Origin of the sequence: Streptacidiphilus cavernicola, from assembly GCF_042510955.1 — a bacterium.
GTDB classification, from domain to species: Bacteria; Actinomycetota; Actinomycetes; order Streptomycetales; family Streptomycetaceae; genus Streptacidiphilus; species Streptacidiphilus cavernicola.
The window spans coordinates 1-57671 of the sequence record NZ_JBHFAB010000036.1 but is presented as its reverse complement, the minus strand read 5'-3'; the positions used below and the strand labels follow the sequence as shown (position 1 = coordinate 57671).

Genomic DNA, 57671 nt, shown 5'->3' with positions numbered 1-57671 from the left:
GGGCTGGGCGAATCGACCATCGACCCGCCCACCGCAGCCCACCCCGCACCGGCTGACGGCACCTTCACCACCGGTTACGACGCGCTGGGAGAAGCCACCTCCAACGTGGAGCCGGGTGGCGTGGTACGGCAGACCAGCTACGACAGTCTGGGCGACCTGACCGGAGAGAGTGCGTCCGGTGGCGACGGACCCGCCACTCAACGCAGCCTGACGTATGATCAGGACGGCAACCTCACCAGTGTCAGCACTCCCAGCGGCGTCGCCGACACGTACCAGTACGACGACCGCGGGCTTCTTCTGCAGAGCGCCGGTCCCGGCGGTTCGTCCGGCTACGGTTACGACGCGGACGGCAACATGGTTCAACGCACCGACGCGGCGGGAACCTCCGGCTTCACCTACAACGCCGGTGATCAGCTCACCGGCATGACCGATCCGCTCACTGGTGCGGACATCCAGTACGGCTACGACGGTGCCGGGCGACTCCAGTCCGAGCAGTTCGGCACGGGCGGTGGCAGCCGCGCCTTCGCGTACGACACTCTCGGCCGACTGAAGACCGACACGGTCAAGAATCCCGCGGGTTCGGCGATCTCCTCGATCGGCTACGGCTACAACACTGATGATCAGGTAACCGGCAAGACCACCACCGGTACGGCCGGCGCCGCCGCGAACACCTACGGCTACGACCTCGCCGGTCGGCTCACCTCGTGGAACAACGGAACCAGCACCACTGCCTACACCTGGGACGCGGCAGGCAACCGCACCAGTGCGGGCGGCCAGGCCGCCACCTACGACGCCCGCGACGAACTGCTCACTGACGGCACCACCAGTTACACCTACACCGCACGGGGAACCCTCAGCAGCAGCACCACACAGGGCGGTAGCACCACGCAGTCGCAGTACGACAGCTTCGACCGTATGATCGCCGAAGGATCGGTGACGTACAGTTATGACTCTCTGGACCGGATCGCCCAGACCGTCGGCCGAAACTTCACGTACGACGGAGGCTCCGACAATCTCGTCAGCGACGGCCTCGCGCTCTACAGCCGACAGCCGGACGGCACACTCGTGGCCAGCGCCGGGCTCAGTGGAACCACTGCGACCGACCCCCAACTCAGCATCGCCGACCTGCATGGTGACGTCGTCGCCGATCTCAGCCCCACTAGTAGCTCACTGACCGGCTCGACCGACTACGACCCCTTCGGGCAACGTGTCGCGAGCAGCGGTGGAGCAAGCGGAAACCTCGGCTACCAAGGTGGTTGGACCGACCCCGCCACGGGCCAGGTGAACATGTCGGCTCGCTGGTACCAGCCCAGCTCGGGCACCTTCACCAGCCGCGACTCCGCCACGGCCGACTCCGGCCCGGCTGCGCAGTCGAACCGGTACAGCTACGGGAACGACGATCCGCTCGACCAATCCGACCCCAGCGGTCACAACGCCATCTGCGACGCGGTCTGGGAGACCCTCGTCGGCTTGGTGCTGTGCCCGATCATCTTCCCGACCCAGATGCAGCCCGAAGACACCTGCCCGGCCTTGAACGGCGTCAACATGTGTCCGGGAAGCATCCAGTGGAACCAGTACTACAGCAGGACCTCAGCCAACTGCTTCATCGATCCCGGGCTGTGCGACCCCGGTTACGGAGGCGGTAGCACCACCACTGGTTACGGTGTCACGTCAGGATCCGGAAGATACAGTCTCACCAGGCGCACCGACAGCCCTGGTGTTCCGCTGCTACCGGTTTTCAATCCCGCCCCGGTCAACAAACGTCCTCACATCCACAGCGACCCGCTCAGCTGGATCAAGAAAGCCGTCACCCATACCGGAGTCGGCATCCTCACCGGCCTCGCCAAGGGAGTCGTAGGCTTCACCGCAACCGGGGTGGGGGCGGTCGGCACCTTGGTTGTGGGAACCGGCACGGCCGTGATCGGCGACATCCTCACCGACCTGACCTCCGATCCCCAGCCGACTCCGATGCCCGATCCGGAGCCTGACCCTGGCCCACTGCCGCCACGCAAGCCGAAGGATGAGCAGGAGCGCAGGAAGACATGTTTGGCCCAACGTCCCCCTGGTGCTGAAAGCAACGGCTCTCAGGAAGGTTGGACCTACTATGCGCCGACTGGCCCCGACGGTCGGGCAGAGGGTGCTGTCGCGTGTATGGAACTCGACACTTCTGGCGGGACCAAGGCGAATCCAAATAGCCCAGGAATGAGTGAGGCGAAAGAACGAGCAAAAAGCCTTTTCCCTAACGCGGCTTCTACTCTCGTGAACAGCTGCCATCTGATCCCTAAAGCCCTGGGTGGGCGGGGAGTTCAAGCCAACACGACTCCCTGCTGGGCTACTCCCATAAATGTGGGGGATATGACGAAAATACAATCTTTCGTTGCTGCGAACTTGAAGATGAGGGATTATGTAGTAGAAATGCGCGCCAAGCCATACTATTCATACGCCACGGGTGCCATCCCGCTCTATTATCGTTACGACGTGGATGTATACACTAGGGATGGCCGATTGGTCAATACCTATGAAGATGAGATTTTTAATAGCAAGGACGGGTATAATCTAGATGGAAGCAATAGCTAAGGGATTTTCATGCGGGACGATGTAAGAAGATTCGCTGCACGACTTGGGATTGATGCCAGGGAATCCGGGGCCTCGGCTCCCTGGTGGGAATCCCATAGACTGATTGGCATAAGATTCCCCTCTGATTATAGGGATCTTCTCGATGCGGTCGGCCCCGGATCCGTGAGAGGTGATCTGGCAATCATTTCCCCCTGGCCGATGGGGGAAAGCTCGTATAGGTCTGGTGGGTTTCATGTGTTCGCCGAATATACGGCGGGCCAAGTTGGCCCGGCTTTCGTGGAAATGAGAAGTGAATCCCCTGATCTCTGCCCGTATGCGGTATATCCCGAAGCGGGCGGAATTCTGGCCTGGGCGAGCAATCAAAATGGTGATCACTGCTTCTGGCTAACCGAAGGCGAGAATCCGGATACGTGGCCTATTGTTGTGTGGGATAGAGGTAGGTTTCCCGATGATCCGTGGCGGCGATACGACCCGGGAATCGTTCCATTTCTTATGGGGGTCATGTTCGGCGAGGACGATGAACTGGCCGATCTCGCTTATCCAAGTCCTGAAGTCCCCCCATGGGTACCTGGCATCTAACGTTCCGGCGACGTTACGAAACGAGCCGGACAGGTGCGGAACCGTCCATCCTCGCTACGCTGTCCAAGGGGACGTCGACTGCTGCCCGTTCGGCGTGGCTTGCGAGCTCGTGGGGGGACCATGGACAGCTGGGACGACTATCTGGTGCCGGGTGACGTGACGGCGGAGCAGGTGAGCGACGCCGAGGTGGATCTGGGCAACGCCGCCGTGTAGGAGGACTACGCGGATCAGGACGCGGGAATGTCCGACTTCTACGCCAACTGGGCGTCGGAGGACGTCCAGGAGGCCAACTTCGACACTTACATCACCGGTGACGAGCCGGACTACTCGGAGGCGGCCGAGGACGCGGGCACCTCGCTCGACTACGCGGACTCCGCGTTGGACGAGTCCGCGGCGGCTGACGACTACGTCTCCGACGCGGCCGACGATCTTTCCTACTGAATCCTTCCGGTTGTTGAAGTCCGCCTCCACCATGGAGGGGCCTTGCCCTCGATCCTCGACGCCGAACGCCGCGTTGCCGCCGACACCGGACTGGTCCGCGTCGCGGCCGTCGACGTGCTGCGGCGGCTCGGCTTCCGGGTCACCTCGGAGATGGCCACGGTCGTCGAGGCGCAGCGCGGTTCCGCAGTGCGCCTCGACGATGCTGATGCTGGATCAGGTCCCGGTCGGCGTCAGGCTGCAGCTCACCGCCGAGCCGGGCGGCTGCTCCTGCTCGCTGCATCTGACCGACCGTGCGGTGTCGGCGGTGGCGCTCGGGGTGCAGGGCCCCTACCAGGCCGCCTTCCAGGGCCTGCTGACCGCGTTCGACCAGGCGCTCGGCGGGCTCGACCCCAAGGCCGCGGCTCTGGGGTTCGCCGAGCCGCGCTGGTGGGTCCGCGGCCGCAACGTCGAGGCGCTGGAGCGCGGCCACGCGGCGGGCCAGCGGCTGATCGGGGGAGCGGCGGCGCGGATCTCGGAACGGCTGTCCGGCGGCCCCCCTTCACCGGGCCCTCCGGCTGGAGCGGCTACGACGGTCTGGTGGTTACGTCGTCGGCCGGTTCGGTGACGCTGGACATGCCGACCGCGCGGACTCTGCTGGCCATCCCGGTGATGATCATCTCGCAGCCCAGCTCGCTGCCGCCTGCGCTGGCGGCGAAGGTGGAGCAGCTCGCGGCGTTGATCGAGGGGCGGCTCAACTCCGGAGGCCGGGGGCGGGTGCTGGTGCAGCTCCCCGAGGACCAGCGGAAGACCTTGGAGTTCCTGCACCAGCAACTGGGGATCCGGTCGCGCCTGCCGGTGCGGACGCTGTGCGTCTGCCGGGACTGCCGGCACCCCAAGGTGGTGAACCTGGACCTGCAGCGGCTGCGCGAGAAGAACCGCAACCTGAAGATGCTGGCCTCGGTGGTCGGGATGTCGGCCGGGCACGGCGACCCCAATCCGTTCACGGTCTTCGGATCGGTGTTCCGGCAGGCCAAGCTCGACCCGGACTACGTCTGCGGGCGCTGCGAGAGCACCGAGGCGGACGAGCAGCCGGTGACCTTCTGCCCCGGGTGCGGGGACCTTCGGAAGGAGTCGGTGCTGGTCACCTGCGCGAAGTGCGGTCATGACTTCCGGGGCCTGGTCAAGGGGGTGCTGACCTGGGAGTCGGCGGCTCCGGTCGATGCGGTGCAGGCGCTGCCGTCGGCACCGCCGCCGGTGCCGCTGCCGCCCGTCACGCCGCCGTCCGCGTTGCCGCGGCTGCCTCCGGCCCTGCTCAAGCACCTTGCGCCGAAGGCGCCCGTGCCGCGCCGGGTCTGAGCGATCTGCGGGCGGAGCTTCCCGAGCCTGTGGTGGGTCCAGATCGCCGACGGGCCGTCCCGGCGCACCATCGCCGTCTGGGCCACCACGCCCGACTGCTCGCCGCCGTCCGTGGTGCCGCCGGTGCGCACCGGGCGTAGCGGGCCGGGGGGTGCGCCATCAAGGTGACTCCGTGCATTCCTCAAGTGGGGCCGGGAACAGTCAACGGATCGCCTGAGAAGGAGGAAGCCGTGGACATGCCTGTGGTGCGGGAGCAGTGGGCCCCGGCGGCCGGGCTCGGCCCGATGCTCGCCGCGGCCAGGATGCGGGCCGGGCTCCGCGGCCGGGAGGCGGCCCGCCTGATCGGCATCCTCCATCTGCACCTGGTCCAGCTGGAGACCGGCACCCACCGCCCGTCGTCCGCCCTGGCCGAACTGCTGGCCGAGACGCTGCGCCTGGACGCGGCCGAACAGGCCCAGCTCTTTCGCGCCGCCGCCGACGCCATGCCTGCCGCCGCCGCACGCGCTTCGGAGATCGTGCAAGCAGCTTGACCGTTCCGCGAACAGCGCGCCCGGCGCCGGGCGACCCAGTGCGCTCGCAACTGCTTGACCAGTCACCGGAGTTCCGCGACTGCTGAGCGCCCGGACAGACCCTGCCGCCCCGGCAGGGTGTGCGCCGGGGCGGCAGGGGTCACCGGCTCAGGGTCCGGCTCAGGGCAGCGTCCACTTCTGGGCGGCGCTGCCGTTGCAGGTGTAGATCTGCAGTTGCGTCCCGGTGACCGTGGTGGAACCCGGGTCGTCCAGGCACTTGCCGGACTCGGGGTTCACCAGCGAGCCGTTCGCGCCGGTCTGCCACTGCTGCGCCCCGGATCCGTTGCAGGTCCACCACTGCACCTTGGTGCCGTCCGCGGTGCCGCTGTTGCTGACGTCCAGGCAGCCGCCGAGCACCTGGAGGGTGCCGTCGGTGCCGACCGTCCAGACCTGGGCGGTGGTGCCGTTGCAGGTGTAGAGGTCGATCGGGTTGCCGGTGGCGGCGACGCTGTGCAGGTCGTCGGCGCACAGGCCGCTGCCGACGCCGGAGGTGATCGGCCCGGTCACCGGAGTTCCGCCGCCGCTCCCGCCGTTGGCGCCGAAGCCGACGGCGAAGACATGCAGCGCCCCGGTGCTCACCGCCGACGGCAGCCGCACGCTCGCCACCGTCTTCCCCGCGGTCAGGGTGACCGGGGCGCTGGCGAACAGGTAGGTCTTGACGGTGTCGGAGCCGGCGCCCGCCTGGTTCCGGTAGGCCACCGTGGCCGCGACCGTGCTCCCGGCCAGCGCGGTCGCCGAGCCGCCGTTGAGGGTCCAGTCGGAGAAGGCCAGCGGCACGGACTGGGTGCTGCCGTCGGTGAAGTTCACCGTCGCCGTCCCCGAGGAGGGCCCGTTGCTCGCCGACCCGAGGAAGGAGATCGCCCCGGAGCCGGACGCCGGGACGGTCTGACCGTTCGCCAGGTAGTTGTCCGGCTGACCCGCGGCGACATTGGGCCAGGTGTAGGACACCCCGCCGGCGCTCACCGTCCCGCCCGGGTTGACCCCGGCCGCGGCCAGCGCGGTGGCGGAGTAGCTCCAGCCGCCGCCGTCGAAGTTCGCCGAGGAGGAGGCCGAGTCGGCGGAGATCCCGATGTCGGTGTAGGTCGGGTTCCCGGCGTAGGACGGCGGCGCGGACGAGGCGGCCGAGGCCCAGGAGGTGTTGGCGGTGGTGCCCAGGGTGAAGCCCAGGGTCCCGCCGCCGCTGATCGCCCCGGCCGGGGCGTAGGCGTTGTTCCAGGCCGCGCCGTTCCAGGTGGCGGACTGCACGTACGGGGCGTTGTCGGCCGCGCCGCTGCCGTTGACGGTCAGCGTCTTGCCGGACGGCAGGGTGACCACGGCCTGGGTGAACATCGGCGAGCCCAGCGCCAGGTCGGCGGTGCCCGGGGTCTCCGGGTACATGCCCAGCGCGGACCAGACGTACCAGGAGCTCATCTCGCCCAGGTCGTCGTTCCCGGCCAGGCCGCCGGGGGCGTCGGTCCAGATCTGGTCCTGGACCTGCCGGACCACCTTCTGGGTCTTGTACGGCTGGCCGACGTAGTCGTACTCCCAGGGGATGTTGAGGCTGGGCTCGTTGCCCAGGTCGGTGTAGCCGTTGGCGCCGGTGAGCGAGGACAGGTCGGTGTCCAGGAAGGACGCCAGCTTGCTGTTCCCGCCCATCGCGGTGGCCAGGCCGTGCACGTTGAACGGCACCATCGGGGTGTACTGCCAGGAGTCGCCCTCGACGAAGTTGCTGCCCGAGGTGGCCGAGAAGCCCGAGGTCCACGGGCCGCGGAAGTCACGCGGCTGGATGAAGCCGCTGCTGTAGTCGAACAGGTTGCTCCAGTCCTGCGCCCGGTTGGCGAAGGAGGTCTGGTGTGCGGTGTCGCCCAGCGCCCCGGCCAGCGCCGAGATGGCGAAGTCGGCCGAGTCGTACTCCAGCGTGGTGGATGCCGGGCCGTAGAAGTTGCAGCAGCCGTAGCTGCCGTCGCTGGGCAGGTAGCCCAGCTGCTCCAGGTAGTTGAGTCCGGGCCGGTTGTTGTTGGCGTTGGTGCCCTCGGCCACCATGTCGGTCAGCGCGGTGGCGCTGTCGAAGCCGGTGGCGCCGAAGGCGTGGTAGTCGGCCAGGATCTCGTCGGCCGGGTCGCCGACCATCACATAGCTCTCGCCGTTGTCCTCCGACCACTTGGGGAACTGGCCGGTCTGCGCGTAGTCGTCGACCATCGACTGCGCGGTGTCCGAGGCGGCCTGCGGGGCTACCAGTGCCTCCAGTTGGGCCTGCGAGCGGTAGATGTCCCAGCCCGAGTAGTTGGCGTAGGCGGCCTGGTGGCCGGAGTCGACGGTGTGGGTCTTGCCGTCGAAGCCGTAGTACTGGCCGTTGCTGTCGCTGATGATGTTGGGGTGCAGCAGCGAGTGGTAGAGCGCGGTGTAGAAGACCGCCTGCTGCGCCGCGGTGCCGCCGGCCGTGGCGACCCGTCCGAGCACGGTGTTCCAGGCGCCCAGGGCGGCGCTCTGGGTGGCGCCGAAGTTCCAGTTCGGGTTCTCCGCGGTGCGGTTGGCGACCGCGTTGGCGGTGGAGACGTAGGAGATGCCGACCTTGGCCTGCACCACCGGGTTGCTGGTGGTGTTGAAGGTGACGTACCCGTCGCTGGCCGCGACCTGCGGCGTGACCGCCTTGGGAGTGACCGCCTTGGGCGTCACCGCCTTCCCGTGCAGGGTGGGCTTGTTCTTCGCCTCGGGCGCGCTCGGCGCGACGCCGGTCTTCGCGGCGGCGGTCGGCGTGGCGGCCTTCACCGCCGCCGTCCCGTTGGTGGCGAACGGCTGGTCGAAGACCATGTCGAAGTAGACGGTGTAGGAGTTGCCCGCGCCGCAGAACTTGCCGCTGGTGACCTGGCCGCTCACCTCGGTGTTGCTGACCACGTTGAACTGGGTGTTGGAGTCGCCGTTCTGACTGCCCGCCAGCTTGAAGACCAGGTTGGCCTGGGTGCTGGACGGGAAGGTGAACCGGGCCATCCCGCTGCGGGTGGTCGCGGCCAGCTCGGTCTTCACGCCGTTGTTCAGCGCGACGGTGTACGAGCCGGGCGTGGCCGACTCGTTGCTGTGCGAGAAGGCGTCGGTCGCGCCGGTGTTGACCGCGCCGACGGTGGGCAGCACCGGGATGTCGCCGCCGGCCCCGCAGCCGGGCCCGGCGATGTGGGTCAGGCTGAAGCCGGTGATGGACGAGTCCTTGTACTCGTAGCCGCCGCCGTCCGGACGTGACGGGGTGTCAGGGCTCCACTGCACCATGCCGAACGGGACGTCGGCGCCGGGGAAGTCGTCCGCCGCGTTGGAGGTGCCGATGAACGGGTTCACCAGCGAGGCGGGTGCGGTGACCAGGGCCGCAGCCCTGGGGGACGGTGCGGCGAATGCTGGAGTGGCGCCCGCCCCGTACCCGATCAGGGCGGTTGCGGCGAGCAGGGCGGGTAAGGTCCGGTGCTTTCCACGAAGTCGTGGCATCGTTGGATCGTTCCTTCCTGACAACGTTGTCTACGCTCGGAACATGACAACAAGCTGACCCCAATGCGGGCCGCTGTCAAGACACTTCACACCAGCGGCTGCCGTCCGTACGGTCCGGGGATCTCGCCCGAGCCGCGGGCGATCAGCCGGGTCGGTAGCACCACCGTGCGCGGCGGCGAGCCGTCGCCGTGGATCCTCGCGAACAGCAGGTGCGCCGCGGTGCTGCCCATGGCCACCGGGTCCTGGGCGATCACCGTCACCGGCGGGTCCAGCTGCGCCGCCAGGTGGAAGTCGTCGAAGCCGACCAGCGCCGTCCCCGGCGGCAGCGCGGCCCGCACGCCGAGCCCGACGATGCCGTTGCTGGCCAGCACGGCGGTGGGCGGGTCCGGGTGGGCCAGCATCCCGGTCACCGCCTCGGCGGCGTCGGCGCCCAGCCGCAGGCCGTGCCGGACGATCGCCTGGTCGGCCGGGATGCCCGCGCCGGCCAGCGCGGCCAGGTAGCCGGCGTAGCGCTCCTCGATCGTGGAGATGTCCAACCGGTCGCCCAGGTAGGCGATCCGGCGGTGCCCGTGGGCGATCAGATGGGCGATGGCGCCGTGCGCCGCACCGTGGTTGTCGACCACCACGGCGTCGGTGCGCAGCCCGGCGGCCGGGCGGTCGGCGCAGACCACCCTGGTCCCGGTGGCCATGGCGTTGCGCAGGAAGCGGTGGCTGCCGGAGACCGGGATCAGGATCAGCCCGTCCACCCGGCGCGAGGTGAACGCGGAGACCACCTCGCGCTCCCGGTGCAGGTCGTCCCGGGAGGAGCCGATCAGGACCACGCTGCCCTGCTGCCGGGCGACGTCCTCGGCGGCCGAGGCCAGCGCCGCCATGAACGGGTCGGCGACATTGTCGACCAGGATCCCGACGGTCTGGCTGATCTGCCCCTTGCGTCTCAACTGCCGCGCCACATCGTCGCGTTGGTAGCCGAGGACGCGGATGGCGCGGTGCACCCTGGCGGCGGTCTCGGGCATCACCCCGGCCTCGCCGTTCACCACCCGGGACACGGTCATCGGACTGACGCCGGCCCGTTGGGCAACGTCCTTCATCGTAGGCCGGGCGATCACGCTCCGGGCCCCCCTCCGACGCAGGCGGCGTCCGTCGAGTGGTAACGATACAACGCAAGACAACGTCTGCAAGCCTCTTGACGGTGGCTCAATCCAGGGTCGACCATCGGAGACCTGTTAACGATACCAAGCGGCCCAGTCGCCGACGGGATGACAACGATGTCTATTGCGGAAAGACAACCACTGCTCGCGGCCCGCGGGGTGGTGAAGCGGTTCGGGCACGTCCAGGCCCTGCAGGGGGCGGACTTCACCGCCTACCCCGGCGAGGTGGTCGCGCTGATCGGCGACAACGGGGCGGGGAAGTCGACCCTGGTGAACGTGCTGTCGGGGGTGGTCCCGCCGGACGGCGGCGAGATCCTGCTGGACGGCGAGCCGGTGCGCTTCGACGGGCCGATGGACGCGCAGCGGCACGGGGTGGAGACGGTCTACCAGGACCTCTCGCTGGCCCCGCACCTGGACGCCGCGGCCAACCTCTACCTCGGCCGGGAGCTGTTCCGGGGCGGCGTTCTGCGCCCCTTCCACGCGCTGGACCGCCCGGCCATGCGCCGGGCCGCGGTCGAGGCCTTCGCCGAGCTCGGGGTGAAGCTGCTGGATGTGAACGCGCCGGTGGGCTCGCTCTCGGGCGGCCAGCGGCAGTCGGTCGCGGTGGCCCGAGCGGTGGCCTTCGCCCGGAAGGTGATCTTCATGGACGAGCCCACGGCCGCGCTCGGGGTGGTCCAGCGGGGCCGGGTGCTGGACACCGTGCGCCGGGTCCGCGACCGGGGCGTGAGCGTGGTCCTGATCAGCCACAACATGCCGGAGGTGCTGTCGGTGGCGGACCGGGTGGAGGTGCTGAGGCTCGGTCGCAGAGTGGCCTCCTTCACCGCGGCGGATACCTCCATCGAGGAGCTGGTCGGCGCGATGACCGGTTCCCTGGACGAGCAGAGGAGCGCCTGATGACCTCGGTGGAGCAGCAGAGCAGTCCCGCCGTCGCCGAGGCCCCCGCCCCGCGGGTGCCGGACTGGGCGCGCCGGGTGCTGCGCCGCAACGAGACCTGGACCTTCGCGATCCTGGTGGCCCTGGTCGCCTACTTCTCGATATCCGCGCCGGGCAAGTTCCTCACCGTCTACGACATCACCCAGATCGCCGTGAACGCGGCGATCTACCTGGTGCTCGGCGTCGGCATGACCTATGTGATCATCACCGCCGGGATCGACCTGTCCATCGGCTCGGTGCTGGTGCTGGCCGCGGTCGCGGCCGGTGAGTACAACATCCACCACGGCGCGGCCGACGCGGGCTGGTTCACCGTCGCGGTCGCCATCGTGATCGCGTTGGCGGTCGGCGCGGCCTGGGGCGCGTTGCAGGGGGCGCTGGTCGCCACCGGCAAGATCCCGGCGCTGATCGTCACCCTCGGCGGGCTCGGCGCGGCGCTCGGCCTGGCCGAGATCGCCACCGGCGGCCAGGACCCGTCCGGCGCCGTCTCCGCGCACCTGCAGAACAGCCTCGGCTACGGGAAGCTGCTCGGCATCCCCTGGCTGGTGGTGCTGGCCGCGGTGGTCACCGTGGTGTTCGGACTGCTGCTCGGCGGCACCCGGTTCGGCGTGCACACCTTCGCCATCGGCTCCAACCCGGCCGCCGCGCGCCGGGCCGGCATCCCGGTCGGGCGGCACCTGGTGAAGGTGTACGCGCTGATGGGCCTGCTGGCCGGGCTTGGCGCGGTGATGTGGCTGGCCTCTTACGGCACCACCTCGATCGCCGGGCACTCGACCGACAACCTCAAGGTCATCACCGCCGTGGTGCTCGGCGGCACCAGCCTGTTCGGCGGGCGCGGCTCGGTCCTCGGCACGGTCATCGGGGTGTTCATCCCGGCGGTGCTGACCACCGGCCTGATCGTGGTCGGCGTCCAGCAGTACTGGCAGGACGTGGCAGTGGGCGCGGTGCTGGTCGGCGCGGTCTACCTGGACCAGATCCGCAAGCAGGGCCGCGAGCGGATCTGACGTACGTACAACGGGACAGCGACGGAAGGGAAATGAGCAGAATGAAGGCGATGGCACGAGGTACTGACCGTAGAACCGCGAGAGCCCTGCTGGTCCTCGGGGCGGTGGTTCCGCTCGCGGTGGCGGGCTGTAGTTCCGGATCGGGGTCGGCCTCGGGGTCCGGCTCGGCGAGCGGCGGATCCGGGCTCGCGGGCAAGAGCATCACCCTGATCACCGGGGTGAAGAGCGACCCCTTCTACATCACCATGACCTGCGCCGCGCAGGCCGAGGCCAAGGCGAAGGGGATCAAGTTCACCGCCGACGGCTCGGCGCAGTGGGACGTCTCGGTGCAGCGCCCGCTGATCGACTCGGTGGCCGCGGCCCGGCCGTCCGGCCTGATGATCTCGCCGGTGGACACCGCGGCGCTGACCCCCTCGCTGAAGCAGATCCAGTCCTCGGGGACCAAGGTCGCCCTGGTCGACACCTCGGTGACGGACACGTCGGTCGGTGTCACCCGGATCTCCTCGGACAATGTGAAGGGCGGTCAGGTCGCCGCGGACGCCCTGGCCAAGGAGATGGGGGAGAAGGGCTCGGTGATCGTGATCAGCGTCAAGCCGGGCGTCTCCACCACCGACGACCGGATCAAGGGCTTCACCCAGGAGATGGCGAAGTACCCGAACATCAAGGTGGTCCCCACCCTCTACGACGACGACCTGCCGGCCACCGCGGCCTCGCAGATCCAGTCCACCCTGGCCGCGCACCCGGACCTGGGCGGGGTCTTCGCCGGGAACACCAACACCGCGCAGGGCATCGCCACCGGGCTGAAGCAGGCGAACAAGCAGGGCGCGGTCAAGGTGGTGGCCTTCGACGCCGAGCCGGACGAGGTGACCGCGCTCAAGGCGAACACCATCCAGGTCCTGGTCGCCCAGGACCCGGCGGCGATCGGCACCCAGGCGGTGGACCAGCTGGTGAACGCGTTCCAGGGCAAGCCGGTCACCCCCTCGATCGGCACCACCATGGTGGCCATCACCTCGCAGAACATCGACGACCCGGCGGTCGCCAAGTACCTCTACAAGGGCGCTTGCTGACCAGTCGTCGACTAGCGCAGCGGCCCCGCTCCCCGCACCCGGGGGAACGGGGCCGCTCCGGTGTTCCCGGCGGCTACCAGCCGACGGCGACCTCCAGCCACTGCGGGTCGCTGTGCGAGATGAACGAGGACTGGCCGGCCACGTCGTCGTAGGGGAAGCCGTAGGCGAGCCCGTTGATGTCGTTGTCGTGCCAGAACTTCGCGTAGTAGTTGGCCGGGGCGGCCTTGTAGTACTGGGTGGGGTCGGCCTGCTGGGCCGCGGTCAGCCCGGCCACGTGCCGGTTGAGCGCGGCGCAGTCGTTGGGATCGCCGGCCAGGGTCCCCGCGCATCCGAAGATGTTGGAGGTGGACTCGTTGATCCCGGCCGAACTGGCATAGGAGGTGAAGTAGTTGGCGTTCGCTCCGCCGGTCTGGAAGCTGGGGTCGCTGCCGGGGGCGATGATCCGGTACGGCGCCTGGGTCTGCGCCAGCACCTTGAACTGCTGCGGCACCGCGTCGATGAACCGCTGGAAGGTGACCGAGCGGTCCTCGGCGAAGACCGACTGGGTCTCACCGACCTGGACGTCGTAGCCGTCCTTGGCGTGCAGCCGCATCGCGAGCTTCAGCCCGAAGGCGTCCACCCGGGTGGTGTTGCCGTTGAAGACGTTGGCGCCGACGGTGAACTCGATGAAGTCGTAGTACGGGCTGGTCGGCGAGCCGAGGTAGAAGTACATCCGCCCGGCCGAGTTGGCGGGCATGTCCAGGTAGGGCTGGTCCGCGATGGAGTGGGTCTGCCCGTTGAAGCTCCAGTACACCTGGCTGTCCGGGTACTTGCCGTTGGTGCGGTTGAGGATCTTCACCTCCACCACGTTCTGCGCGGCCGGGATGGTGCTGGTGTCGCCCCAGAAGCCGTTGGGGTCGGTGCTGGCCGAACTGCTCGGGCTGGCGCTGGCGCTGGTGGACGGGCTGCCGGAGCCGACCGTGTGCACCTGGAACTCCCAGAGCGAGTAGCCGTACTGGGTGGCCCGGGTGGTGCCGTACATCCGCAGGTAGCGGCCGGTTCCGGTGACGTTGAGGGTCTGGGTGCCGCCGGTGCCGGTGGTGGTGGAGTAGACGGAGGTCCAGGTGGTTCCGTCGGGGGAGGTCTGGATCTGGAACGCGGTGGCGTAGGCGGCCTCCCACTGCAGCACCACCTGGCAGATCTGCTGCGAGGAGCCGAGGTCCACCTGGACCCACTGCGGGTCGCTGAACGCACTGGACCAGCGGGTCCCCGGGTCGCCGTCGAAGGCCGCACTGGCCGGGGTGCCGGCGTTCTCGGTGGAGGACGCGGTGGCCGGCTTGCCCTGCGCGGCGTTGGCGGTGCCGCAGCCACTGCCGCCGGCCGGTGAGCCGTAGACCTGGAACTCCCAGAGCGAGTAGCCGTACTGGGTGGCCCGGGTGGTGCCGTACATCCGGACGTAGCGGCCGGTTCCGGTGACGTTGAGGGTCTGGGTGCCGCCGGTGCCGGTGGTGGTGGAGTAGACGGAGGTCCAGGTGGTTCCGTCGGGGGAGGTCTGGATCTGGAACGCGGTGGCGTAGGCGGCCTCCCACTGCAGCACGACCTGGCTGATCGACGAACTGGCGCCGAGGTCCACCTGGATCCACTGCGGGTCGCTGAACGCACTGGACCAGCGGGTCCCGGTGTTGCCGTCGAACGCGGCACTGGCCGGGGTGCCCGCGTTCTCGGTGGAGGACGCGGTGGCGGGTTTGCCCTGGGACAGCAGCGTGCTTGCCGCGCGGGCGGGGGACTGGGTGACGACGAGGGTCAGTGCCGCGAGCAGCGCGGCGACGACGGTGACGACGAGGAGCGAGGTGCGCCGCGAGTGCGACGGCGGCCGGGGTGCCGGCAGGGCTGTGCTGCTGGGCGTCAAGGGGGTTCTCCTGACCTGGGTGGGAGGTCCGCGCGGAGTCCTGAAGGGGCGTGAGAGCGCTCTCACGGGACTGATGTCTACGCCCTTGACGGCCTGCTGTCAACGTTCCTGACCAACAATCAACTCACATCCACTGCCTGCCTGCTGGGGACGCCGTCGGCGAGTTAGGACGGACGTAGGACGGTCGAAGGACCCGCCTGCCTAGCGTCTGCACAGGTGGACAACGCGGCCTCACCCGGTCGCGTCCAGCAGCGACGGAGGAGCACGATGGTGAAATTCCGAAGGAATCTCGCGGCGATCGCCATGGTCGGCGGCGTTCTCGGCAGTGGTGTCGCGGTGGCCGCGCCGGCCAGCGCCACGGTGGTCCAACTCTCCTGCCCGACCAAGGGCGTGACGGTGTACAGCGGTGGTCCCGACTTCTGCTACGGGCTGCGCGCGGACGGGAACACCGGCCCCGGCTGGGCCGACATCCCGAACACGTGGGGCGTGGGCAGCGTCGTCAACACCGGCTATGTCACCGACGCGAGCGGCTGGGCCCCGGTCCACTTCGCTCCGGGCTGGGGGGTCGTCATGCCGGACTGCGGGTCCGGCTGCCTGTGGACGACCTCGTGGATCTACATCACCAAGTAGCGGACCCCTCTGCGGCGGCCACCGGTTCCGGGTGGCCGCCGCCACCGACCGGGACGACCGAGAGCAAGCGAGGTTGCGTGGTGCGCGGCAAGGGCCTGAGGGCAGCGGCAGTTCTGGCGACGGCGATCGTCACCACGTCGTGCGGGCACGGCTCGGCGACGCGGTCCGGCGGTGCGCCGCCGCCGCTGGGCCCGGTCCCGGTGATCACGTCGATCGACCAGATCACCCGGCCGATCGACTCCTACGAGGTCACCGTCGCCCAGACCAGGACGCTGTTCCAGGCCGCCACGGTGGTGACCCAGCAGTGCGTGCGGAGTTACAGCCTGTCCTATCCGGCCCCGCAGTGGGACGACGCGTTCAGCGACACGCCGCAGCAGCTCAAGGAACGCTCCGTGGTCTACGGGTTCTTCGATCCGTCCGCGTCCCCGGGCAAGGGCTACGACGCGGTGGGCGTCGAGGCGGCCGGCGCCGAGCCGGTCCTGTCCGACGCGCAGTACACGGTGCTCGACGGCGTCGACCGGGCGACGAACAAGCCCGTCGCCGCCTATGACGGCAAGTCCGTGCCCGCGCACGGGTGCCTGGGCAAGGGCAGGGCGGAGATCGGCGCCGCGCCGATGCCCGCGGACTCCGGCCCGCTTCCGGACGGCGGGCCGACCGTCCCGGCGGACGATCCGCGGATGGTCGACGTCAACGCCAAGTGGAGCGCCTGCATGAAGTCCAGGGGCTTCGACTACGCGTCACCGTGGGCGGCCTACCTCGACCCGAAGTGGCGGACCAGGCCGAAGGGGTCGACCACCGCGCCGCAACTGCACACGCCGCTGGAGGTCGCCACCGCGGCCGCCGACCTGGCCTGCAAGCAGTCCACGAACCTCATCGGCGTCGCGGTCGCGGTCGAGACCGCGTACGACGACCAGTACATCCGGTCGCACGCGGCGGCACTCGCCCTCTTCAAGCAGCAACTCGACGCCCGGCTCCGCAAGGCGGAGCAGGTCATCACCGCGGCTCAGGCCGCACCACGCTGAACCACGGCGATCCAGGGACCCAGGGAGACGTCATGCGCGCCGGAGTGTACAGAACCCGTCCGCCACGCTTCGGGAAGCTCGACTGGAAGCGGCGGATCGTCGTCGCGCTCTGCCTGAGCCTGGTCGCCAACGGAGCGGCCGCGGCCACCGCGTTCGCCGCGCCGAGCCGGGCGAGCGCACCGCCGCGGCAGGGCGGCTCGGCCGACTTCGGCACAGCCGCGTCCTCCTCGCACGACCTCGCGGTCTCCGGATCGGGTGACGGCGACGGCTACCACATCCAGGTGGCGCACGAGAGTTCGGGCTTCGCGTGGCACGAGGCAGCCCTGCTGCACCCCGGCGGCCTGGACGAGTCGTCGTGGACGGGGTACCAGTGCACGTCGGGTGACGGCCGCTACGAGGCGGTGGCGGTGGCGCCCGCCTCGGCCGCCAACTCGACCGCGGGACGCGGCCACGGCGCCTTCGCGTACTCCGTCGACCTGGCCACCGGCCGGGTCCGGACGATCGCCAGCGGTGTGGCCCTCGTCTACCACTCGCCCGGATGCGGAACCGGCGACACGGCGGAGTTCACCGTCATGCTGGGCGACGACGAGCAGACCACCGAGATCGTCTCGGCCGATCTCGGGTCGGGCCGGGTCGAGCACACCAGCAGGGTCGCCGGCCAGCTGACGTCGGTGGTCCCCACCGCGAGCGGGGTGATCGGGGTGCTCGGCGACCGGCTGGTGTCGCTGCCCGAGTCCGGACCGCGGGCCGGCCTCCCCCGGACCGTGGCCACCGTCCCCGGCCAGGCCTACGACCTGCGCCCGGCGGCCGACGGGGGCGTGGACTTCCTGGTCGCCGCGGCGGGCTCGGGCACCGCCCGGCTCCAGCACGAGCGCGGCGGCGCCGTCACCGACTCGGGGAGCGGGAGCACCTCACGGCTCAGCCTGTTCTCGGGGCGCGGAGGACACAACATCGTGACGGGGGCCGACCACGTGGGCGCGGGCGCCTCGGTCCGCGCGGTCGACACGAAGTCGATCACCGACCCGCTGACCGTCTCGCTGGGTGGCGACGCGGTCTTCGGCGGGCAGCAGCAGAAGAAGGACGCGGGCGCGGCCCAGGCCTCGACCGTTCTCGCCACCCGCACCGGAAGGCTCGTCACCCAGCCCTTCGACAGCGCGACCCCGGCCGCGGCCACCACGGCGACCTCGGCCTTCGTCCCCGCGGGGGTGCGGAGGAACGCCCTGAACGCGGACCCGTCGGCCTCCGCCGCCCCGGCGGGGACCGCGTCCGCGAGGACCGCGTCCGCAGCGGCGCAGACCCCGGCCTGCTCGGTCCCCCGGAACAGCCCGACCTTCCAGACGATGCAGCAGGGATCGAGCCAGATCGACTGGGCCGCCCAGATGGCCGAGCAGAACCTGCTGACAGGCTCGGCCTACGCCCGTCCCGCGAACTTCGACAACATGGGGCTGGTCTCCTACTCGCCCAACAGCGACTTCGCGGCCGTGCCGCTGCTGCACCCGTCGAGCGACACCTGGAGCACGGTCCCGCGCTCGGTCTTCGAGGCGATCATGGCGCAGGAGTCCAACTGGGACCAGGCGTCCTGGCACGCCCTGCCGGGGATCCCCGGCAACCCGGTGATCGCCGACTACTACGGCGCCGCGGGGACGGTCGACACCATCGACTACGCCGCCGCCGACTGCGGCTACGGCATCTCCCAGGTGACGACCGGGATGTTCGCCAGCCAGACCGGCCAGCAGTACTCGGCCCACGGCCAGTGGAAGATCGCGGTGGACTACCAGGAGAACATCGCGGCCGGCCTGCAGATCCTGGAGCGGACCTGGAACTCCCTGTACAGCGCCGGGATCACCGCCAACGGCGGCGACCCGCGGTACCTGGAGAACTGGTACTTCGCGATCTGGGCGTACAACACCGGCATCGAGCCGGACGCCAAGCACGGCAACACCACCGGCTGCACCCCCGGTCCCGGCTGCGTCGGCGCGGACGGCACCTGGGGCCTGGGCTGGGCGAACAACCCCGCCAACCCGAGCTACCCGCCGAACCGCGCCCCGTACCTGGCCTACACCTACGCCGACGCGGCGCACCCGGCCAGCTGGCCGTACCAGGAGCGGGTCCTCGGCTGGATGGGCACCCCGCTGGTGCGCCTGGGAACCCGCGCGTACGCCCAGGCGACCTTCAACGGCGGCAGCAACTGGCTGGACATCCCCGCCTTCAACACCTTCTGCACCACGGCCGACGACCTCTGCACGCCGGGCGCCGCCAACCAGTCGGGCAACTGCACCCTGGCCGACCTGGAGTGCTGGTGGCATGCGCCGGTCAGCTGGATCCCCACCTGCTCGACGGCCTGCTCGACCAGCCCCTACACGGTCGGTTCCGGCTCCACCGAGCCACCGGTCACCGATCCGCACCCACCGGTCTGCAGCCTGGACACCGGCGTCGTGCCGACCACCTCCAACGGGCCGCCGGTCATCGTCGCGGCGCAGGTCGGACTGGCGGCGGGCAGGACCCCGCTGAACATCGCCGGCTGCCCGGCGACCTCGAACTGGTCCAACGGCGGAACCTTCACGATGGCCTACGGCACCGATGCCGCCGGCGACCCGACCGGTGCGATCGACACCCACCAGCTGGGCGCGGGCTTCGGCGGGTACATCATGTTCGACCACACCCAGAGCGGCGGTGAACCGGCCGTCGTCAACACCGGGACCTGGACCCCGACCCTGCCGTCGGTCCAGTACTACAAGGTCAAGATCCATATACCGGCGACCGGGGCTCGGGCCACCGACGTCGTCTACGCCGTCAACCCGGGCGGCGGCGCGAGCCCGTGGAAGATCCGGGTCAACCAGGCCTGGGGTTCCGACCAGTGGGTCACCATCGGGACCTTCGCGATGTCCCCCGGCGGAACCGTCTCGTTGTCGAACCAGAGCGCGATGACACCGGGCGGCTACGACGTCGGCTACGACGCCGTGGCCTTCCTCCCCCAGGGCGGTACCCCGGGTACGCCGATCGGCGGACCGCCCGGCATCACCGACGCGCCCGCCGGCAGCAACCCCGCCTGGGTCCAGTGCGGCTGCGCGACCCGTACGGCCGGCGACCCGGTCGACACGGCGACCGGCTACTACGGCGAGACCGTCGCCGACCTGTCCACGCCGGGCCGGGGCATGCCGCTGTCCTTCACCCGCAGCTACGACTCGGCGCTGGCCGATCCCGCCGGACCGGGCGGGGCGAATGCGGTCAACGGGCCGTTCGGCTACGGCTGGACCTTCTCCTACAACCTCTCCGCGACCACCGACGGCAGCACGGGCAACGTGACGATCCGGCAGGAGGACGGATCCCAGCTGACGTTCGTCGACACGTCCGGCAGCTACACGCCGTCGGCGCCGCGGTACGACGCCACTCTCACCAAGAACGGCTCCAGCTACATCCTCACCCGCAAGGGCAAGCAGATCTACACCTTCGACACCGCCACCGGCCACCTGCTCTCCGAGACGGACCAGGCCGGCGCGCACGCCACCACCCCCTATGCGACCACCCTCGGCTACAGCGGCGGCCAGTTGTCGACCATCACGGATCCGGCCGGGCACGTGTACACCCTCGGCTGGAGCGGCGGGCACATCACCAGCCTGAGCGACACCGCCGGCCGCCAGGTCGGCTACGCCTACGACAGCTCCGGCGACCTGACCGACGTCTACGGTGTCGGAACGACCCGGAACCCGACCCCGCAGGACGACGACCACACCGTCTACGGCTACAGCACGGCCTCGCACCTGCTCACCTCATGGCGCCAGGCAGCGTTCTTCGGGGACACCACGACCAGCCCGGCACCGGTGACCAGCATGGTCTACGACGCGTCGGAACGCGTCATCAGGCAGACCGACCCGACCGGTCACACCACCACCTTCAGCTACGGTCCGAGCAGCAGCCCGTCCCTGGTCGCGGGCCAGACGCTGGTCACCGACCCCGCCGGACACCAGGTCCTGGACACCTACCAGAACGGCCTGCTGGTCTCCGAGACGAAGGGGTACGGCAGCAGCACGCCGAGCACGTCGTCCTACACCTACGACCCGGTGAGCCTCGGCGTGACGACCGCGACCGACCCGCTCGGCCATGTGCAGACCTTCGCCTACGACGAGCACGGCAACAGGATCTCGGCCAGCGACGGACTCGGGAACACCACCGCCTCCACCTACGACGCCCTCGACGACCTGACCTCGACCATCAGCCCGCTGGGTGTGCTGACCAGCTACGGGTACGATCAGGCGGGGCACATCGCGGTGAGCGGAGGGACGAACAACGGGGCACTCACCTTCGGCCTGCCGACGAGCATCACCGTCAGCCAGCCGCAGCAGTCCGCCGAGATCGTCGACAGCAACCCGGCCGCTCCGCCGACGCGGACAACCGCCTTCTTCTACGACGACGCCGCCCACCCGGGCGACGAGACCCGCGTCGTCGACGCGAACGGCTACACCTCCTCCGCGACGTTCAACAGCAGTGGGGAAGCCCTCAGTAAGACAGACGCGATGGGGGACGTGTCCCGTTACGGCTACGACGCCGGAACCGGGCGGTTGACCTCGGCGGTCAGCCCGAACGGCACCGCCGCCGGGACGGTCCCCGGGTGCACACCGCCCGCCGAGGGATGCACCAGCTACGCCTACGACGCCTGGGGACACGTCGTCAGGACCACCGACCCGCTCGGCCATGCGACCTCGGCGGTCTACGACGCCGACGGAAACCGCACGTCGAGCACCGACGGCGACAACCGGACGACGACCTACGGCTACGACCCGGCGAACCGGCTGACCGTCACCACCAACCCGGACAGCACCCGGACCAGGTCCGACTACAACCCGGACGGCACCACCGCGGACACCGTGGACGCCGACAACGCCAAGACGCTGTACGGGTACGACAGCCAGGGCCGGCTGACCAGCCGAACGGATCCCGACAACCGGAGGACGAGCTACACCTACGACGCCGACGGGCATGTGCTGACCAGCGTCAACGCCGCCGACCAGACGGTCACCGACGGCTACGACGCGGCCGGCCATCCGACGTCGACCAGCTACTCCGACGGTGTCACGCCGAACGTCGCCTACCGGTACAACAGCGGGGGCGCGCGCACCGCGATGACCGACGGCACCGGCACCACGACCTGGTCCTACGACGCGTTCGGCGAGATCGTGTCGAAGACGAACGGCGCGGGTGCGGTGGTCGGCTACGGCTACGACAACGACGGGCACCAGACCTCGATCAGCTATCCCGGCGGCCCGAGCCAGACCGTCCTGCAGACCTTTGACAAGGCCGGGAGGCAGTCCACCGTCACCGACTGGAACGCCGCCACCACGCGGTTCGGGTACGACAACGACGGGAACCTGACCTCGACCGCCTACCCGGACGGCGACACCGTGACGAGCACCGTCGACGGCGCCGACCAGTCGGCGGGCACTGTGCTCAGCCACGGCACGAGCACCCTGGCCGCGATGGCGTACACCAGGGACGGCGCCGGCCAGGTCCTGACCAGCACACCGACCGGCCTGCCGGACCCGGCCCAGACCTTCGGCTACTCCGCCACCGGGCAGCTGACGTCCGCGAGCGGTACCAGCACGTCGTCGTACGGCTACGATCCGGCCGGCAGCCCGACCACGGTCGCCGGCAGCGCGCAGGGCTTCGACGCGGCGTCCCAGCTGTGCTGGACCCTCCCGGGGACGGCGACGAACAGCTCGCCGTGCGCCTCGCCGCCCACCGGAGCCACCAGCTACACCTACAGCGCGGTCGGCGACCGCGCGAAGACCCAGCCGGCCTCGGGAACGGCCAGCACCTTCGGCTACGACCAGGCCGACCGGCTCACCGGCTTCACCGGGCCCTCGGGCAGCGCCTCCTACGCCTACGACGGGGCAGGGCTGCGGGCGAGCACCACGACGGGCGGCGTGACCACCAGGTTCACCTGGAACGACGCCGAGACCGCCGACCTGCTCAGCGACGGCACCACGAGCTATCTCTACGGGCCGGCCGGCGCCGTCGAGCAACTCGCCGGGAGCACCGGCTACTGGTACCTGCACGACGCGCTGGGATCGCCCAAGGCACTCGTGGACGGCACGGGAGCGGTCGCGGCCAGCTTCGGCTACGACTCCTACGGACGGACCACCGCGACCACGGGGTCGGCGACCACGCCGCTGAGGTTCACCGGCGGCTACCAGGACGCCGAATCGGGGCTGCTCTACCTCCAGGCGCGGTACTACGACCCCGCCACCGCCCAGTTCCTGACCCGTGACCCCGCCATCGACCTCAGTCGGTCGGCCTACGGGTACGCCCAGGACAACCCGGGCAACGTGACCGACCGGAGCGGGCTGTGCTGGCCGCTCTGCACGATCGTCATCGGCGCGGTCCTCGGGGCGGTCGGCGGCGCGGCCGGAGGCATCGTGAACGGCGTCATCAACGGCAATCTCAATCTCAAGGACGTGATGATCGACTCGGTGACCGGCGCCGTCGCCGGCGGCGCCAGTGGACTCTGCGGTCCGGAGTGCGGCATCGGTGCGACGGCGATGACCGACGCCGCGGCCAACGGCGTGGGATCCTTCGCCTCAAGCGTCCTCACCCAGGCGAACGACAACGGCTGGGGCCATGTGGACTATGCGCACGCGGGGGTCGAGGGGCTGATCGGGGCCGGAGTCGGATTCGGCGGCGGAGCATGGGGAGCGGGCATGGCGTCCAACGTCGAGAGCGAGTTCGGGAGCATGGTGCTGAGCAACGGGCTGGCTGACTTCTTCGCCACCGGTATCTCCGGGCTGGACCCGCTCGGCCTGGTCTCCAACCCGCCGCCCTCGTTCAGCTCCTCGGGCGCCGGCTGCGGCCTGGGCCCGGCCGCCGCGTGACCTGACCCGGGGGGTGAGGCCCGCTTCGCCGGTCTTCACCCCCTGCCCTTAGGCTGAGCTGCGTCGATCTCGGCCGGGCAGCAAACTGAGGAGAACCACCCTGAACACCGCTCTCGCCGAGGCGCTGTCCCTGGTCCTGCTGCTGGGGGTGCTCGGCTTCGCGGTGACCCGGCCCAAGGGCTGGCCGGAGGCGGCGGCGGCCGTCCCGGCGGCGGCGCTGCTGGTGGGGCTGGGCGCGGTGTCGCCGAGCGAGGCCTGGCAGCAGACCAGGACCCTGCTGCCGGTGGTCGGCTTCCTGGCAGCGGTGCTGGTGCTGGCGCAGCTCTGCGCCGACGACGGGCTGTTCACCGCGGCGGGCGACCTGGTCGCCCGCGCCTGCCAGGGCAGCCCGGTGCGGCTGCTCGGCGGGGTCTTCGCGGTGGCCGCGGTGACCACCGCGGTGCTCAGCCTGGACGCGACCGTGGTGCTGCTGACGCCGGTGATCTTCGCCTCGGCGGCCCGGGTCGGCGCTCGGGCCCGTCCGCACGTCTACGCCACCGCGCACCTGGCGAACAGCGCCTCGCTGCTGCTGCCGGTCTCCAACCTGACCAATCTGCTGGCCTTCACCGCCAGCGGGCTGACCTTCACCCGCTTCGCGGCCCTGATGGCCCCGGCCTGGCTGCTGGTGATCGGGCTGGAGTACGCGGTGTTCCGGCGCTTCTTCCGGGCCGACCTGGCCGCCCCCGGCCGGACCCCGGAGCGGGCCGATCCGCTGCCGATGCCGCGGTTCACCCTGGTGCTGCTGGCGCTGACGCTGGCCGGCTTCGCGGTCACCTCGCTGGCCGGGCTGAATCCGGCCTGGGCCGCGCTCGGCGGGGTGCTGGTGCTCGGCGGCCGGGAGCTGGCCCGGCGCCGGACCACGGTCCGGGAGCTGGCCGGTGCGGCCGCCCCGCTGTTCTGCCTGTTCGTGCTGGCGCTGGGGGTGGTGGTCAAGGCCGTGGTCGACAACGGCCTGGGCACCGCCGCCGGGCGGATCGTCCCGGACGGCGGCAGCCTGCCGGCCCTGCTCGCGGTAGCCGCGGTGGCGGCGGTGCTGGCCAATGTGATCAACAACCTGCCGGCCATCCTGGCCCTGCTCCCGGTGCTGGCCGGGAGCGGGCCGGGACCGGTGCTGGCCGCGCTGATCGGGGTGAACCTCGGCCCCAACCTCAGCTACGCGGGATCGCTGGCCACGCTGCTCTGGCGGCGGATCCTGCACGAGCACGACACCGACGCCGATCTGCGGACCTTCTCGCTGCTCGGGCTCTGCACCGTCCCGGCCACCCTGCTCGCCGCGACCACCGCGCTGTGGGCGATGCTGCAACTGGTCTGAGCTGACGGAAGGTCAGGCAGGCGGCGGCGGATCAGGCAGCGGTGCCCCGACGGCCGTAGACGGCCCAGGTGAGCAGCAGGCAGAGCCCGTAGCCGATCAGGAAGGCCAGGTAGGCACCGTTGCCGTTGTGGACGCTGAGGAAGGACTGCCGGATGGCGAGGTTCACCAGCACCCCGCCGAACGCGCCGACCGCCCCGGCCACCCCGATCAGCGCGGTGGCCTTGCGCTGCGAGGTCCGCTCCGCCGCCACCGGGTCGGCGCCGGCCAGGACCGCGGCGTCCGCCTCGGCCCGGAAGATCGCCGGGATCATCTTGTAGGTGGAGCCGTTGCCGATGCCGCTGAACACGAACAGGGCGATGAACCCGGCCACGAACAGCGCCAGCGAGTGCTGCTCGGAGGCGGTCAGCACGACTCCGGCGCCGACCGCCATCGCGGCGAAGTTCCAGGCGGTCACCCGGGCCCCGCCCCAGCGGTCGGCCATCCTGCCCCCGACCGGCCGGACCAGCGAGCCCAGCAGCGGGCCGAGGAAGGTCAGGTAGGCGGCCTTGATCGGGGTGTCGAACTGCTGCTGGAACTGCACCTGCAGCACCTGCCCGAAGGCGAAGCCGAAGCCGATGAAGGAGCCGAAGGTGCCGACGTAGAGCAGCGACATCACCCAGGTGTGCGACTCCCGGCAGACGTCCCGCAGCGCGTGCCCGCGGTCCCGCGGCGCGTCGAAGTTGTCCATCCGCAACGCCGCGCCCAGGGCGGCCAGCACGATCAGCGGCACGTAGACCAGCGGCAGCAGCCGCGGGTGGGCCGCGCCCGCGGTGGCCAGGATCAGCAGGCCGACCAACTGCACCGAGGCGACGCCGACATTGCCGCCGCCCGCGTTGATCCCCAGTGCCCAGCCCTTGAGCCGCTGCGGGTAGAAGGAGTTGATGTTGGCCATCGAGGAGGCGAAGTTGCCGCCGCCGACCCCGGCCACCGCCGCGAGCAGCAGCAGCGTGCTGTAGGAGACGCCCGGCTTGAGCAGGATTCCGGCCAGCAGGGTCGGCGCCAGCAGCAGCAGCGCGCTGAAGACGGTCCAGTTGCGGCCGCCGAACCGGGCCACCGCGGTGGTGTAGGGCAGCCGCAGCACCGAGCCGACGGCGGTGGGGACGGCGGTGAGCAGGAACTTCCCGGCCGGGTCGATGTGGTACTGCGGCCCGAGGAAGAGAACCAGCACCGACCACAGGCTCCACACCGAGAAGCCGATGTGTTCGGACAGGACGGAGAAGACCAGGTTGCGCCGGGCCACCCGGGCCCCGGTGGCCTCCCAGAAGGCCGGGTCCTCGGGCTGCCAGTCGGTGAGCCGCCGGGACCGCTCGCGTGCTGGGGCGGTGCCGGTGGCCGGATCGTGGACGGTCGCGCTCATGTTGACCTGCCTCGGTCGTGGGGATACGGGAGGTGTTGACAGGCGAAGCTAGGCAGCCGACGTTTCGTCACCCGTACGTGCGGCGCACCGGCGCGCTACGTCCTGCGCACGTCGGCCGCGGGGCGCTGTGAGGGGCGGAGCCGGATCGGCCAGGTGCGCAGGGTGGTGCAGCCGCCGTCGGGCCCGGTCTCCTCGTCCAGGCAGACGCCGGTGCGGAGGTCGAAGGCCTGCTTGTACATCGGCGAGATCAGCACCGGGACCGGGCCGCGGCTGCCGAGCAGCCCCCGGGAGAGCACGTGGGCGCCGCTGAACGGGTCCCGGTTGTCGAGCGTGTACAGCGCGCCGGAGCGGTCGCGGAAGGCGGCCACCTGCCGTCCGTCGACCAGCAGCGCGACGCCCCGGCCGGGGACCAGGTCGTCGAGGCCGCAGACGGCCAGCCAGGCGCGGCCGTCGTGGATCTCGACCACGCCGGTGGACTGCGCGGCGGCGGGCTGCTCGGTGAGGGTCAGGGTCATCGGGTGCGTACCTCCAGGGAAGCGCCGGCGATCACCGGCGGCAGCGGCAGGGTCAGCCCGTCCTCGTCCGGGCGGGCCGGGCGGATCTGGTCCCGCTCGGGGACGAAGCGGACGGTCGGGTCGGGGGTGTCCGGGGCGTTGGCGAAGGAGACGAAGCGGCGCAGCCGCTCCGGGTCGGCCAGGGTGGCGGCCCACTCGTCCTGGTAGGTCTCGACATGACGGGCCATCAGCTCGTCCAGGTCGGCGCAGATGCCGAGCGAGTCCGCCAGCACCACCGCGCGCAGGTGGTCCAGGCCGCCTTCGAGCCGGGCCAGCCAGGGCGCGGTGCGCTCCAGCCGGTCGGCGGTGCGGATGTAGAACATCAGGAAGCGGTCGATGGTGCGGATCAGCGTGTCGTGGTCCAGGTCCTGTGCCAGCAGGTCAGCATGACGGGGCGTCATGCCGCCGTTGCCGCCGACGTAGAGGTTCCAGCCCTCGGCGGTGGCGATGATCCCGAAGTCCTTGCTCTGCGCCTCGGCGCACTCCCGGGCGCAGCCGGACACCGCCGACTTCAGCTTGTGCGGGGCGCGCAGCCCCCGGTAGCGCAGCTCCAGCTCGATCGCCAGCGCCACCGAGTCCTGCACCCCGTAGCGGCACCAGGTCTGCCCGACACAGGACTTGACGGTCCGTAGGGCCTTTCCGTAGGCGTGCCCGGACTCGAACCCGGCGTCCACGAGCCGGGTCCAGATCAGCGGCAGCTGGTCCACCCTGGCGCCGAAGAGGTCGATCCGCTGACCGCCGGTGATCTTGGTGTAGAGGCCGAAGTCGCGGGCGATCCGGCCGATGGTGATCAGGCCCTCCGGGGTGATCTCGCCGCCGGGGATCCGCGGCACCACCGAGTAGGAGCCGTTGCGCTGCAGGTTGCCGAGGTGGTGGTCGTTGGTGTCCTGCAGCGCGCCCTGCTCGCCGTCCAGGATGTGCCCCTGGTCCAGGCTGGCCAGGATCGAGGCCACGGTCGGCTTGCAGACCTCGCAGCCCTCGCCGCTGCCGTGCTCGTCCAGCAGCCGGGAGAAGCTGCCGATGCCCTTGACCCGGACGATCTCGTACAGCTCGGCCCTGGTGTGGGCGAAGTGCTCGCACAGCCCGTGGGCGATCTCGACCCCGGCGGCGGTCAGCTCCTCCTTGACGATGGTCTCCACCATCTTCACGCAGCTGCCGCAGCCGGTCCCGGCCCTGGTGCACTTCTTCACCTCGGGGACGCTGCCGCAGCCGCCGTCGCGCACGGCTTCGGCGATGGCCGCCTTGGTGACGTTGTGGCAGGAGCAGACCACAGCGTCGTCCGGCAGCGCCAGCGGGCCGAGCGGCGCGCCGAGGCCGGTCGGCAGGACCAGCTGCTCGGGGCTGGCCGGCAGGGCCGCACCGCTGAGCGCCAGCGGGCGCAGCGCGTCGTAGGAGCCGGTGTCGCCGACCAGGACGCCGCCGAGCAGCCGCCCGTCCGGGCCGACCACCAGCTTGCGGTAGATCCCGGTCCGGCCGCTGGTGTAGACGACGTCCTGGGCGCCCGCGGTTGCTCCGTGTGCGTCGCCGAAGCTGGCCACGTCCACGCCCAGCAGCTTCAGCTTGGTGGAGGTGTCGGCGCCGGTGAAGCTGCCGGCTGTGCCGGTCAGCTGCCGGGCCGCGGTCTCGGCCATCGCGTAGCCGGGGGCGACCAGCCCGTACACCCGGCCGTCGGCGGCCAGGGCGCACTCGCCGATCGCCCACACCTGCGGGTCGGCGGTGCGGCAGTGCTCGTCCACGACGATCCCGCCGCGTTCGCCGACCGGCAGGCCGCAGTCCCTGGCCAGCTGGTCCCTGGGGCGGATGCCGGCCGAGAAGACCACCAGGTCGACCTCCAGCACGGTGCCGTCGGACAGGGTCATCGCGCGGACCGCGCCGTCGGGGCCGGTGTCGATCCGCTCGGTCCCGGCGCCGGTGTGCACCCGCACGTCCAGTTCCTCGATCTTGCGGCGCAGCACCTCGCCGCCGCCCTGGTCCACCTGAAGCGCCATCAGCCGCGGTGCGAACTCCACCACGTGCGTCTCCAGGCCCAGCGCCCGCAGCGCCCCGGCCGCCTCCAGGCCGAGCAGCCCGCCGCCGACCACCGCGCCGACCCCGGCCCCCGCCGCGCGGTCGCGGATCGCCTCCAGGTCCTCGATGGTGCGGTAGACGTGGCAGCCCGCCGCGTCGTGCCCGGGGACCGGCGGCACGAACGGGTACGAGCCGGTGGCCAGCACCAGCGCGTCGTACCGGACGGTGTGTCCCGAGGCGGCGGTGACGGTCCGGGCGGCCCGGTCCACGGCGACGGCCGGATCGCCGAGCCGCAGGTCCAGGCGGTGCCCGGCCAGGGCCAGCCGCTCCAGGAACTCCGGCGGGCAGAGCGCCAGCTCGTCCGCGCCGGTGCCGGAGAACCAGGAGGTCAGATGGACCCGGTCGTAGGCGGGCCGCGGCTCCTCGGCGAGCACGGTGATCCGCCACGGGACCGCCGGGCCGTGCTCGGCCAGCGCCTCCAGGAAGCGCTGGCCGACCATCCCGTGTCCGACAAGGACCAGGTGCTGCGGTGTCATGGGCGGACTCCTCGGGGACTGGGGCGGTGCGTACGACGGCGATCCATGTCACCGAGCGTCAACGGGGCCGGTTACGCGTCCGGGTCGGCCGTGTTGCCGCCGGGGTACAGGTGCCTCACACCGGGAGGGGCCAAAGGTGACCGTAAGGACATCCGGGGTAACCCGTGACGCCGTCAGCTAACGGCGGCGTGATCGCCGCGCAACAGCCGCGTAACCCCGCTGCTGGAGCCTTCACAGCATGACGACTGGCCACGCCTCCGACACCGGCCCGCCGACGCCCCCCGAGGGGGACGCTCCGGGTGACGGGACCCTGCTCGGCCCGCTCACCGGTTTCACCGTCGGCGTGACCGCCGCGCGCCGCCGGGACGAGCTGACCGCGATGCTGCGCCGCCGCGGCGCCCGGGTGGTCGAGGCGCCCACCGTGCGGATCCTCCCGCTGGAGGACGACACCGCGCTGCGCGACGCCACCGAGCGCTGCCTGGCCGCCCCGCTGGACTACGTGGTCGCCACCACCGGGGTCGGCTGGCGCGGCTGGATGAGCGCCGCCGACGGCTGGGGCCACGGCAGACAGCTGGCCGCGATGTGCCGGGACGCGGTGGTGATCAGCCGCGGGCCCAAGGCCACCGGCGCGGTCCGGGCCAGCGGCCTGGGCGAGAGCTTCTCGCCGGAGAGCGAGGCCAACGACGAGCTGCTGACCTGGCTACTGGCCCGCGACCTGCGCGGACGCCGGATCGCGGTGCAGGAGCACGGCGCGCCGCTGGACGCCTTCGTCGCCGCGCTGCGGGAACGGGGGGCGGACGTCATCGCCGTCCCGGTCTACCGCTGGGGCCTGCCGGAGGACCCGGAGGCGGTGCGGCGGCTGGTCGAGCAGACGGTCCGGCGCGAGGTCCAGGCCATCGCCTTCACCAGCGCCCCGGCCATCACCGGCTTCCTGGACTCGGCGCTGACCCAGGGCCTGCACGCCGAGGTGCTGGCCGCGCTGCGGGTCGGGGCGGCCGGCGGCGGGGTACTGCCGGTGTGCGTCGGCCCGGTCTGCGCCCGGCCGCTGGAGGAGCACGGCATCCACGCGGTCCAGCCGGACCGGGGCCGGCTCGGCTCCATGGTCCGCACCATCGCCGAGACGCTGCCCACCGGGAACCGCGAACTGCGGCTGGGGGAGCACCGGTTGGTGCTCCAGGGCAGCGCCGTGCTGGACGCCGGGGAGTGCCTCTGGCTGTCCCCGATCCAGGCCGCGCTGCTGCGCGCGCTGTCCGACCAGCCGGGCCGGGTGCTCAGCCGGGTGGAGCTGCTGCGCCGGGTCTGGGTCGGCAGCACCGCGGACGAGCACGCGGTGGAGGTGGCGGTGGCCCGGCTGCGCGGCGCGCTGGGGCGGCACGCGGCGCTGGTGCACACCGTCCCCAAGCGCGGCTACCGGCTGGCGCTGGCGTCCTGAGCGGGCTCTCACAGGGGCGGTCGGTGCGGGTGAGTCCGATGTAACCCCCTGCGGTCGGCCGGTGTGACCTCGGCGCAACGGGTGCTTCCTACCGTGGCCGGACCACCGAAGAGAGAGGAGCCCGCCCGTGACGGCGACAGCTCCGGAGCCCACCACCGCGGTGCGGACCGTCTGCTCGTACTGCGGGGTCGGCTGCGGCCTGGTCCTGGAGGTGGCCACGGACGGCGGCACCGGGCGGCGCAGCGTGGTCGGGGCCTCCGGCGACAAGCGGCACCCGGCCAACGCCGGGCGGCTCTGCACCAAGGGCGCGACCAGCGCCGACCTGCTGGCCGCGGCCGGGCGGCTGGGCACGGCGCTGGTGCGTCCCGAGCGGGGTGCGGAGCCGGAGCCGAGCGGCGTGGACGCGGCGATCAGCACCACCGCGCGGCGGCTGCGCGAGATCCTCGACGCGCACGGGCCGGACGCGCTGGCCTTCTACGTCTCCGGGCAGATGACGCTGGAGGCGCAGTACCTGGCGAACAAGCTGGCCAAGGGCTTCGTCAGGACCAGCAGGATCGAGTCCAACTCCCGTCTGTGCATGGCCAGCGCGGGCAGCGGCTACAAACTGTCGCTGGGCGCGGACGGGCCGCCCGGCTCCTACCAGGACTTCGAGCACGCGGACGTCTTCCTGGTGATCGGCGCCAATATGGCCGACTGCCACCCCATCCTCTTCCTGCGGATGATGGAGCGGGTCAAGGCCGGTGCCAAGCTGATCGTGGTGGATCCCCGGCGCACCGCCACCGCCGCCAAGGCCGACCTCTTCCTGCAGCTCAAGCCGGGCACCGACCTGGCCCTGCTGAACGGGCTGCTGCACCTGCTGGTCCGGGACGGGCACACCGACACCCGGTTCGTCGCCGAGTGCACCGAGGGCTGGGAGGCGATGCCGGAGTTCCTGGCGGACTACCCGCCCGCCGCCGTCGCCGAGCTGACCGGCCTCGCGGAGGCGGACCTGCTCCGGGCGGCCGAGTGGATCGGCGCCGCGGGGGAGTGGACCAGCTGCTGGACCATGGGCCTGAACCAGAGCACCCACGGCACCTGGAACACCAACGCCCTGTGCAATCTGCACCTCGCCACCGGCGCGATCGGCCGCCCCGGCAGCGGCCCGTTCTCGCTGACCGGCCAGCCCAACGCCATGGGCGGCCGGGAGATGGGCTACATGGGGCCGGGTCTGCCCGGACAGCGGTCGGCCCTGGTCGCAGCCGACCGGGACTTCACCGAGCGGCTCTGGGGCGTTCCGGCCGGAACCCTGCGCGCCGAGTCGGGCCGGGGCACGGTCGAGATGTTCGAGCGGATGGCGGACGGGGAGATCAAGGCCTGCTGGATCATCTGCACCAACCCGGTCGCCTCGGTGGCCAACAGACGGACCGTCATCGCCGGACTCGAAGCCGCCGAGTTCGTGGTCACCCAGGACGTCTTCGCCGGGACCGAGACCAACGCCTACGCGGACGTGGTGCTGCCCGCGGCGATGTGGGCCGAGACGGACGGGGTGATGGTCAACTCCGAACGCAGTCTGACCCTGCTCCAGCAGGCGGCGGACGCCCCGGGGGAGGCGCTGCCCGACTGGAGGATCATCGCCCGGGTGGCGAGCGAGATGGGCTTCGCCGAGGCCTTCGACTACAGCTGCGCCGAGGAGGTGTTCGAGGAGATCAAGCAGGCCTGGAACCCGGCCACCGGCTACGACCTGCGCGGCGTCAGCTACCGGCGGCTGCGCGGGACCCCGGTGCAGTGGCCCAGCGCGACGGCGGACGGCGCGGACCGCAACCCGATCCGCTACCTCAACGACGGCACGCGGCAGCCGGTGCTGGAACGGGCCGACGGGACCCGCCCCCGGATGGTCTTCCCCACCGCGAGCGGCCGGGCGGCGTTCTTCCCCCGGCCGCAGCTGGCCCCGGCCGAGCTGCCGGACGACGACTTCCCGTTCGTGCTCAACACCGGGCGGCTGCAGCACCAGTGGCACACCATGACCAAGACCGGGAAGGTCGCCAAGCTCAACCGGCTGAACCCGGGCCCGTTCGTGGAGATCCACCCCGAGGACGCGGCGGGGCTGGGCATCGCCGAGGGGGAGCAGGTCGAGATCGCCTCCCGGCGGGGGAGGGCGGTGCTCCCGGCGGTGATCACCGACCGGGTCCGGCCGGGGAACTGCTTCGCGCCGTTCCACTGGAACGACCTGTTCGGCGAGTATCTCAGCGTCAACGCGGTGACCAGCGACGACGTCGACCCGGTCTCGTTCCAGCCCGGGTTCAAGTTCTGCGCGGTGACGCTGACCCGGGTCGCGGTGGAGGCAGCGGCCGTCGCTGCCGCGAGCGAGCCGGTGGGCGCGGGCGTCGGCGTGACGGTCGGTGCGAGTGCGAGTGCGGGTGCGGTGGCGCAGTTGGCCGGGGTGCTCGGGGTCGCCGACCTCGCGCCGCCGGTGTTCTCCGGCGACGAACGCCGGTACCTGTCCGGTTTCCTGGCCGGACTGGCGACCTCGGCCACGTCCACCGCGGTACCCGTGCTCCCGGCCCGGTCGCCGCTCGCGCCGGACCGGGCCGACTGGGTGAACGGCCTGCTGGCCGGGCTGTTCTCGCGGACCGGCGCCCCGGTCGCGGACGCCGCCTCGACGGTCGCCTCCTCCCCGGACGCCACCGCGCCGACCGGGGAGGAGGTGACCGTGCTGTGGGCCTCGCAGACCGGCAACGCCGAGGAGGCCGCCTCGGTCACCGTCCGGCGGCTGGCCGAGGCGGGCTGGCAGCCGCGGCTGCTCGACATGGCCGACTGCACCCCGGAGTCGCTGCGGCCCGGCGCCGCCGTCCTCTTCATCACCAGCACCTTCGGTGACGGCGAGGCCCCGGACAACGGCACCGCGTTCTGGGAGGCGCTGAGCGCGCCCGGCGACCATCCCGGCGTCCGCGGCCTGCGCTACTCGGTGCTGGCCCTCGGCGACTCCAGCTACGACGACTTCTGCGGCCACGGCCGACGCATCGACCAGCGCCTCGGCGAACTGGGCGCGACCCGGCTGGCGCCGCGCGCCGACTGCGAACCGGGCTACGAACAGGCGGCCGAACAGTGGATCGGCCAGGTGCTCACGGCACTGGCCGAAGTTGACGCCACGTCACCAACAGCTCAGGACAAGCAGGTTCGGATAGCCGAGGCCAAGCACGCCCCGGCTCCCGGCACCGAGTTCAGCAAGGCCTCGCCCTTCGCCACCCTGCTGGTCGGCAACCGGCTGCTCAGCCTGCCCGGATCCGCCAAGGAGGTCCGCCAGTTCGCCTTCGACACCCGCGGCGGCGAGCACGGCGACCTCCGCTACGAGGCCGGTGACGCGCTCGGCGTCTGGCCCGCCAACTCCCGCCGACTGGTGGCCGAATGGCTCGCGGTGACCCGGCTCGACCCGGAGCTGCCGGTCCCGGTGCCGGAGTGGGGCGACGTCCCGTTCGGCGAGGCGCTGCGCACCCGGTTGGAGATCGCCAGGATCACCCCCGGCCTGCTCCGCTTCGTCGCCGAGCGCAGCGGGAACCGGGAGCTGCGGCAGCTGCTCCGCCCGGACAACAAGGGCGAACTGGCCAAGTGGAGTTGGGGCCGCCAGGCGGTGGACGTGGTGGCCGCGCACCCGGTCCGGGCCTCCGCGGCGGAGTGGGCCGGGGTGCTCAGCGATCTGCAGCCGCGGCTCTACTCGATCTCCTCCAGCCCGCTCGCCCACCCCGACCAGGTGCGGCTGACCGTCTCTGTGGTCCGCTACGGCGGCCAGGACGGCAGCCCGCGCACGGGAGTGTGCTCGGCCTACCTGGCCGACGCCGCGGACGACGGCCCGGTCCCGGTGTTCGTACGGCGGTCGCCGCGGTTCCGGCCGCCGTCCGATCCGCGGGCGCCGATGGTGATGGTCGGTCCCGGCACCGGGGTGGCCCCGTTCCTGGGATTCCTGGAGGAGCGGCAGGCGCGCGGGGACACCGGCCGCAACTGGCTGTTCTTCGGCGAGCAGCGGCAGGCCACCGACTTCTACTACCGCGAGGAGCTGGAGGCCTTCCGTGAGTCCGGCGGCCTGGACCGGCTCGACCTGGCCTTCTCCCGGGACCAGCGGGCCAAGGTCTACGTCCAGGACCGGATGCGCGAGCACGGCCCCCGGCTCTGGGACTGGCTGCAGAACGGCGCGCACCTCTACGTCTGCGGCGACGCCGCCCGGATGGCCACCGACGTCGACCGGGCCCTGCGCGACATCGCCGTGGCGCACGGCGGCATGGACCGGGAGCGGGCCGCCGCCTACCTCAAGCAGCTTGCCGCGGAACGCCGTTACGTCCGCGACGTCTACTGAGGGCGGCTACCCGCCGAGCGACCCGGGCTCGCCGCGGTAGCGGAGCAGCAGCATCGCGGCGTCGTCGTGCAGCGGCCCGCCGGTGTGCGTCACCAGGTCCTCGCGCAGGGTCTCCAGCGCCTCGTCCGGGTCCTCCTGGTCGAGCAGGAAGGCGCGGTCGGCCAGCGGGTAGAAGGACCGGGCGGTGTTCCTGGCCTCGGTGACGCCGTCGGTGTAGAAGAGCATCTGGTCGCCGGGCCCCAGGTCCACCTGGTGCGCGACCGGGCCCTCGGGGCCGAGGATGGCCAGGCCCAGCGGCGGGGCGGTGAGCGCGGGTTCGGCGAACTCCACCGCGCCGTTGGAGCGCAGCAGCAGTGGCGCCGGGTGGCCGTAGTTGAGCAGGGTCATGGTGTGGTCGTCGTCGATCTCGGCCAGCACGGCGGTGACGAACTCCTCCCCGCTGAGCCGGCGGTTGAGCGCCCGTTCCAGCCGTTCGCCGACCTCCTCCAGGTCCTTGGCGTCGGGTGCGGACTCGCGGAACGCGCCGAGCACCACCGCGGCGGTCTCCACCGCCTGCAGGCCCTTGCCCTGGACGTCGCCGACGATCACCCGGGTCCCGTGCGGGGTCGGCACCACCTCGTAGAGGTCGCCGCCGATCCGGGCCGAGGCGTCGGCGGAGGTGTAGGAGACGGCGATGCGCATCCGTCCGGCCCGCAGCGGGACCGGACGCAGCAGCACCCGCTGGGCGGCCTCCGCCACCGAGCGCATATTGGCCAGCTCGCGCTCGTACCGCCGCCGGATGGTCGCGGCCAGCGCGGCGGCGGCGGTCGCCCCGGTCACGGACAGCATCGCGACCATCGACCGGTGCGTGGCCAGCAGGTGGTCGTGCCAGGAGGTGCCGAGGCAGAGCAGCAGGGCCACCACTCCGACCAGCAGCGCGCGGCGGATCGACCCGGTCACGCAGGCGAAGGCGGGGCCCAGCGAGAACAGCGCGAGGAAGCCCGCGTCGGGCCCGCTGCCGAGGTCGATCGAGACGACCGCGGCCATCATCACAAACGGCAGCCCTACCAGAAGCGGCTGTCGAGCCAGTCCCTGCGGTTCCACGGTCACCTCCCCGCCTCCAGGAGCCGTGCTCCCCCGGCACCTTCGCACCAGGTAAGGGTACGGGCAAGGGATTCCCAGGAAACCAGCAGTATCGGACGGGTGTCCGAACAGTCACCCGGGGTGACCGCAGTGCCGCACGGGGCAGCGGAAGGGGGACCGGGCGGCGGCCCGGTCCCCCTGTGCCATGCGCGGTCGGTCGGCCCGGCCGGTCGGTCAGCCCACCCCGGTCAGCCCAGCTCGGCGGACAGGAACCCGGCGCCGTTGTAGGAGCCCCAGCCGGTCACCTTGTCGTAGCCGGTCCCGGCGCTGTAGGCGCCGTTGCTGCCGGTCTTGATGTCGTGGAAGGCGGTGCTGTAGTTGGACGAGGCCGCCAGCGCGTAGATCGAGGCGTTGGCGTAGCCGAGGGCCGGCTTGGACTTGGACTTCGCCTCGTTGTCGTAGATCGCGGTGAAGGCGGCCCAGTTGGGCGCGGCGGCGCTGGTCCCGCCGAACTCGGCCCAGGAACCCTCGGAGTAGACCGCCCAGCCGGTGCTGGGGCTGGCGTCGGCCGCCACGTCCGGCACCGAGCGCTTGCTGCCGGAGTTCACCCCGGTCTGGAACGAGGGGGTGGCGAAGTAGGAGGAGACCCCGCCGCCGCTGCCGTTCCAGGCGGTCTCCTTGCTCCAGGCGCCCGCCGAGGTCAGCGTCAGCGCGGTGCCGCCGGTGCCGGTGACGTACGGGTCGCTGGCCGGGAAGTCGACCGAGGTGCCGCCGTTGCCCGCGTCGTCGGAGCCGCTGTCGCCGGAGGCCGCGTAGATGGACTGGCCCTGCGCGGCGGCCTCCTGGAAGTCGGTGTTCAGCGCGGTCCGGTTGGACGCGGTCTCGTCGGCCTCGTCGATGCCCCAGCTGGTGGAGATGATCGGCACGTCGTTGCTGACCACCGAGGAGTAGAGGGCGATCTCCCCGGCGTCGCTGTTGGGCGCCTCGTAGACCTTGACGGCCGCGCCGGGGGCCAGCGCCTGCACCACCTCGATGTCCAGCTCCACCTCGTCCTCACCGGAGAGGTCGGTGGTGCCGCCGCCCGCCTTGACCACCGCGGGGGTGGGCGGGGTGAGCGAGAAGTACTTGTCGTAGGTGGTGATGTTGCTCTGCTTGAAGGCGGAGAACTCCAGCAGCGCGACGGTCTGGCCGGTGCCGGTGTAGCCGGCGCTGATCGCGGAGGCGACGTTGTAGCCGGTGCGGGCCTTGGCCGGGGTGAGGCCGGTCACCGCCCTGCTGGCGTCCGGGGTCGCCCGGCGGGTGTCGAAGTGGTCGTAGCTTGCGTAGTCGGACAGGCCGGAGACGTCGGTGACGGCGGAGGCGATGGCGGCCGGGAGCACCGGGGCCGCGCTGTTGGCGTAGAAGTCACGCTTGGCCGTGGCGTCGTGGTAGGTCGCCAGGCTGGTGCCGAACGCCTTCTGCAGCTGCGCCGCGCTGCCGGTGGCCTGCAGCGACAGCCGGTTGGCGGTGGGCTCGGCGACGGACAGGCCCTGCCCCCTGAGGTAGGAGCTGACCGCGGCGACGGCGGCCGGGGAGGCGCCGAACCGGTCCGCGAACTGCTTGACCGTCAGATAGTGCTTGTACTGGGCCGAGGCGGGGTCGGCGACCTGCCGGAGGAAGTCGGCGAGGCCGGCCGAGTCCTGCCCGGCCAGGCTGACGGTGACGGTTATCGAGCGCCCGGCCGGGACCGAGCCGACCCGGGTGGAGTGGCCGACCGCCTGCACCACGTCGCCGCGCAGCGGCAGGGCGGCGGGCCGGGAGGCGGCCGCGGCCGGGCCGGCGACCATGGCGAGGATCGGCAGCGGCGCTGCGAGCACTCCGATGACGGGTCGGATGGGAAGCTTCACGAACGTCCTCCTGGGACGGCGGGGGAGTGCGGTCGTGATCCACGCTAGGAAGTCGTGACGCCCCTCATAAGAGGGGTATCCCTTGCCGGGTCGGTGAACACCGCGTGTCCCCTGATGTCGACGGCGCGGGCCAGTGCGGTCCGCGATCGCACGCCGAGCTTGCGGTAGACCCGGGACAGGGTCCCCTCCACCGTCTTGACGCTGACGAACAGCGCGGCGGCCACCTCCCGGTTGGTGGCGCCGCGGGCCACCATCTCCGCCACCCGGCGCTCACTGGCCGTCAGTTCCCTTGCGGTGTCCACGCGTTCGGCCGGGGCCAGCCGGTCCAGCTCCTCCTCGGCGCGGCGCAGCAGCGGCACCGCGCCCAGCGAGCGGCAGAGCGCAGCCGCCTCGGTGAGCGCGCCGCGGGCCACCACCCGGTGCCGGGCCCGGCGTTCGGCCCCGCCCCAGGCGATCAGGGTGCGCACCAGCTCCAGCGGCAGCGGCAGCCCGCGCAGCCGTTCGGCCGAGGCGGCCAGCGCGGCGGCGGCCGACTCGATCCGGCCGAGGGCGGCCTCGACCAGGCCCTCGGCCCGCTCCAGCGCGCCCAGGGCACTGCCGCCCCACGGGGGGCTCCACCCGGCCGTCAGCGACCGGGCCTCGGCCAGCACCTGCCGTGCCTCGTCGGTCTCGCCCGACTGCGCCAGCGCCTCGGCCAGGTCGGCCAGCCGCCGTACCGTGTCCGGGTCGGCCAGTTCCATCGCCGCGCCGAGTTCGCGGGCCCGCTGGAGCGACTCGGCGGCTGCCGCCGCGCCGCTCGGGTGGCCGGTCAGCAGTTGCGCGGTGCCGAGCACGCCGAGCGCGCGGATCAGGAACAGCCGGTCGCCGTCGGCCGCCGAGCCGTCCACCGCGGCCTGCGCCAGCGCGCAGGCCCGGTCCGGCGTCCCGGCGACGGTCTCGGCCAGCGCCGCGGCGTAGGCGCCCAGCGGCGACGGCAGGTCGGCGTCGGAGAGCAGCCGGGTGCAGCGCTCGGCGGTGGCCAGTGCCGGGACGCACTCGCCCCGGCGGACCTGGACCCGGACCAGGGCGACCAGGGTGGCCATGGAGTCCTCGACGCCGATCCTGGCCCGGCTCGGCTCCAGCAGCGCGGTGATCCGCGCGTGCGCCGCCGCGACCTGGTCGCCGTCCAGCTCGGCCAGGGCCTGACGGCGCATCAGGCTGCGGTCGTCGGCCGAGGCGGCGAGGCTCTCCTCGGCGGCCCGCAGGGCGAGGCCGAGGGTCTGCCCGGCCTCGGCCGGGGCGCCGCGCATGGCCTGGACGGTGCCGAGCAGGCCGAGCGCGGAGACCCGGGTGGCCCGGTCCTCGGCCGGGTCGGCCAGCTCGGCGGCGCGTCCGGCCTGCCGGGCGGCCTCGGCGGTGCTGCCGCCGAGCAGGGCGCGGACCGCGGCCCAGAGCCGCAGCCTGGCCTCCAGGCCGGCGTTGCCGACCGCGTCGGCGAGACCGGCCTCGATCAGGCCCCGGGCGTCGCCCAGGGCCTGGCCCGCGGTCTCCAGCAGCACCAGCCGGGCCCTGACCCGCTGCCCGGGGTCGGATCCTGGTAGCTGCGCCGGATCGCCGAGCACTGCCTCGGCGGCCTGCCGGGCCTCCTCGTGCATGCCCGCGTCGGCGGCGGCCCCGGCCGCGTCGAGCAGCCGTTCGAACCGGTGCGCGGGCTGCCCGGCCGGCGTGCGTTCGGCCGCCAGCACCGCCAACTCGTAGGCGCTGTCCGGGCTTCCAGCGGCCCTGGCGGAGCCGGCCGCCTCGGTGAGCAGGGTGGCCACGGCAGCGTCGGGGTAGGGGCGGGCCAGCGCGAGGTGCCGGGACCGTTCGACCGGATCGGTCACCAGCGCCGCCAGCACGGCGTGCGCGGACAGCCGCTCGCCGGTGCCGGCGTCGGCCAGCAGCGCGGCCCGCAGCATCGGGTGCCGGAACCGCAGCGCGCCGTCGGGGGCGGTCCCGACCAGGGCCAGCCGTTCCGGCTCGGCCAGCAGCTCGGCCGGTTCGGCGACGCCCGCGGCCCGCAGCAGGCCGAGGCTGGGTTCGGCCGCGGTGGCCGCGAGCAGCAGCGCGGAGCGGGTCGGCGGCGGCAGTGCGGAGGCGGGGGCCAGCAGCGCTTCGCGCAGCGCGGGCGGCAGCAGCACCCGCTCGGTGTCGCCGAGTTCGGTGGTGCGGCGGGCCAGTTCCAGGGCGTAGAAGGGGTTTCCGCCGGAGGTCTGGTGCAGCCGGCGGAGCAGCCTGGCCGGCAGCGCGTCCACCCCCGGGATGCCGCTGCGGGCCAGCAGCTGTTCCATGGCGCCCAGGGTCAGTTGAGGGACCGTCAATTCAGCTGACCCGGGCGGGTGCAGCTCGGGCACCGGCTCGTCGCAGCGCTCGGTGCTGACCATGCGCAGGCCCAGTACCGGGGCCCGGCGGGCGACGTAGGCCAGCACCTCGGCGCTGGCGCCGTCGAGCCACTGCACCCCGTCCAGCACCAGCAGCGGCGCGGGCAGCCGGTGCAGCACCTCCGCGACGGCGACCCGCAGCGCCAGCTGGTCCCGGCCGGTGGCCGGACCGCCGCCGCGGAGCAGCACGTCCCGCAGTACCGCCCTGGGCTCGGCCGGGAGTGCGCCGAGGGCCCGGTCGCTGACCGGGGCGAGCAGGTCGAGCAGCGCCCCGAACGGCAGCAGGCCGTCGTCCCGGCCGGGTTCGCAGCGCAGCACGGTCGCGCCCTGCGCCTCGGCGTCCTCGGCCAGCGCGCGCACCAGCGTGGTCTTGCCGATGCCCGCCGGTCCGGTGATCCGCAGCCCGGCGCCGGTCCGCAGTGCGGCGCGGGCGGCATCGAGGAAGCCGTTCCTGGGCAGTGGTGGAACCGTGCTGGTGCGCCGCATTGTCCGAGTATATGCCATGAACCTGTCATTAGCCTGGAGGCGTCACGTGCCGGACCGGAGCCGGTTCCGGGGCTGCCGACCAGGACGTGACGCTCATGACGCTCTCTGTCTTTCAGCGTGCGTTGATTGACTGTGCGTCAGGCCCGGTGGGCCCACTCCTCGGCCAACAGCCGGTACGAGGCGACCCGGTCGGCGTGGTCGTGGGTGATGGTGGTGACCACGATCTCGTCCGCGCCGGTGGCGTCGCGCAGGGTCTCCAGCTGGTCGGCGACCTGCCGCGCGGTCCCGGTGAACTGGGTTTCCACCCGGTCCTGGACCAGCGCCCGGTCCTGGTCGCTCCAGACGTGGGCGCGGGCCTGCTCCGGGGCGGGGAACGGGATCGCGCCCTCGCCGCTGCGGATGCTGCGCACCCACAGGCCGTATCCGGTGGCCAGTTCGCGGGCGGTGCCCTCGTCCTCGGCCACCACGACGTCGGCGGAGACACTGACATAGGGGCGGTCGAGCACGGCCGACGGGGTGAACGCCGCACGGTAGCCCTCCGCCGCCTCGACCACGGTGGCTGGGCTGACGTGGTAGTTGGCCGCGAAGCGCAGCCCGTTCGCGCCCGCCGTCTCCGCGCTGGTGCCGCCGCTGCTGCCGAGGATCCAGACCTGCAGGTCGGCCCCCTCGCCGGGCACCGCATGGGCCTCGACGCCGTCGACGGCGTAGCTCCCGGCGATCAGCGCGAGGATGTCGGCGACCTGCTCGGCGTAGTCCTGGGACTCCGCGTGGGGCTGCTGCAGCAGCTTCCTGTGCAGCGCGAAGCGCGGCGAGCGCAGCAGTGGGGCGGGGTCGAACCGGGCCGGGATCCGCAGCCCGTTCGGGGTGCGGCCGTCGACCACGGCGGTGCCGCCGAGCAGGGCGGGCGCCCGGGTGGCGGTGGGCGGCCCGCCGCCGGAGCGGCCGAGGCCGAGGTCGAACCGCCCCGGGTGCAGCGCGTCCAGCAGCCCGAACTCCTCGACCGTGGACAGCGCGGTGCGGTGGCCCAACTGCACCGCGCCGGAGTCCAGCCGGATGCTGGAGGTGGCCGCGGCGGTCAGCGCCAGCACCACCGCGGGGGAGGTCCCGGCCACGCCGGGGTTGAGGTGGTGCTCGGCGAACCAGTAGCGGCGGTAGCCGAAACGCTCGGTCTGCCGGGCCAGGTCGATGCTGTTGCGCAGCGCCTGCGACGCGGACGAGCCGGAGCTGACCGGGACCAGGTCCAGGACCGCGAGCGGGGTGTCGGACATGGTCAGACCCCCTGTCGGAGGGCTTGGGCCGCCGCGTCCGGATGGCTCAGGCCCAGGTGGTCGCGCAGCGTGGTCCCCCGGTACTCGCTGCGGAACACCCCGCGTTCCTGGAGCAGCGGGACCACGGTGTCGGCGAAGTCGTCGAGGCCGCCCGGGGTCAGGTGCGGGGCCAGGATGAAGCCGTCGCCCGCGTCGGTCTGGACGAACTCGTTCAGCGCCTCGGCGACCTTCGCCGGTGTCCCGATGAAGGACTGACGCCCGGTCACCTCGATGATCAGCTCACGCGTGCTCAGGTTCTTCGCCTCGGCGAGCGCGCGCCACTGCGCGGCGGTCGCCAGCGGGTCCCGGTGCATCCGGACGCTGGCCCGGCCCTGCGCGATGGTGTTCTCGCCGACCAGCGGGTCCACCTCGGGCAGCGGGCCGTCCGGGTCGTGGGCACTGAGGTCGCGGTTCCAGAGCTGTTCCAGGAACCTGATCGCGGTCTGCCCGCTCACCTGCTGACGCCGGATCAGCAGTGCCTTCTCCTGGGCCTCGGCGTCGGTGTCGCCGAGCACGAAGGTGACCCCGGGCAGGATCTTCAGCTGGTCGGCCGAGCGCCCGTACCTGGGCAGCCTGCGCTTGACGTCGGCGTAGAACTCCCGCCCGGCCTCCAACGTGCCGTAGCGGGTGAAGATCGCGTCGGCGGAGGCGGCAGCGAACTCGCGTCCCTCCTCGGAGTCACCGGCCTGGAACACCACCGGCCGCCCCTGCGGGCTGCGCGGGACGTTGAAGCGCCCGCGGATGTCGAACTGGCTGACCCGGTGCTCGAACCGGCCCGCGCCCGGATCGCCGAGGAAGGCGCCGGAGTCCTGGTCCGCGACGATCTCGTCGCCCTTCCAGGAGTCGAACAGCACGGTTGCGGCGTCCAGGAACTGCCGGGCCCGCTGATAGCGGTCCTGCTGGGCCAGGAAGCCGCCGCGGCGGAAGTTCTGCCCGGTGAACTCGTCCCAGGAGGTGACCACGTTCCAGGCGGCCCGGCCCGCCGAGAGGTGGTCCAGCGTGGCGAACTGCCGGGCCACCTCGTAGGGTTCGTTGAAGGTGGAGTTGATGGTCCCGGCCAGGCCGAGCCGGTCGGTGACGGCGGCCAGCGCGGCCAGCACGGTGAAGGTGTCCGGGCGGCCGACCACGTCCAGGTCGTAGATCTGGCCGCCCTGTTCGCGCAGCCGCAGGCCCTCGGCGAGGAAGAGGAAGTCGAACTTGGCACGCTCGGCCGTCCGCGCCAGATGCACGAAGGAGCTGAAGTCGATCTGGCTGCCGGCGGCCGGATCGCTCCACACGGTGGTGTTGTTCACCCCGGGGAAGTGCGCGGCGAGGTGGATCTGCTTGACGGGCTTGCTCATGACGTCCTCTCAGCGGCCGGTGCCGCGTAGCGGTTCGCGGGACGGGGGAGGCCGAGCAGCCCGCGCAGGGTGGCCGACCGGTAGCCGGTCCGGAACAGCCCGCGCAGCTGCAGTTCCGGCACCAGGCGGCGGGTGATCTGCTCCAGGTCGTGCGGGAGGGCGGCGGGCCGCAGCCGGAAGCCGGTCAGCCCGGCCGCCTGCCACTCCCGCAGCAGCTCGGCGAGCTCGGCCGGGGTCCCGGTGAAGACCGGGGCGTCGCTCGCGTACCCGGTTCCGGCCCGCTCGTCCAGCCGCGCCCTGCGGGCGGCGGCGGCCTGCTCGGTGTCGTCCAGGAACACCACCAGGTCGGCGAAGACATGCACGGCCTCCGCCTCCCGTCCGACTGCTGACTGCCCGTCACGGATCTCGGCGACGATCGCACGGGCGTCGCCCAGGTCGCGCGGGGTGGTGAAGCCGACATCGGCGGAACCGGCCACCAGGCGGTACGGGATGCTCCGGTGTGCCAGCGCGGCGACGATCGGCTGCCCCTGCGGCGGGCGCGGGGTGATCGACGGGCCCTTGACCGCGAACCGCGGGCCCTCGAAGTCGATGTAGTGCACCTTGTCGCGGTCGATGAACCGGCCGGTGCCGGCGTCGCGGATCTCGGCGTCGTCCTCCCAGCTGTCCCAGAGCCGCCGTACCACCTCGACGTAGTCGGCGGCCTCCGCGAAGGCCTCGGCGACCAGCGCCTGGACCTCCGGCCCGGCGAACTCCTCGGCACGGAACGGTGGGAGGCTGCGGCGGCCGAACAGCTCGGCCTCGTCGGCGCGGGTCGAGACCTGCACCCGCACCCCGGCCCGACCGCCGCTGACGTAGTCCAGGGTGGCGATCGCCTTGGACAGGTGGAACGGTTCGGTGTGGGTCACCACGGCGGTCGGGACCAGCCCGATGTGCCTGGTCAGCGGGGCGATCCTGGCGGCTGTCAGGACCGCGTCCAGACGCCCGCGGACCTGGTCGGTGCGCGCGTCCGGCCGGCCGTGCTCGGCGGACTGCAGGCCGAGCGAGTCCTCGATGGTGACGAAGTCCAGCAGGCCGCGTTCGGCCTCGGCGACGAGGTCGGCCCAGTAGGCCGCGGTGAGCAGCTCTTTGGGGCGGGCGTCTGGCTCGCGCCAGGCGGCGGGGTGCCAGCCCGCGCCTTCGAGGGCGACGGCGAGGTGGAGGGCGGGGTGTTGGGCGGGGTGTTGGGCAGAGCGGGGCTGGGGCATGGAGAGGTCGCTTCCTGCTCGGGCGGAGGACGCCGCACCGGTGCCGCGGGCATGACGAAGGGGGCCCGCGTCGGGCGGACGGCCCGGAACGGTCGGGGAGAAGGAGGGCGCTGGCTCTGCGAAAGGGCGGAGCGGGCTCAGGCAGCCGTACAGAGGGCGCTGGAGCTGCGCTGCAGATCGATGTGCCGTCGCGAGTAGGTACCGATGGCTCGACGCACTACGGTCCCCTCCCCGGCTCGAACTGGCGCTTGCATCCCGCCTCGTCACCGTAACTCCGGCCGGGCGCCGAACACAATCCCCGGCAGCGGCAGGGGCTGATCCGGGGAACCGGGCGGTGGACCGGTCTCGACCACGGCGTTCCGGGGAAGGGTCTCCCGGGTCGCCGCGGTCGAGTCAGCGGGGCCGAGGCAGCGTGGTCGAGTCAGTGGGGTCGGATGGACATCGAGGCACTCCGCCGGGACACCCCCGGCTGCGCCAACCGGGTGCACCTGAACAACGCGGGCGCGGGCCTGCTCTCCCGGCAGACGCTGGCGGCCGTGGTCGGCCAGCTGGAACTGGAGGCGGCGATCGGCGGCTACGAGGCCGCCGAGCAGCAGCGGGAGCGGATCGACTCCACCTACCGGGCCATTGCCACCCTGCTCGGCGGCCGGGCCGACGAGGTGGCGCTGTTCGACGGCGCCACCCGGGCCTGGCAGGCCGCCTTCTCCGCGCTGCGGTTCCGGCCCGGCGACCGGATCCTCACCGGCCGGGCCGAGTACGCCAGCAATGTGCTGGCCTACCTCCAGGCCGCCGCACGCACCGGGGCCGAGGTGGTGGTCGTGCCCGACGACGCGTCAGGCCAGCTGGACACCGCGGCGCTGGCCCGGCTGATCGACGGGCGGACCCGGCTGGTCGGCGTCAGCCACGTCCCGACCAGCGGCGGCCTGGTCAATCCGGTGGCCGAGATCGGCCGGATCACCCGCGCGGCCGGGGTGCCGTTCCTGCTGGACGCCACCCAGTCGGTCGGACAGCTCCCGGTCGACGTCGCCGCGATCGGCTGCGACCTGCTGGCCGGCACCGGCCGCAAGTTCCTGCGCGGGCCGCGCGGCACCGGGTTCCTGTGGGTGGACACCGCCGCGCTGGAGTACCTGGACCCGGCCGTCGCCGAGCTCAGGTCCGCGGTCCGGGACGGCGGGCGCGGCTTCGCCTGGCAGCCCGGCGCGCAGCGCTTCGAGACCTGGGAGCGGAGCCCCGCCAACATCCTCGGGCTGAACGCGGCCGTGCGGCAGGCCCTCGCGCTGGGCCCGGACCGGATCGGCCGGCGCTGCGCCGCGCTCGGCGCCCGGCTGCGCGAACAGCTTGACGCGCTGCCCGGGGTCAGCACCCACGACCGGGGACGCGAGCGCTGCGCCATCGTCACCGCCAGGGTCGCCGGGCTGGCCGCGGCGGAGGTCGCCGCGGCGCTGGCCAGGAAGGGCGTCAACGTCAGCGTGACCGCGCCCGCGGACACCCGGTTCGACGCCGGGCAGCGGGACGCGCACCCGCTGGTCCGGCTCTCCCCGCACTACTTCAGCACCGAGGCCGAGCTCGACCTGGCCGTGGACGCGGTGGCCGGGTTGCTCTGACGGCCCATCACCGCTCGCCGGATCCGCCGCCGGGCCCGACGATGGGCGGAGGTGCGGGATGCCGAGCCCCGCCCGGGACGATGGGTGCGACGGTGGGCGGTTTTCAGGTGAACGCACGGGCCGGACGACTGCTGGCGGCCGGCGGGCTGCTGGCCGGAGGGATGGCCGGGGTGGTCGTCCTCGCGGGCTGCGGCAGTTCCTCGTCGGGCTCGAACGCGGCCCTGTCCGCCACCTCGGCGTTCTCGCCGAACCCGTCGCAGTTCTCCGGGGAGCCGCCGTCGGCGCTGTCCTCGCTGGCGTCCTCGGCCCAGGCCGCGGTCTCGGCCACGGCCTCCTCGGCCCGTGCGGCGGCGTCCGCGTTCGAGTCGTCGGTGTCGGCCGCCTCGGTGCAGGCCCAGGCGGCGGCCAAGGCCGAGCTGGCGAAGGTGTCGGGTGCGGGCAACGCGGTCGCGGACGTGGGCCTGACCGGCGTCAACCGCGCCACCACCGGCGGTCTGAACGCCGCGGTGGTCACCGTCACCAACCGCAGCGGCGCGAAGGCGTCCTACGCGGTGAAGATCAACTTCGAGGACGCCTCCGGCAAGGTCGTCGACAGCACCGTCGTGGCCGCGCCGGACCTGGCCGCCGGAGCCAAGGCGCAGCCGGTGGCCTTCAGCACCAAGGACACCACGACCGCGCTGATCCCCAGGGTCGCCCAGGCCCAGCGCTACTGATCCGGCGTCACCGGTCCGCCCGCCTGCGGTCCAGCTGGGCCCGGCGGGCGTTTCCGACCCAGACGATCAGTGCGCCCAGGGCCAGGAAGGCGAGCGTCACCAGCACGGAGGAGACCGCGACCCGGACGTAGCCGTGCTGCCGCGGGTCCAGGAAGGGGTACGGGTACCAGCGGGCGTGCGGTCCGCGCAGCAGCGTGTAGCCGAGGTACAGCACCGGGAACACCAGCCAGCCCGCCGCCTCGCTCCAGCGCAGCCGCCGCAGCGGCGGCAGCAGCAGCCAGTCGGCCAGCAGTACCAGCGGGATCACCCGGTGCAGCACGTCGTTGGTCCATGCGAGCATCCCGGTCTCGGCGCCGGACAGGGCCACCGCGTAGACCAGGCCGGTGACCGCCAGGTACAGCGTGGCCGCGCCGCGCACCAGGTCGGGCGCACCCGGGCGGCCCAGCAGCTCCGCCACGCCGCCGTAGCCCAGGACCACGGTGGCGGCGCAGTTGCTGAGCACGGTGAAGTAGCTGAAGAAGTTGACCAGGCTGCCGCCGTTGGCGTGGGCGTGCGCGGCGGTGACGCCGAGCGCGACACCGGTGAGCACGGCGAAGCCGATGCGCAGAACGGGCACCCAGCGCGGCACCGCGGACCTCCTCGGGGGACCGGCCGCCGGACGGCGGCCACCAGCGCCCATCATCGGCGACGCCCACCGCCCGGCCCGGTAGGCGCGTCCGGTGGGCGCGTCCGCTGATCCGCTCCCGGTGGGGGCGGGATCGGTGGCAGAATCCTCCTCGTTCATGGTCTGTTCCCGTCAAGCGGACGGTGAACTCCAGCAGCAGCGTGAGGAGTTGACGAGGTGCCGAGTTCGCCGTCGCGTCTGTTCGCAGAGATCAGCACCGCCCTGCCGCCCACCGGCGGCGGGGTCACCATGGGACGCGCGGTGGTGCTCGGCGGCAGCATGGCCGGGCTGATGGCCGCCCGGGTGCTCAGCGAGCACGCCGAGGAGGTCGTGCTGATCGAGCGCGACGGCAGCACGGCGGACGGCGGCGAGCCCGACGCCCCCCGGGCCGGGGTGCCGCAGGGGGCGCAGGTGCACGCCCTGCTCGGGGCGGGCGCGCTGCAGCTGGAGCGGTGGTTCCCCGGCTTCGTGGCCGAGGCGGTGGCAGGCGGCGCGGTCACCCCGCCGCCGGACGGCTCGCGCGAGTGGTTCTTCACCGACGGCCGCCGCCGGGTCACCGCCCCGGTCGCGCAGGACTGGCCGGTCCTGGTCAGCACCCGCCCGTTCCTGGAGGCACTGGTCCGCCGCCGGACCCTGGCGGCGGACAACGTCCGACTGGTCGCGGGCCGGGCGGACGGGATCACCTTCGAGGGCGAGCGGGTGTCCGGCGTGCGCTACCTGCCGCAGGGCCGGGACGGCGCCGAGGACGAGATCACCGTGGAGGCCGACCTGGTGGTGGACGCCATGGGCCGCTCCAGCCGACTCGGCGACTGGCTCCGCGACGGCGGCTGGCAGCGCCCGCCGGTCCGCCGGATGCCGATCCGACTCACCTACGCCACCGCGCTGTTCAAGCACGACCCGGCCGTCACCGAGGCCTGGAACGCAGTGTCGGTGGACTCCGCCGACCCCGCCGCCGGCCGTCCGGCCAGGATCGGCGGCTTCATCCTGGTCGAGGGCGAGCGCTGGATGATGCTGGTGGCCGGCTACGGCGAGGACCGCCCCAGCCGCGACACCGACGACTACCTCCGGCGCTGCCGGGAGGACTTCCCGAAGGTCTTCGGCGACATCGCCGAGCGCGCCGAGATGATCAGCGAAGTGGTGACGTACCATCAGGCCGACAGCAGGCGGCGGGACTTCCACGCGCTGCGGCGCCTCCCGGCCGGTCTGGTCGCCGCGGGCGACGCGGTCGCCTCCTTCAACCCGGTCTACGGGCAGGGGATGACCTCGGCCACCCTGCACGCCTCCTGCCTGTCCTCCTGGCTGCGCGCGGAGGGGACCTCCATTGGCGATCCGGCCCGCGGCTACTTCGACCTGGTCCGGGTGGTGGTGGACGCCGCCTGGCAGGTCTCCACCTTCGCCGACCTCGACCTCCCGCATGTGGACGGCCCGTACCCGCGCGGCTACCGGCTCACCAAGTGGTTCGCCGGAGTGCTGTTCGAGTTGGCGGTGACGGACCGGGTGATCGCCGCCAGGTTCGCCCGGATCACCGCGATGCTGGCCCACCCCCACGCGCTGGCCCGCCCCGGCCTGCTGCTCCGCGCGCTCTGGCTCTACGCGGTGCTGCGCCGCCGGGGCCCGGCCGCGGACTGAGGCTCAGACCTTCCGGGCCAGTGCGCAGAGCAGCAGGCCCTACAGCTTCCGCGCCAGTGCGCAGATCTGCGGCAGCGGGTCGGCCCCGACCGGGCCGTCCTCCGGATCGGGACGCCACTGCGAGCAGTAGACGATGCCGGGATCGACCACCTCGAAGCCCTGGAGCAGCCCGGCGACGTCGTCCAGGGTGCGCAGCTTCATCGGCGCCACCGTGCGCGAGTACTGCTCGGCGGCCCGGCCGACCCGCTCGGCCGACTCCTGCCGGGTGCTCGCGTGCGAGAGCGCCAGATAGCTGCCGCTGGGCATGGCGTCACGGTATCCGGCGACCAGCGCGGCGGCCTCGTCGTCGTCGGGCACGAAGTGCAGCACCGCGCTCATCAGCACCGCGACCGGCTCGTCCAGGCCGAGCAGCAGCAGCCGGTCGACCTCCGGGTGCCCCAGCACCGCCGCGGCGTCCCTGAGGTCGGCCGAGACGATGATGGCACGGTCGTTCCCGGCCAGGATCTCCCTGCTGTGCGCGACCGCGACCGGGTCGCGGTCGACGTAGACCACCCGCGCGGTGGGGTCGACGGCCTGGGCGATCTCGTGCACATTGCCCGCGGTGGGGATGCCGGAGCCGAGGTCGAGGAAGTTGCGGATGCCGACGTCGACCAGGTGCCGCACGCAGCGCCGCAGGAAGGCGCGGTTGATCCGCATGATGTCGGGCAGTTCCGGCATGGTCTCGATGACCTCGCGGGCCGCCTCGCGGTCGGCCGGCAGGTTGTGGTTCCCACCGAGGTAGAAGTCGTAGATCCGGGCGATGCTGGGCCGTTCCGGGTCGACGCCCTCGGGGATCCACATCTGGTCGGTCATGTCGTCCTCTCAGCCGGATCGGCCGGACGGACCGGCCGGGTCATGGGGATCAACCGGATCCCTCGGAGCGGGGTCGAGTTCGAACCAGACGAGCTTGCCGGTGTCGGTGCGGTTCGTCCCCCAGCGCTTCGCCAGCGTACTGATGATCGACAGCCCGCGTCCGCTCTCGTTGAGCCCGTGCACGGTCCGCGGCACCGGGAGGGTGTGCGAGTCGTCGTGGACCTCGCAGGTGAGGGTGTCGGTGTAGAGCAGCCGTAGCCCGACCGGACGGGAGGCGAACCGGATGCTGTTGCTGACCAGCTCGCTGGCCAGCAGCTCCGCGGTGGCCGAGAGGTGTGCCAGGTCCCAGGCGCCCAGGGCGCGGCGCACCAGCCGCCGGGCCTGCCCCGCCGCCCGTGGGACCGGCTCCAGGGCCCAGGAGGCGACGTTGTCGGTCGGTATGCCGTGGAACCTGGCCATCAGCAGCGCGGCGTCGTCCTCGCGGGTGCCGCCGTTGCCCAGCGCGTCGACGATCGTGCTGCAGGCCTGGTCCAGCGGCACCCGGTCGGTCGGCAGAGCGGCCCTGAGCAGCTCCAGGCTGTCGTCGATGTCCCGTTTGGGGGTCTCCACCAGGCCGTCGGTGAACAGGGCCATGGTCTCGCCGTCGGTGATCTGGAACTCCACCGAGTCGAACGCGTGTCCGCCGACCCCGATCGGCACCCCGGTGGGCACCTTCAGCAGCCGTCCCGGGCGTCCCGGACGGGCCAGGACCGGCGGCAGATGGCCTGCGTTGGCGAGCGTGCAGCGCCCGGTGACGGGGTCGTAGACGGCGTAGAGGCAGGTCGCCAGGTGGGTGTCGGAGAGCCGCCGGGCGGCCTCGTCCAGGTGCCTGAGCAGCTCGTGCGGGGGCAGTCCGAGCACGGCGAGGGTCTGCACCGCGGTCCGCAGCTGCCCCATCATCACCGCGGACGCGACGCCGTGGCCCATCACGTCGCCGACGACCAGGCCTATCCGCTTGCCCGGGAGCACGATGGCGTCGAACCAGTCCCCGCCGACCTGGATCACGTCGTTGCTGGGCAGGTAGCGGTAGGCGATCTCGACCCCGGGCAGCCGCGGCGCCAGCCGGGGGAGCAGGCTGTGCTGCAGGGCCACGGCCAGTTCCAGCGCGGATTCGCCGCGGCGGTCCTGACCTGGCTCGTTCGGACCGGGCTCGGCGGTCCTGGCGTGCTGGGTGGCGGTGTCGATGCCGCGACCCGCGGCGTCCGGGGCGGCCTGGCGGCGGGGGCGTCCGTCCGGATCCGGTTGCGGGAACAGTTCGAGCATCGCCGGAACTCCTCCCGATTGCTTCCTGTTCCGTGTCCTGTACACAGCACCCTACGTTCCAGCCGCAGCGAACGGGGAATCGGATCCGGTCTGAATCGATCGGATTCCATCAGGTGCGTCGATCTGTCGAGCATCCGCGGGTGCGCCCCGGTCGTCTGCCGACGGCCGGGGCGCGGTTCCGGGACGGGACCGGTCAGGAGGAGTAGGCCTGCAGCTCGGAGAGCTGACCGGCCGGCCAGCCGCTGTTCGCGGTGAAGGTCAGCCTCAGGTAGCGGGTGGAGGCGGCCGGGAAGGTCACCGTGACGGTGTTCCCGGTCGCGGGGTCGAAGGTGTAGGCGGCGGACGCCTTGAGCGTGGACCAGGTCGAGCCGTCGGTGGAGCCCTGGACGGTCACGGTCTGGCTCCGGGCGGCCCAGGCGGTGGCCGGGGGAAGGGTCATGACGACCCGTCCGATGCTGGTGGCGCAGCCGAGGTCGGCCTGGATCCACTGCGGGAAGGCGTTGTTGTTGCTCTCCCAGTAGCTGTTGGCGTCACCGTCGACGGCGTTGCCAGGACCGTAGTTCTGGGTGTTGCTGGAGGCGGAGGCGGCCTTGCCCCGGGCCAGGTTGCCACTGCCCGCGGAGCAGGTCGGGGTGGGCGTGGGCGTCGGGGTGGGGGTCACCGTGGGCGTCGGGGTCGGGGTGGGGGTCTGCGTCGGGGTGGAGGTCGTGCCGTCGCCGAAGATCTGGAAGTCGGACAGCTGGGCGGCCGGCCAGGCGGTGTTGCCGGTGAAGGTGAGCCGCAGGAAGCGGGCCGTGCTCGCCGGGAAGCTGATGGTCGCGGTGTTGCCGGTGGCCGGGTCGAAGCCGTAGTCCGCCGGCGCGCTGATCGCGGTGAAGTTGCTGCCGTCGGTGGAGCCCTGGACCGAGACGGTCTCGGTGCGGGCGTTCCACGCGGTGGCCGGCGGAAGCTTCATGACCACCTTGTCCACACTGGTGGCGCAGCCGAGGTCGGCCTGGATCCACTGCGGGAAGGCGTTGTTGGCGCTCTCCCAGTAGCTGCTCGCATCACTGTCGACGGCGTTGCCAGGACCGTAGTTCTGGGTGCTGCTGGAGGCGATGACGGTACGGCCGGAGGCCAGGTTGCCGCTGCCGGTGGGGCAGCTGGGGCCGGTCGGCGTCTGGGTGGGCGTCGCGGTGCTGGTCGGAGTGGGCGTGGGGGTCTGGGTGGGGGTCGCGGTCGGCGTCGGGGTCGAGGTCGATCCGCCGCCGGCGCCGCCGGTGGGCACGCCACCGTAGGTCCAGACCGGGTCCGGCCAGGTGCCGGTGCAGGTGGTTCCGGTGTTCCAGCCGGAGTTGCCGCCGCCGTCGGTGATCACGAAGCCGGAGCCGACGCAGTTGTGGATCGGCGTCGCCGCCTGGGCGATGTTCTTGGCCTTGACGTTGGTGAAGGTCATGTTGGCGGCGACCTGGGCCTGGATGGCGTAGGTGCCGGCCCCGTCGATGTTCACATTGGTGAAGTTGATGCCGCTGACCGGCCCGTCGATGGCCTGGACCGCCTCGTAGGAGCTGTCCAGGATGTCGGTGTCGGTGACGTTGATGGTGGCGCCCGATATGGGTTCGTTCAGTCCGTCGAACCAGATCGCGCCGACTCCGAACTGCCAGTTGAAGTCGTTGTTGCCGGTGCGGATCAGGGTGTTGCGGGCGGCGGTGATGGTTCCGGCGACGGCGGTTCCGTTGCCCGAGGTGACCCCGGGATAGCGGTTGGCGATGTGCAGGCCGCCGCCGTTGGTGATGGTGTCCGCCATCACGTTGTCGGAGATGGTGAAGTTCTTGCCGCCGTAGGTGACGATGTTGTTCGCCAGGATCGGCAGCACCATGGTGTTGTGGGTGAAGCTGTCGCCCACGTTGGGCAGCCGCTCCGGCCAGGAGGCCAGCCCGTCGTCACCGGTGTTGCGCAGAAAGGTGTTGGTGACGGTCGAGTTGGTGACGCCGGTGTGGAAGTTCACGCCGTCGGCGGTCTGGTCCAGGATCCGGCTGTTCTCGATGGTGAAGTTGTCCATCGGGCCGTCCATCCAGGCGCCGACCTTGGTGTGCTGGATCCACAGGTCGTCGATGGTGGAGTCGGACATGGCCCCGCCGATGGCGTTCACCTGGTCGTCGTCCACCCGCTCCTGGATGTCGCCGATGATGGCGAAGTCCTTGAGCACCACGTTCTTGCTGGGTCCGCCGGCCTCCTGCGGCCGGATCGCCCCGCCGTAGCCGCCGCCGGTCACGTACTTGCCGTAGATGCCGGCCGCGTGGCTGCGGTTCACCGGGTCGCGTCCGCCGATCACGGTGTACCAGGGACCGGCGCCGGCCAGGGTCACCCCGTCCACGATCACGTGGTCGTAGAGGGTGTAGTTGCCCTGCGGCAGATACACCGTACGGCCCTGCGCCTGACCGGCGTTGACGGCGGCCTGGAGGGCGGCGGTGGAGTCGGTGGCGCCGGTCGGGTCCACGCCGTAATCTGCCACGGCGTCAATGGCCCCGGCAGGCTTGGCGATCGGCGGCGCGACGTTCTCGAAGTCGGCCAGGTCGATGGTGAACGTCGGCGACTGCGCGACGGAGGAGACCTGCAGCCGGACCTTGGTCCCGATCGGCATGGTCGAGCCGAACATGGTCCGGGTCTCGTCGTAGAAGTGGTGCGGGTTGGTGTCGCCGGGGTTGTTGTTGAACGGGTAACCCCCGTAGTACCAGCTGTACTTGGACGTCACCGGGACACTCTTCAGCTTGCTGCCGTTGAGCAGCAGGTCGATCGAGGCGTCGCGCCCCTTGCCGTCCGCCGAGTCCGGGATGCTGTAGCGGAAGTCGATCGAGTTGGCCGGCGCGGTCAGGGTGAACTCGACGTACTGCCCGGTGGCGCTGAGGGTGACGGCCTGGCGGCCCGACGCCTCCGAGGCGAGGTGCCCGTAGAGCCGGTCGGGACCGATGACCGTGCCGTTGGTGGCCGCGTACTCGGCCTCCTGCTCGATGAACGGCACAGTGGCCCCACGGCCGCTGACGGCCAGTGGGGAGAGGGCGGGGACACCTCCCGCGGCGTTGGCGGGTGCGGCTGTGGCGATCACGCCGACCAGACCGGCGCACCCGAGGGCGGCCGTGGTGAGCAGCGCGATGCCGCGGGAGAGGTGCGGACGTCTCTTGGGCGTCTGCATGGCTGATCCACATCCTTATGGGCAGCAACGGGTGGGTGTGAGGAGCTGACCGCGCGGGCCTTCCGTCGGATGACGGTGGTGTTTCCGCCGGGTGAAGTGAGAGTAGGGCTTACGTTTCATTAAGTCTATGGAGAAGCGCAAAAAGCAGACGTAAGCTCAGCAAGTTTGCGACTTCGCAAGTCACTTGCGCTGACCGGCGTCTCTTCGAGCGCCCTGGCGCGGCCTGGCCCGCTCTGGGGCTCACCTGTGGATGAGAGTCGGCTCTGCTCGATCCATTGACGCAACCTGACAGGCTCTGTAACTTCCTGATCGCCAGATGCAAATACCTCGCAGTCAGATGCTAGTCGGCAAGCCGCCATCTGCAATTAGCGATGCGTAGTGCACGCCCTCGGTCTCTGCGCCCTACATCTCCGCCCCCACCCGGAGAGCCATGTGATGTCGACCCCGCCTGCGCGCGCTCGCCCGCCCCCCGCGTGCGCGTCTGCCCGCCGTACCACCCACCCGTCGTACCCAGCAGAGAACTGCAGCACTTGCGCAGTCACGCCAGCAGAGGATGAGCATGCGAAGTAGTGGTAGGTCCACGAGATTCAGGACGGTCGTCCTGACACTGATCGGGTTGCTGGTCGCCATGGTGCCGGTGCTGAACGTGGCTTCGGCCTCGGCAGCCGGTACCAACCTGGCCCTCGGCAAGACCATGACGTCCAGCGGCGTCAGCCAGAACTACGGCCCTGGCAACGCCAACGACGGTGACGCGTCGTCGTACTGGGAGAGCACCAACAACGCCTTCCCGCAGTGGCTGCAGGTCGACCTGGGCTCGTCGGTCAGCATCAACCAACTGGTCCTCAAGCTCCCACCGGCCACGGCGTGGAACACGCGCACGGAGACGTTGACGGTGCAGGGGAGTACGGACAACAGCAATTTCAGTACGTTGGTGGCGTCGGCGGGGTACACGTTTGATCCGTCGACGGGGAATGCGGTCACGGTTGCGGTGCCGGCGGTGACGACGCGGTATGTGCGGTTGTTGATCACGGCGAACACGGGGTGGCCGGCGGGTCAGATCTCGGAGTTCGAGGTCTATGGCCCCAGTGCGGGTGACACGACTGCGCCGAGCGCGCCGACGGGGTTGGCGTACAGCTCGCCTGGGTCGGGTCAGATCAAGCTGACCTGGAATGCTGCGACCGACAACGTGGGGGTGACGGGTTACGACGTGTACCGCAACGGGGTGCTGGCGACCACGGTGACCGGGCTGACTTACACCGATTCCCAGCCGGACACGGCGACCGTGTCGTATTACGTGCGGGCGCATGATGCGGCGGGGAACCAGTCGGGCAACAGCAACACGGTCACCCGTACCGGGTCGGCCCCGGTGGACACCACTCCGCCGACTGCCCCGGGCAACTTGGCGTACACCTCTCCGGCGTCGGGTCAGATCGCGCTGACGTGGACTGCTTCGACGGACAATGTCGGTGTGACCGGCTACGACGTGTACCGCAACGGGGTGCTGGCGACTACGGTGACTGGTCTGACGTTCACCGATTCCCAGCCGGACACGGCGACGGTCAGCTATTACGTGAAGGCGCATGATGCGGCGGGGAACCAGTCGGCTGCCTCGAACACGGTCACCCGGGCCGGGTCGGGGGGTGGGACGGGGGTGAACCTGGCGGTCGGCAAGCCGATCTCCGGGACGCCTGCGACGTTCACGTTCCTGGTCGGCAACGCCAACGACAACGATGTGACCACGTACTTCGAGGGCGCCAGCTACCCGACCCAGGCCACCGTGCAGCTGGGTGCGAACGCGGACGTGACCTCGGTGGTGGTCAAGCTGAACCCGGACGCTTCCTGGGGCACCCGCACCCAGACCATCGCGGTCCTGGGCCGTGAGCAGTCCGCGACCGGGCTGTCCACGATCGTGGCCGCCCAGCCCTACACCTTCAACCCCGCCACCGGCAACACCGTCACCATCCCCGTGTCCGCGCGGGTCGCGGACGTGGAACTGTCCATCACCTCCAACACCGGTGCCCCCGGTGGTCAGGTCGCCGAGTTCCAGGTCATCGGGACTCCGGCGCCGAACCCGGACCTGACGGTGACCTCCTCCACCTGGTCCCCGACCGCACCGATCGAGACCGACCCGGTCACGGTGTCGGCCACGGTCAAGAACACCGGCAACGCCGCGGCTGGGGCTACGAACGTCAACTTCTACCTCGGCACCACCAAGGTCGGCACCGCCGCCGTGGGCGCCCTGGCCGCCGGTGGCACCACCACCGTCAGCACGTCCATCGGGACGCAGAGCGCGGGTAGTTACGCGTTGACGGCGAAGGTGAACGAGGCCAACACCGTCATCGAGTCGAACACCGCGAACAACGCCTACACCAACCCCACCAACCTGGTGGTCGCCCCGGTGCAGAGTTCGGACCTGGTGCCCGCCGCGGTCACCTGGTCTCCCAGCACCCCGGCCGCCGGAAACACCGTCACCGTCAACGCGACCATCAAGAACCAGGGCACCGTGGCGTCCGCGTCGGGTGCGCACGGGGTCACGGTCACGCTGCTGGACTCCAACAACAGTGTCGTGAAGACCATGACCGGCTCCTACACCGGCACCCTGGCCCCGGGTGCCTCGTCGGGTCCGATCACAGTGGGGACCTGGACGGCGGTCAACGGCAAGTACACCCTGCACACCGTTGTCGCGGTCGATGCCAACGAGGTGCCGGTCAAGCAGGGCAACAACACCTCCGACACCTCGTTCTTCGTCGGGCGTGGGGCGAACATGCCCTACGACGCGTACGAGGCCGAGGACGGCATGCTCGGCGGCGGGGCCGCGGTAGTGGGACCCAACCGCACCATCGGCGACCTGGCCGGTGAGGCCTCCGGCCGCAAGGCCGTCACCCTGAACTCCACCGGCGCC

The 57671-nt window shown here is 71.7% G+C and carries 36 protein-coding genes (1 of these 36 running past the window's edge); 19 read left to right on the top strand and 17 right to left on the bottom strand.

Annotated features, from left to right (window positions below; genetic code table 11):
• From ACEZDE_RS32185 to ACEZDE_RS32160, 6 genes are all read left to right on the top strand, one after another.
• Positions 1-2577 carry the 3' portion of a LamG-like jellyroll fold domain-containing protein gene (locus tag ACEZDE_RS32185; protein WP_380544149.1) on the top strand. The gene continues 6675 nt to the left of window position 1, outside the view, so 2577 of the gene's 9252 nt are visible here — the last part of the coding sequence; the start codon falls outside the window, past its left edge; the stop codon is at positions 2575-2577.
• Between the two features lie 9 nt (positions 2578-2586).
• A complete protein-coding gene (locus tag ACEZDE_RS32180; protein WP_380544146.1) occupies positions 2587-3156 on the top strand; it encodes an SMI1/KNR4 family protein in 570 nt (189 codons plus the stop codon).
• Positions 3157-3396: 240 nt separating this feature from the next.
• Positions 3397-3597, top strand: coding sequence for a hypothetical protein (locus ACEZDE_RS32175; protein ID WP_380544143.1), 201 nt, complete (start codon positions 3397-3399; stop codon positions 3595-3597).
• A gap of 205 nt (positions 3598-3802) precedes the next feature.
• Positions 3803-4201: a hypothetical protein gene (locus ACEZDE_RS32170; RefSeq protein WP_380544140.1), complete on the top strand. Its 399-nt coding sequence runs from the start codon at positions 3803-3805 to the stop codon at positions 4199-4201.
• Entirely contained in the window at positions 4174-4932 is a 759-nt protein-coding gene (locus ACEZDE_RS32165; RefSeq protein WP_380544137.1) for a hypothetical protein, read from the top strand. The genes ACEZDE_RS32170 and ACEZDE_RS32165 overlap by 28 nt, the downstream gene beginning before the upstream one ends.
• A 236-nt stretch (positions 4933-5168) precedes the next feature.
• Positions 5169-5462 (top strand): helix-turn-helix domain-containing protein, encoded by a 294-nt coding sequence (locus ACEZDE_RS32160; protein WP_380544155.1) that lies wholly within the window; start codon positions 5169-5171, stop codon positions 5460-5462.
• 159 nt (positions 5463-5621) lie between these two features.
• Here the strand turns inward: ACEZDE_RS32160 and ACEZDE_RS32155 are convergent, their stop codons facing one another.
• Together ACEZDE_RS32155 and ACEZDE_RS32150 are read right to left on the bottom strand one after the other, a co-directional pair.
• Complete coding sequence (locus tag ACEZDE_RS32155) at positions 5622-8951, bottom strand: lectin (protein WP_380544134.1); 3330 nt, start codon at positions 8949-8951, stop codon at positions 5622-5624.
• Positions 8952-9037: 86 nt separating this feature from the next.
• Positions 9038-10039: a LacI family DNA-binding transcriptional regulator gene (locus ACEZDE_RS32150; protein ID WP_380544152.1), complete on the bottom strand. Its 1002-nt coding sequence runs from the start codon at positions 10037-10039 to the stop codon at positions 9038-9040.
• 177 nt (positions 10040-10216) lie between these two features.
• On the opposite strand from ACEZDE_RS32150, the gene ACEZDE_RS32145 reads away from it, so the two are divergent.
• From ACEZDE_RS32145 to ACEZDE_RS32135, 3 genes are read left to right on the top strand one after another with little or no spacing between them, the layout of a single operon-like run.
• A complete protein-coding gene (locus ACEZDE_RS32145) occupies positions 10217-10993 on the top strand; it encodes an ATP-binding cassette domain-containing protein (protein ID WP_380544131.1) in 777 nt (258 codons plus the stop codon).
• On the top strand, positions 10993-12033 hold the full coding sequence (locus ACEZDE_RS32140; protein WP_380544128.1) for an ABC transporter permease: 1041 nt from the start codon (positions 10993-10995) through the stop codon (positions 12031-12033). The genes ACEZDE_RS32145 and ACEZDE_RS32140 overlap by 1 nt, the downstream gene beginning before the upstream one ends.
• 50 nt (positions 12034-12083) lie before the next feature.
• Positions 12084-13100: an ABC transporter substrate-binding protein gene (locus ACEZDE_RS32135; protein WP_380544125.1), complete on the top strand. Its 1017-nt coding sequence runs from the start codon at positions 12084-12086 to the stop codon at positions 13098-13100.
• Between the two features lie 73 nt (positions 13101-13173).
• Here the strand turns inward: ACEZDE_RS32135 and ACEZDE_RS32130 are convergent, their stop codons facing one another.
• On the bottom strand, positions 13174-14988 hold the full coding sequence (locus ACEZDE_RS32130) for a discoidin domain-containing protein (protein ID WP_380544122.1): 1815 nt from the start codon (positions 14986-14988) through the stop codon (positions 13174-13176).
• Between the two features lie 267 nt (positions 14989-15255).
• Here ACEZDE_RS32130 and ACEZDE_RS32125 point away from each other — a divergent pair, with 267 nt between their 5' ends.
• The 4 genes from ACEZDE_RS32125 (at position 15256) to ACEZDE_RS32110 (ending at position 24857) form a co-directional block, all read left to right on the top strand.
• Complete coding sequence (locus ACEZDE_RS32125) at positions 15256-15618, top strand: hypothetical protein (protein ID WP_380544119.1); 363 nt, start codon at positions 15256-15258, stop codon at positions 15616-15618.
• A gap of 80 nt (positions 15619-15698) precedes the next feature.
• Positions 15699-16640, top strand: a complete 942-nt coding sequence (locus ACEZDE_RS32120) for a hypothetical protein (RefSeq protein ID WP_380544116.1) — start codon at positions 15699-15701, stop codon at positions 16638-16640.
• Between the two features lie 32 nt (positions 16641-16672).
• Positions 16673-23506 (top strand): RHS repeat-associated core domain-containing protein, encoded by a 6834-nt coding sequence (locus tag ACEZDE_RS32115; RefSeq protein ID WP_380544113.1) that lies wholly within the window; start codon positions 16673-16675, stop codon positions 23504-23506.
• A 148-nt stretch (positions 23507-23654) separates the two neighbouring features.
• Entirely contained in the window at positions 23655-24857 is a 1203-nt protein-coding gene (locus ACEZDE_RS32110; protein WP_380544110.1) for an SLC13 family permease, read from the top strand.
• A 31-nt stretch (positions 24858-24888) separates the two neighbouring features.
• Here ACEZDE_RS32110 and ACEZDE_RS32105 read toward each other — a convergent pair whose 3' ends face one another.
• The 3 genes from ACEZDE_RS32105 to nirB all read right to left on the bottom strand — a co-directional run bounded on the left by ACEZDE_RS32105 (position 24889) and on the right by nirB (position 29350).
• Complete coding sequence (locus ACEZDE_RS32105; RefSeq protein WP_380544107.1) at positions 24889-26253, bottom strand: nitrate/nitrite transporter; 1365 nt, start codon at positions 26251-26253, stop codon at positions 24889-24891.
• A 95-nt stretch (positions 26254-26348) separates the two neighbouring features.
• Positions 26349-26768, bottom strand: a complete 420-nt coding sequence (locus ACEZDE_RS32100; protein ID WP_380544104.1) for a nitrite reductase (NAD(P)H) small subunit — start codon at positions 26766-26768, stop codon at positions 26349-26351.
• Entirely contained in the window at positions 26765-29350 is a 2586-nt protein-coding gene (gene nirB / locus ACEZDE_RS32095) for a nitrite reductase large subunit NirB (RefSeq protein WP_380544101.1), read from the bottom strand. Before nirB ends, ACEZDE_RS32100 begins: the two co-directional genes overlap by 4 nt.
• A 238-nt stretch (positions 29351-29588) precedes the next feature.
• Here nirB and ACEZDE_RS32090 point away from each other — a divergent pair, with 238 nt between their 5' ends.
• Both ACEZDE_RS32090 and ACEZDE_RS32085 read left to right on the top strand, forming a co-directional pair.
• A complete protein-coding gene (locus tag ACEZDE_RS32090) occupies positions 29589-30782 on the top strand; it encodes a uroporphyrinogen-III synthase (RefSeq protein ID WP_380544098.1) in 1194 nt (397 codons plus the stop codon).
• 127 nt (positions 30783-30909) lie between these two features.
• Positions 30910-35109: a molybdopterin-dependent oxidoreductase gene (locus tag ACEZDE_RS32085; RefSeq protein ID WP_380544095.1), complete on the top strand. Its 4200-nt coding sequence runs from the start codon at positions 30910-30912 to the stop codon at positions 35107-35109.
• 6 nt (positions 35110-35115) lie between these two features.
• On the opposite strand, the gene ACEZDE_RS32080 is transcribed toward ACEZDE_RS32085, so the two are convergent.
• The 7 genes from ACEZDE_RS32080 to ACEZDE_RS32050 form a co-directional block, all read right to left on the bottom strand.
• Positions 35116-36138, bottom strand: coding sequence for a PP2C family protein-serine/threonine phosphatase (locus tag ACEZDE_RS32080; RefSeq protein WP_380544092.1), 1023 nt, complete (start codon positions 36136-36138; stop codon positions 35116-35118).
• Between the two features lie 281 nt (positions 36139-36419).
• Positions 36420-38057 carry a S53 family peptidase gene (locus ACEZDE_RS32075; RefSeq protein ID WP_380544089.1) on the bottom strand — a complete coding sequence of 546 codons (1638 nt, stop codon included), beginning with the start codon at positions 38055-38057 and terminating at the stop codon, positions 36420-36422.
• A gap of 44 nt (positions 38058-38101) precedes the next feature.
• Positions 38102-40942: an AAA family ATPase gene (locus ACEZDE_RS32070; protein WP_380544086.1), complete on the bottom strand. Its 2841-nt coding sequence runs from the start codon at positions 40940-40942 to the stop codon at positions 38102-38104.
• Positions 40943-41079: 137 nt separating this feature from the next.
• The gene (locus ACEZDE_RS32065) at positions 41080-42210 is read right to left on the bottom strand and encodes an LLM class flavin-dependent oxidoreductase (RefSeq protein ID WP_380544083.1); all 1131 of its coding nucleotides are present in this window, start codon (positions 42208-42210) and stop codon (positions 41080-41082) included.
• A gap of 2 nt (positions 42211-42212) precedes the next feature.
• A complete protein-coding gene (locus ACEZDE_RS32060) occupies positions 42213-43589 on the bottom strand; it encodes an NtaA/DmoA family FMN-dependent monooxygenase (protein WP_380544080.1) in 1377 nt (458 codons plus the stop codon).
• The gene (locus tag ACEZDE_RS32055) at positions 43586-44833 is read right to left on the bottom strand and encodes an LLM class flavin-dependent oxidoreductase (RefSeq protein ID WP_380544077.1); all 1248 of its coding nucleotides are present in this window, start codon (positions 44831-44833) and stop codon (positions 43586-43588) included. The genes ACEZDE_RS32060 and ACEZDE_RS32055 overlap by 4 nt, the downstream gene beginning before the upstream one ends.
• A gap of 137 nt (positions 44834-44970) precedes the next feature.
• Positions 44971-45087 (bottom strand): putative leader peptide, encoded by a 117-nt coding sequence (locus ACEZDE_RS32050; RefSeq protein ID WP_380544074.1) that lies wholly within the window; start codon positions 45085-45087, stop codon positions 44971-44973.
• A gap of 180 nt (positions 45088-45267) precedes the next feature.
• Here ACEZDE_RS32050 and ACEZDE_RS32045 point away from each other — a divergent pair, with 180 nt between their 5' ends.
• Both ACEZDE_RS32045 and ACEZDE_RS32040 read left to right on the top strand, forming a co-directional pair.
• Complete coding sequence (locus tag ACEZDE_RS32045) at positions 45268-46437, top strand: aminotransferase class V-fold PLP-dependent enzyme (RefSeq protein ID WP_380544072.1); 1170 nt, start codon at positions 45268-45270, stop codon at positions 46435-46437.
• A 107-nt stretch (positions 46438-46544) separates the two neighbouring features.
• A complete protein-coding gene (locus ACEZDE_RS32040; protein WP_380544070.1) occupies positions 46545-47150 on the top strand; it encodes a hypothetical protein in 606 nt (201 codons plus the stop codon).
• 7 nt (positions 47151-47157) lie between these two features.
• On the opposite strand, the gene ACEZDE_RS32035 is transcribed toward ACEZDE_RS32040, so the two are convergent.
• On the bottom strand, positions 47158-47934 hold the full coding sequence (locus ACEZDE_RS32035; protein ID WP_380544068.1) for a Pr6Pr family membrane protein: 777 nt from the start codon (positions 47932-47934) through the stop codon (positions 47158-47160).
• Positions 47935-47991: 57 nt separating this feature from the next.
• Between ACEZDE_RS32035 and ACEZDE_RS32030 the strand changes: the two genes are divergently transcribed.
• Positions 47992-49443, top strand: a complete 1452-nt coding sequence (locus ACEZDE_RS32030) for an FAD-dependent oxidoreductase (protein ID WP_380544065.1) — start codon at positions 47992-47994, stop codon at positions 49441-49443.
• A gap of 39 nt (positions 49444-49482) precedes the next feature.
• On the opposite strand, the gene ACEZDE_RS32025 is transcribed toward ACEZDE_RS32030, so the two are convergent.
• The 3 genes from ACEZDE_RS32025 to ACEZDE_RS32010 form a co-directional block, all read right to left on the bottom strand.
• Complete coding sequence (locus tag ACEZDE_RS32025; protein WP_380544062.1) at positions 49483-50295, bottom strand: SAM-dependent methyltransferase; 813 nt, start codon at positions 50293-50295, stop codon at positions 49483-49485.
• Between the two features lie 9 nt (positions 50296-50304).
• The gene (locus ACEZDE_RS32020) at positions 50305-51597 is read right to left on the bottom strand and encodes an ATP-binding SpoIIE family protein phosphatase (RefSeq protein ID WP_380544059.1); all 1293 of its coding nucleotides are present in this window, start codon (positions 51595-51597) and stop codon (positions 50305-50307) included.
• A gap of 193 nt (positions 51598-51790) precedes the next feature.
• Entirely contained in the window at positions 51791-54769 is a 2979-nt protein-coding gene (locus tag ACEZDE_RS32010) for a discoidin domain-containing protein (RefSeq protein ID WP_449341723.1), read from the bottom strand.
• Positions 54770-55328: 559 nt separating this feature from the next.
• On the opposite strand from ACEZDE_RS32010, the gene ACEZDE_RS32005 reads away from it, so the two are divergent.
• The coding region (locus ACEZDE_RS32005) for a CARDB domain-containing protein (RefSeq protein WP_380544055.1) at positions 55329-57671 on the top strand (2343 nt) is incomplete at its 3' end.

What these genes read in the sequence shown, in the direction of transcription:
- ACEZDE_RS32155 (WP_380544134.1), bottom strand. Translation starts at nt 8,951, where the DNA reads ATGCCACGACTTCGTGGAAAGCACCGGACCTTACCCGCCCTGCTCGCC.
- ACEZDE_RS32020 (WP_380544059.1), bottom strand. Translation starts at nt 51,597, where the DNA reads ATGCTCGAACTGTTCCCGCAACCGGATCCGGACGGACGCCCCCGCCGC.
- ACEZDE_RS32100 (WP_380544104.1), bottom strand. Translation starts at nt 26,768, where the DNA reads ATGACCCTGACCCTCACCGAGCAGCCCGCCGCCGCGCAGTCCACCGGC.
- ACEZDE_RS32060 (WP_380544080.1), bottom strand. Translation starts at nt 43,589, where the DNA reads ATGAGCAAGCCCGTCAAGCAGATCCACCTCGCCGCGCACTTCCCCGGG.
- ACEZDE_RS32140 (WP_380544128.1), top strand. Translation starts at nt 10,993, where the DNA reads ATGACCTCGGTGGAGCAGCAGAGCAGTCCCGCCGTCGCCGAGGCCCCC.
- ACEZDE_RS32180 (WP_380544146.1), top strand. Translation starts at nt 2,587, where the DNA reads ATGCGGGACGATGTAAGAAGATTCGCTGCACGACTTGGGATTGATGCC.
- ACEZDE_RS32080 (WP_380544092.1), bottom strand. Translation starts at nt 36,138, where the DNA reads ATGATGGCCGCGGTCGTCTCGATCGACCTCGGCAGCGGGCCCGACGCG.
- ACEZDE_RS32090 (WP_380544098.1), top strand. Translation starts at nt 29,589, where the DNA reads ATGACGACTGGCCACGCCTCCGACACCGGCCCGCCGACGCCCCCCGAG.
- ACEZDE_RS32135 (WP_380544125.1), top strand. Translation starts at nt 12,084, where the DNA reads ATGGCACGAGGTACTGACCGTAGAACCGCGAGAGCCCTGCTGGTCCTC.
- ACEZDE_RS32125 (WP_380544119.1), top strand. Translation starts at nt 15,256, where the DNA reads ATGGTGAAATTCCGAAGGAATCTCGCGGCGATCGCCATGGTCGGCGGC.
- ACEZDE_RS32115 (WP_380544113.1), top strand. Translation starts at nt 16,673, where the DNA reads ATGCGCGCCGGAGTGTACAGAACCCGTCCGCCACGCTTCGGGAAGCTC.
- ACEZDE_RS32150 (WP_380544152.1), bottom strand. Translation starts at nt 10,039, where the DNA reads ATGAAGGACGTTGCCCAACGGGCCGGCGTCAGTCCGATGACCGTGTCC.
- ACEZDE_RS32170 (WP_380544140.1), top strand. Translation starts at nt 3,803, where the DNA reads ATGCTGGATCAGGTCCCGGTCGGCGTCAGGCTGCAGCTCACCGCCGAG.
- ACEZDE_RS32160 (WP_380544155.1), top strand. Translation starts at nt 5,169, where the DNA reads ATGCCTGTGGTGCGGGAGCAGTGGGCCCCGGCGGCCGGGCTCGGCCCG.
- nirB (WP_380544101.1), bottom strand. Translation starts at nt 29,350, where the DNA reads ATGACACCGCAGCACCTGGTCCTTGTCGGACACGGGATGGTCGGCCAG.
- ACEZDE_RS32065 (WP_380544083.1), bottom strand. Translation starts at nt 42,210, where the DNA reads ATGTCCGACACCCCGCTCGCGGTCCTGGACCTGGTCCCGGTCAGCTCC.
- ACEZDE_RS32010 (WP_449341723.1), bottom strand. Translation starts at nt 54,769, where the DNA reads ATGCAGACGCCCAAGAGACGTCCGCACCTCTCCCGCGGCATCGCGCTG.
- ACEZDE_RS32175 (WP_380544143.1), top strand. Translation starts at nt 3,397, where the DNA reads ATGTCCGACTTCTACGCCAACTGGGCGTCGGAGGACGTCCAGGAGGCC.
- ACEZDE_RS32145 (WP_380544131.1), top strand. Translation starts at nt 10,217, where the DNA reads ATGTCTATTGCGGAAAGACAACCACTGCTCGCGGCCCGCGGGGTGGTG.
- ACEZDE_RS32055 (WP_380544077.1), bottom strand. Translation starts at nt 44,833, where the DNA reads ATGCCCCAGCCCCGCTCTGCCCAACACCCCGCCCAACACCCCGCCCTC.
- ACEZDE_RS32035 (WP_380544068.1), bottom strand. Translation starts at nt 47,934, where the DNA reads ATGAACGAGGAGGATTCTGCCACCGATCCCGCCCCCACCGGGAGCGGA.
- ACEZDE_RS32050 (WP_380544074.1), bottom strand. Translation starts at nt 45,087, where the DNA reads ATGCAAGCGCCAGTTCGAGCCGGGGAGGGGACCGTAGTGCGTCGAGCC.
- ACEZDE_RS32025 (WP_380544062.1), bottom strand. Translation starts at nt 50,295, where the DNA reads ATGACCGACCAGATGTGGATCCCCGAGGGCGTCGACCCGGAACGGCCC.
- ACEZDE_RS32045 (WP_380544072.1), top strand. Translation starts at nt 45,268, where the DNA reads ATGGACATCGAGGCACTCCGCCGGGACACCCCCGGCTGCGCCAACCGG.
- ACEZDE_RS32105 (WP_380544107.1), bottom strand. Translation starts at nt 26,253, where the DNA reads ATGAGCGCGACCGTCCACGATCCGGCCACCGGCACCGCCCCAGCACGC.
- ACEZDE_RS32070 (WP_380544086.1), bottom strand. Translation starts at nt 40,942, where the DNA reads ATGCGGCGCACCAGCACGGTTCCACCACTGCCCAGGAACGGCTTCCTC.